We start from the raw sequence: 54,520 nt of genomic DNA, 5'->3' as shown, positions 1-54,520 counted from the left end.
GGCCATGGATCAGTCCTCCTTCGTCCGGCGCCCCGCGCGGATCACGATCTGGGTGCCGGTCGCGGCGGGGAGCGCCGTCCCCCAGCTTATTCGCGACGGCGGATCCGTGGCGTCCGCGCTCGTCGTTGCGGCGGCGGTCCGGATCGACGGAGAATCGCGGATTCCTCGGACCGATCGAGCGGGATCGGTCGTTCGCCGGAAACGCGGCGCCGTGCGCGCCCTGGGTCCCGGTCGCGAGCTGCCGAGGCGGCACTCGACGACCGGGACCCTCACCTCACGGCTGCGGGGCGCTCTGCTCGACGAAGGTGCGGACCTTGGCGAGTTCTCGCTGTCCGTCGATCCGGTATCCGTACGTGCGGTCCCACGTCAGGGGCGTCACCGAGATGCGGTTCTCGCCGATCATCGCCGTGATGTCGGCGTCGTCGCGCTCCTCGACGCAGTGGTGCGAGTCGACGCACGCGCCGAGGGAGATCTGGTACGAGCCGTCCTCCTGCGGCACATAGCCGTGGAATCCGCCGACGCTCGTGCCGACCGACGTCCACACCGCCGGCAGCGCTGGCGTGCCCGACGTGACGTCAGGGTAGTTCACGTTCAGGCCGAACGTCGTCTGCTCGAGCAGCCCGGCCTCGCGCAGGCCGATGAGGAACTCGGTGCCCCAGTCGGCGGTGCCGCGGTAGTTCTCGACGGGGATGCCGAACGAGCTGTCGAACATCGTGCTGAAGGCGACGGCGGGGATGCCCTCCTCGAGCGCCGCCATCGCGGCCCCCACCGTGCCCGAGTCGCTGACGGAGCTCGCGACGTTCGGACCGGAGTTGATGCCGGACACGATGAGATCCGGCGCGTGCCAGCCGACGGTGGCCTCGAGACCGCCGCGGGTGGCGAACTTGACGGTGTCGACGGGGGTCGCGCTCGCGCTGTCGGCCGCGCACGGCGTCTCGCTCAGGCAGACCCCGAAGACGGGTCCGCCCGACGGCGCGTCGGCGCAGTCAGCCCCATAGCCGTCAGGAGCATCCTCGGTGCCCAGGTGGAGGGTGCCGCCGTTGGACACGGCGCCGCCGCGGCCGGACTGCACCTGCCATGGCGCGATCACGACGACGTCGGCGCCTGCATCGCACAGCGCATGGCGGATCTCGTACACGCCCAGTCCGTCGGTGTTGTTCGGCTGGTCGGCCCGCATCGAGTCGTCGTTGGTGACGAGGATGCGCAGGCCCTCGAGGGAGGAGTCGGCGGAGGTCGACGGGGTCTTCGCAGAGGCCTCGTCGGCCGATGCGAGCCCCGCGCCGACGAGCAGGGAGACGGAGGCGATCGCGGCGACGGCGACGGACGCGGCGCGGGCGAGGGGACGGTTGCGAACCATGAATACTCCTTCGTAGACGCCCGGCGTCGGTGCCGGGCACGGAGACGCTAGCGATGCGGCTGCGCCCCGCTCCCCCGCGCGCTCACGATCGGTCGATCCGGCCGCACGATCGGCCGCGACGAATGCTCGAAGCAGACCCGGCCGGCCCGCTCCGCCCCGCCCCCTCCAACAGAACGCAGTCGATTCGGCGGCGAAGAGGCCGAATCGACCAGTTCGGGCCCATTCCGGCTCAGATCGACTGCATTGTGTTGAAGGCGCAGCCCCCGTCAGTCCGCGTACAGGCTCAGGCTGCCCGCCGTGACGGTGCCGTCGATCGTTCGCGACGATGAGCGGCTCTCGGTGAGGCTCGAGTCGAACCCGCCCGCCTCGCGGTCCACGCGCACGTCGTATGGCACGTCCGGCAGCTGCAGCTCGGCGGATCCCGCCGTCACGTGCACGGTGACGGCCTCGGGCGCCTCGCCTGTCAGATCGGCGTCGAGGCTGCCTGCCGTGATGGCGAGGAAGACCTGCGAGACGCTGTCGAGCTCGAGCACGCTCCGCCCGGCCGACATCCGGGCGTCGATGCTCTCGGCCGATCCCTCGACCTCGATGTGGCCCGCGTCGATGTCGTAGGACACCGCGCCGAACTCGCCGTCGGCGGTGAGGCTGCCCGCGGCCATCGTGACGTCGAGGTCGACGCCCTCGAGCGACTCCGGCAGGACGAGCGTCGCCTCCTGGCGGTGATTCCAATCGAAGAAGCTGATGCCGAAGTCGCGGTCGGGCGACGACACGACGACCGTGTCGCCGTCGCGCTCGAGCGTCCAGGCGCCGCCGTCGGAGTAGTGCTCGAGCGAGACCTCGTCGCCGCGGCCGAACTCGATGTCGAGCTCGCCGGCGTCGACGTCGGCCACGACGTTCGCCACGCCGACTGCCGAGACGGCGGCCTGGCCGGCTTCGCCGAGCGTCGAGGCGATCGTGGATCCGACCGTCGCGAAGGCGACGCCGACGCCCGAGAGGACGAGCGCGGCCCCGCCGAGCACGCCGATCGTGACGGCGAGCGCGCGCGTGCCGGAGCGTGCCGTGGGCGACTGCTGCGGTCCGCCCGTGGGCGCGGGAGGCGTGGGTGCGGTCGTGCCGGTCATCGATTCGTTCCGTTCTGCGGTGTGCCGGGCCCGATCGGGGCCTGCGGCGCGATGGCGTCGATGTGGGCGAGCACGGCGAGCACGCGGCGGTTGCCGTGGCTGTCCTGCTCGAGGTCGAGCTTCTGGAAGATCGACGTGATGTGCTTCTCGACCGCGCCCTCGCTGACGAACAGCAGGCGCGAGATGGCGCCGTTGCTCTTGCCCTCGGCGATGAGCGACAGCACGGCGCGCTCGCGCTCCGTGAGGCGCAGCATCTTCTCGTCGCGCGATCGGCGCGTGAGCAGCTGCGAGACGACCTCGGGATCGAGGACGGTCGCGCCCTCGCGGATCCGCTCGATCGATTCGAGGAACTCGGTCACGTCGGTGACGCGATCCTTGAGGAGGTACCCGACTGCCCCGCCCGGCTGGGCGATGAGGTCGGAGGCGTATCGCTCCTCGACGTACTGCGAGAACACGAGCACGGCGAGCGCCGGATCCTGCTTCCGCAGCGCGAGCGCCGCGCGGATCCCCTCGTCCGTGAACGACGGCGGCAGCCGCACGTCGACGATCGCGAGGTCGGGGCGCAGGTCGCGCACCTCCTCGAGCACGCGCGACGCGTCGGGCAGCGCCGCGACGACGTCGTGGCCGGCGTCGGCGAGCAGTCGGACGAGGCCCTCGCGCAGGAGGACGGAGTCTTCGACGATCAGGATGCGCATGGCACGCTCACCTCCAGGGACGTGGGACCGCCGACGGGGCTGTCGAGGCGGGCGGTGCCGCCGAGTGCGGTGATTCGATTCTGGATCCCGTCGATCCCGCCGCCCGCCACGACGCGGGCTCCGCCGACGCCGTCGTCCTCGACCCGCGCCCACAGCAGGGCGTTGTCGGGTCGGGCACGCAAGGTGACGCGGCACGCCGTCGCGCGGGAGTGCTTCGCGGCGTTCGTGAGGCTCTCGGCGATCGCGAAGTACACGGCCGCCTCGGCATCGCGGTCGACCCGCTCGGGCATCCGCACATCGAGGTGGACGGGGATGTGGGAGCGGCTCGCGACGGCGCTGAGGGCGGCGTCGAGGCCGCGGTCGTCGAGGACCGAGGCGTGGATCCCGCGCGCCAGCTGGCGCAGCTCCGTGATCGCGGCCTTCGTCGACGTGTGGGCCTCGGCGACGAGGCGCTTGGCGGATTCCGGATCCGCGTCGATCTTCTGCTGCGCGAGGCCGAGGGTCATGCCGACCGAGACGAGCCGCGGCTGGACGCCGTCGTGGAGGTCGCGCTCGATGCGCGAGCGCTCGACGTCGCTGGCCCGGATCGCGTCGTGCCGCTGCGTGACGGCGTCGCGGGCCTGTGCGGCGAGCTGCGCCTCGCGGATGGGGGCGATGAGCACGCGGGCGAGCACCCCGTGCAGCAGGCCGACGCCGACGAGCGCGGCGAGGGCGATGACAGCCGCGACGATCCCGGCGATCGGCGCCCAGGTCACCTCGAACCTCAGGTCCCAGATCTCGACCGTCCCGCCCGGCGCATACAGGGGCGCGAACGCCGCCGCGACGCCGGACACCATGAGGCCGACGAGGCCGATGACGATCCAGCCGAGGACGGTGGCGATCGCGAGGTGGGCGACGGCGCGCCACGTGGCGCCGTCGACGAACTGCAGCCAGATGGTGTGGAGGAATCCGCCGAAGCCGCGCTTCGGCGAGCGCCGCGCCCGCAGCATCGGCATCCCGAACCCGTACAGGCCCTCGACACGCGCCGTCTCGAGGAAGGCGGCCACATAGAGCACATAGACCATGGCGAGGAGCAGGAGGGCCCCGGCCCCGAGGAAGACGAGGCCGATGACGCCGAAGGTGAGGAGCGAGCCGAGCAGCACGAAGACGGCGACGCCGTAGAAGCCGAGGAAGGCGAGGTGTGCGATCGCCCCGAGCAGCGCGAGCGGTGTGCTCGTGCGGGGTGGCGACCCGGCGAGGGGTGCGGCCTGTGAAGTCATACCCCCAAGCTACGGAACGCCGAGCGGCCGCACAGCGGGGACGACCTCCGAGCCCGGAGGGGGTTATCCCCCTGATCCGCGCGGCTCCGCGACCTCCCGCGCGATCGCCTCGAAGACGAGGGCATCGGGATGGGAGCGATCCGCGCGGCGGACGAGCAGCAGGTCGACCGGATCGATGTCGACGATGTCGACATAGGCGAGCCCGTCGCGGGCATAGTGCGTCGACGCCGCGCGCGCCGCGATGTTGACCCCGATGCCGGCGACGCAGAGGTCCATGAGGCCGGGGACGTCATCGGCGACGCCGGTCACCTCCGGGTGGCTGCCGTCGGGCCGCGGGTCGACGAGCCACAGCTCGCGCGCGGCGGGGGTCGCGTCGCTCGCGAACACGAACCCGAGGTCGTTGGTCTCGTCGATGCGCACGCCGTTGCGGCCCGCGAGAGGGTGGTCGTCGCGCAGGACGAGCACGCGCGGCTCGGATCCGATGCGGCGCGCCACGTGCTCGTCGTCCGCGGGGAAGGGCTCGATCGTGAACGCCACATCGACGCTGCCCGCGGCGAGCGCCGGCCGCGCGTCGAAGAAGCCGAGCCGCACGATCTCGAGGCGCAGCCCCGGCCGGCGGCGGGTGACCTCGGCGAAGATCCGGCCGGTGTGCTCGCCCGCGCCCGAGGCGAAGATCCCGACGCGCAGCGGCTGCGCCGTCGCCGCACGCCCCGAGGCCCAGTCGACCACGGCGGCGTGCGCGGCCACGGCCTCGCGCGCGAGGGGCAGCAGCTGCTCCCCCGCGCTCGTGAGTGCGACGCCGCGCGATGAGCGATCGAACAGGCGCCGCCCCGTCTGGCGCTCGAGACGACTGATCTGCTGACTCAGGGACGGCGGGCTGATGTGCAGGGCCTCGGCGGCGCGGCCGAAGTGCAGCTCATCGGCGACCGCGACGAAGTAGCGCAGCGCGGCCTCCGAGATGTGCATGTCTCCATGTTAGGCACCGCCTACCGACCAGTGGGGAGAACGTACTGGCCCTCGCGGGCGGATCCGCCGAGGCTGGAGAGCACACCACGACTTCGACGAGGAGGCCCTCCGTGACCGATTCCCTTCCCAGCGCCCTGCCCACCGCGCCCGCCCCGTATCTGCTCGACGAGGCGGAGGGCGACAAGCTGGTGCTCTTCGATCAGCTCTTCACGCTGCTGACGACGTCGCCGCAGACCGAGGACCAGTTCGACGCATTCGTGACAGAGGGCCGCCCCGGCCAGGCCGTCCCCGCGCACTTCCACGCCCTCACCCACGAGACGTTCTTCGTCATGGAGGGCGCGCTGCGTCTCTGGATCGACGACCAGAACGGCCATCGCGAGACGCGGATCCTCGAGGCCGGCGGGTTCGGCTATGTGCCGAAGAACACGATCCACTCGTACCGCATCGAGCGCACGGGCAAGATCTTCGGCGTCACGAGCGGCGGATTCACCGACTTCTTCCGCGCGATCGCGAAGCCGACGACGAAGGCCGGGATCCCGGATCCCGCCGACATGCACATCCCCGACTTCGCGCTGATGGCGGCCGAGGGCGCGAAGCACGACGTCAACTTCGTCGACGGCTACGAGCTGTTCGACTGATGATCCTCCGGGACATCCCGTACGCGCAGGTCGAGGGCTTCCGCCCCCTGAGCCTCGACCTGCACCTGCCGGACGTCGCGGATCCGGCCATCGTCGTGTTCCTGCACGGCGGCGGCTGGCGCCGCGGCAGCCGCGCCATGTTCTATCCCGGCGTGTCCGAGGAGGACAGCTTCGGGCGGATCGTCGCGGCGGGCTTCGCCGTCGCATCGGTCGACTACCGTCTGAGCGGCGAGGCGATCTTCCCCGCACAGGCCGACGACGTCGCGGCCGCGCTCGCATGGATCCGCTCGATCGGCGCGGAGGAGCACGGACTCGACGCGAGCCGCATCGTCGTGTGGGGAGAGTCGGCGGGCGGCCACCTCGCCGCGATGGCCGCGGTCACGGATCCGGAGATCGCCGGCGCCGTCTGCTGGTACGCCCCGACCGACCTCCTCGCGTTCCCTCAGGGCGACGAGCCGGAGACCACACGCGAGGCGCTCCTGATCGGCGGATCCGTCGCCTCCCGGCCCGACGTGGCCCGCAGGGCGAGCCCGCGCCACCACCTGCACGCGGGGATCCCGCCCTTCCACCTCGCACACGGCGAGGACGACTCCTTCGTTCCGGCGGCGCAGAGCACGACATTCGCGGAGGCGGTGCGCGCGGCCGGCGGCGAGGCCGAGCTGACGCTCGTTCCGGGCGCCGACCACATGTGGAAGGGGCTCGCCGACCCGGCGACCGTGTTCGACCCCGCCATCGACTTCGTCCGGCGCGTGACCGCGGAGGGTGATCCGATCACATAGTGAACATGCTTCACTATGTACTATGATCACAGGATGACTCCCCTCACGCTGGATCGCCTGCTCCAGATCGGCGACCTGTTCCGCCGAGACATGGAGCGTGCGTTCGCGGGCACGGCGCTCACCCCCGCGCGCGTCCACCTCCTGTGGGTGGTGCACCACGCCGGACCCTCGACCCAGCGCGAGCTCGCCGAGGCCTGTGGGGTGAGCCCCCGCAACATCACGGGCCTCCTCGATGCGCTGGAGCGGTCCGGGCACGTCCGCCGCGTCCCGCATCCCTCCGACCGCCGAGCGGTTCTCGTCCGGCTCACGGACGACGCGGTCGCGATGATGTCCCGCATGCAGATCGAGCACGCCGACCTCGACGAGGCTCTGCTGTCGGCGGTCGCCCCCGACGAACGGGCCGCCGTGGAGCGGGGCATCGCCGCCATCGCCGAGCGCCTCGAGGTGCTCGTCGCGCGCGCCGAAGGGCGACCGTCGTGACCAGGCGCCCGGCCACGCCTGCTCGGCTCCGCCTGCGACGCGCCCGGGCGCTCGCCCGTCGAGCCCTCCGCGCCGAGGCACGCGTGTACACCAGCATCGCGCGCGCCATCGCGCGGAGACCCTCGATCGAGGTCGGCGGAGCCGGATTCACCTACCACCGCCCCGTGCGAACCGTCCTGTGGGTGTTCATCGCGCTGTCGGCTCTCGAGATCCCCATCATCGACCTCATCGCGCGCAACTGGCCGCCCGTGCGGATCGCCCTGCTCGTGCTCGGAGTCTGGGGCGTCACCTGGATGGTCGGCCTGCTGTGCGCCATGCTCATGCGGCCGCATACGGTCGGCCCGTCCGGGATCCGCGTCCGCGGCGGCCTCGAGATCGATGTCCCGATCCCCTGGGGCCCGATCGCCTTCATCGCCATCGATCCGCGCGTCGATCAGCCGAAGACGCCGCGCGTCACGCACGACGCATCGGATGGATCCGCAGAATACGCGGAGCGGGTTCAGTACGAGACGAACATCCTGATCGAGCTGGAGGCGCCTCTGGCGATCCGCCTCCCCGGTTCCGCGCCCGCGCACGGGGGCGCCCCCTCCGTCACGTCCGTTCGCCTGTGGGCCGACGATCCCCGTGCACTCCTCGCCGCCGCCCGCCCCTTCCTGCTCGCACACGCGTGAGGGGTCGCCGAACCCGACTCGGTGCGCCATACCTCTGGCGCCCGTAGGGGGATCCAACTAGCTTGGCCTCGACGCGACCAGGGCGGCGCGCGCGACCTCCAAGGAGCGGAACATGGCTGGTGACAACGAACTGACCCGGCGACTCGACGCGGGCCCGGTCATCTGTGCGGAGGGCTTCCTCTTCGAACTCGAACGACGCGGCTACCTGACGGCGGGCGAATTCGTGCCGGAGGTGGCGCTCGAGAACCCCGAGGCGCTGCGCGCGCTGCACGTCGACTTCCAGCGCGCCGGATCCGACGTCGTCGAGGCGTTCACGTACAACGGCCACCGCGAGAAGATGCGCGTGATCGGCAAGGAGGACCTCCTCGAGCCCCTCAACCGCGCCGCGCTGCGGATCGCGCGCGAGGTCGCCGACCAGGTGCCAGGCGACCTCGTCGCCGGCAACATCTCGAACACGAACATCTGGGATCCGGGCGACGCCGCGAAGCAGGCCGAGGTGCGCGGCATGTTCGAGGAGATGGTCGGCTGGGCCGTCGAGGAGGGCGCCGACATCATCGTCGCCGAGACCTTCTACTATGCCGGCGAGGCCCTCGCGGCGCTCGAGGTGGCGAAGGCCAGCGGCCTCCCCGTCGTCTCGATGCTCGCGCCCATGGCGGCGAACGAGATGATGGACGGCGTCGGCATCGTCGACACCGCGAAGCGGCTCGAGCAGGCCGGGGCCGACGTCGTCGGGCTCAACTGCTTCCGCGGCCCGCAGACGATGATGCCGTGGCTGCGCGAGATCCGCGACGCCGTCTCGTGCCACGTCGGCGCCCTGCCGATCCCGTATCGCACGACCCCCGACGAGCCCACGTTCTTCAACCTCTCGGACGTGCGCGCCTCGGTGCCCGCGCCGCATGGCCGCACGTTCCCGACCGCCCTCGACCCGCTCTTCGCGAACCGCTACGAGATCCGCGCCTTCGCGGAGGAGGCGCACGGGCTCGGCGTGAACTACCTCGGCGTGTGCTGCGGCGCCGCGCCGATCCACATCCGCGAGGTCGCCGAGGCCGTCGGCCTGACTCCCCCGGCCAGCCGCTTCAGCGAGAACATGGCGAACCACTTCATGTACGGCTCGAACGAGCGCCTGCCCGACCACATCAAGGGACTCGGCGCCGACGCGTAGAGCGACGCTGACGTGCCTGAGCCCTCTCCCGCGTCAGCGCTTTGCGGCGCGCATATCGTCATCGGCCCGGGCGAGCAGGCTCGCCATATCGTCGCCGTCCCGCAGCGTCGCGACACCCCAGCTCCACGGATCCCGTGCCTCCCCGCGGAGGCGGGCGATCGTCGTCCTCGCACCGTCTTCCGACGTGTTCGGGAGGAGGATCGCGAACTCGTCTCCACCGGAGCGCCCGATGACGTCGTCGCGGCGCAGCGCGTCGCGCCAGGCCGCGACGGCGGCGCGCAGGGCCGCATCGCCGGCCGCGTGCCCGCGCCGGTCGTTGATCTGCTTGAAGCGGTCGAAGTCGACGACGGCGACCGAGAGGGACGCGCGCCGGCGCCGCGCTCGGAGCACGGCGCGCTCGAGCGCCTCGTCGAGACCCGCGCGGTCGCGGGCGCCGGTCAGCGGATCCGTCTGCGCGACGTGGCGGAGTCGCGCGCGCGTGATGAGCAGGATCTCCATGAGATACCACGCAGTCGCCGCCGCGACGAGGCCGGAGAGCCGCCCAGCCTCGACGAGCGCGTGCGGGCCCGCTACGGCCACGCCGGCGACGATCGCGGCGGTGAACAGCGCCTGCGCGACACGCGCCGCGCGTGACCTGGCGAGGCACGCGACGAGGATCGCCGCCGGCGTCACCCCCGCAAGCGCGGAGATCTCTGCGCCCGCGGATCCCGCGTACGCGATGCACGCGGCCGTCGTCGCCGCGATGCACACAGTCCACAGCGCCCGCACCCACGTCGGCGAGCGGCCTCCGCTGGTGAGCAGGTGCGTGCCGAATGCCACGGCGAGCGCGAGCTCGACGGCCGCGGCGACGACGACCACCGGCGCCACCGCCGAGACGACGCCCGTCGCGCCCCGGAGCGCGAACAGCGCGGCGGCGCCGATCCAGATCCCTGCGTCGCCCCGGTGTCGAGGCGGGGCGACGCGCCCCTCGATGTCCGCGGCCGGGCGCGCGCGGCGCCTGCGCTTGTCGCGGTAGAGGCCGGCATCCGCCAGCGCGAAGAGATCGTCGGGATCCGCAACCCGCGAGAGCGGGACGATGCTCGCGCTGAACGAGTGGGGGGAGCCCGATCGGAGCCGCCCGATCGTCTCGTCGATGTGCGCCGCGTCCGCCCCCGTCACGAGGATCGCGAACTCGTCGCCGCCGAGCCGTCCGATCCGCGACCGCGGCCCGAGCACGCGCCGCCACGCATCGACGCTCGCCCGGAGGAGCCGGTCGCCGGCCGCGTGTCCGTCGTGGTCGTTGACCGGCTTGAGCCCGTCGAGGTCGATGACGATCGCGGTGCCGCCCTCCGCACGCGCCGTGGCCAGCGCTCCGCTGATCCCGCGGCGGTTGAGCGCGCCCGTGAGAGGATCCGTGCGCCGCGCGCAGTCGAGCTCGCGCGCCTGAGCGATCGACACCTCGAGTGCGAAGGCGCACATGGCGGCACCGACGACCAGGGCGAGCGGCGCCCGGGTGACGATCCACGCGATGGCCGGGTTCGCGAGCACGGCGAGGCCGACGAGCGCGACGATCCCCGTGGCCGTCGCGCGCGCGACCGGAGCGGGATACGCCCATCCCAGATAGACGACGACGGGCGCGATGAGGAGGAGCGTCGTGACGAGCCCGTCGAGCGACGTCGTCAGTGCCGCCGTCGCGACGAATCCCGCGCCCGCGCCGGCCGCGAGCGCATAGCCGGCCGCGCGCGGGAAGCGCGCCCCCGCACACATGATCGACGCGGCCCCGACGACGCAGAGCGCGATGAGACCGGCGACGGCGAGCACCTCGGCCCCGTCATGGACGTGCAGCGCGAGATGCAGGGCGAGCAGGGCCGCCGCGTAGGCGCATCCGGTCGCCGAGGCGATCGAGTACGCGCTCTGCCGGGGCGCGCTGAGCCATCCTCGGCGCACCCGGACTGCGGACGCGCCCTCGCGCGAGCGCTGCTGCACGGCAATCGGTTCGGACACGGTGGCCGCGATCCTCAGAGCGGTCCGTCGGGGTGGATGCTGCGCGTCTCCGCCCGGCGAGTCCGGCCGCGCCGCGGCGGCCTCGGGACCGGGAGGATCTTGAGGACGGCGAGGGCGAGATAGACGAGTGTGTTCACCGCGACGAACGCGGCGAGGAGCGCGAAGCCGTCGCTGTGGAGCACCTCGACGGGAAGCAGGATCCCTGCGGGAACGACGCCGGTCATCGCGCGGCCTCGATCTCGTGGACGGGCGATGCGCTCGGCGACGCGTGCGACCACGTCGCCTCGCGCGCGACGGTCATGTCGATGACGCCCTTGACGAAGACCACGTCGATGAACAGGTCGTACACGAGTTCAGGCAGCACGAGCGCCGCGAGGATCCGGGCGCGCCACCCGCCGCGCCACACGGTGACGATCCGTTCGGCGGCGAAGATGACGCCGATGGAGAGCCAGAAGGTGAACCACACCCACTCGTCGATCGCGAGCAGCATGATCACGAGGAGCGCGAAGTACGACAGCAGGGCGATGACCGAATAGCCGATGCCGATCTGCTGCGACCAGTACCGCGCTGTCGTGTGTGTCACGCCATACGAGGCGAGGTTCTCGATCGCCCCACGCTGCCAGCGCAGGCGCTGCCGCCACAGCATCCGCCAGCTCGGCATGAGCTCCGTCGTGACGGTCGCGTCCTGCGGCGAGGTGACGAGCCCACCGAGCGTCTTGATCGCGATCGTGATCTCGTTGTCCTCCGTCAGGGCGACGGTGTCGTAGACGTCGCCGTGGTGGCCGGGCAGGAGGGATCCGCGCGCCGCCGCGACCGTCCGGAGCGCTTCGGGGCGGAAGACGCTGGCCGTTCCGCTCAGCACGAACACGCGGCCCCGGCGACGTTCGATCTCACGCGAGTAGCGCGTGTACTCGTTGCGCTGGAACTGACCGAGCAGGCCGTGCCCCTGCTCGCCGAGGAACAGCCCGCCGACCGCCATGAGCGCGCGGTCGTCGGTCATCCTCTGCCGCGCCGTCTCGAGGAAGACCGCGCTCGCAAGCCGCGTGTCGGCGTCCATCACGAGAACGGCGTCGTTGGCGCCGAGGCCGGGCAGCACGTCCGCGAGCGCCTGGTTGAGGGCGCCGGCCTTGCGACGGTCGTTGTCGACCGTGACGATGACCTCGACGCCCGCCGCTCGTGCGACCGCGATCGTGTCGTCCGTGCAGTTGTCTGCGACGACGACGATCCGCTCCGGCGGCGTCGTCTGCCTGCGCAGCGATGCGATGGTCGCGGCGAGGCTCTCGGCCTCATCGTGTGCGGGGATCACGGCCGTGATCGTGACCTCGCCCGCGAACCGGCCGCGCGTGCGCGCCATGACGCGGCGGGGCGCGAGCGGACGCCGCGTGACGTGCGCGCGGGTGCGCCGAGCCGCGGTCGCGACGCGGTGCTCGTGCGTCGCGACTCCGGCTCCCGCAGCGAACGCGATCAGCAGGGCGCTCACGGTGATCCACGGAGCGGGCGCATGCGGGTCGTACAGCATATCGATCCCGAGCACCGAGAACGGGCGCGGCTCCCAGAACGGGCGCACGCCCGTCCCCGCCAGGAATGCGAGCAGGGCGATCGCCACGAGCAGTGTCAGCCCGATGATCCCCAAGCCCGCGAATCGCCCCAGCCGCCGACGTCCCATGTGCTTTCCCCTCCACGACAGAACAGAGTGGTCCTGGAGTGGAGACGGTCGACGGCGGGTTTCGTGACGGCAACCACGGCGATTCCCGGCATGCTCGCAGTGAGGCGACCGGTGTACCGGACAGCGACGCGGCGACGGCCCCGCGCGGAGTTCCCGCGCCGAGGCCGCCTGCCGTGTCGGCGCCGAGATCAGCCGCAGGCGATCCCGTCGTAGGGCGCGATCGCCGACGCGGTCGCGGATCCACCCGGGGCCGCGGCGGATGCGCCGATCGCGATCTCCCCCGCCGCCGCCTCGCCGGCCCGTGTGCGGAACGCGTACGACGCCGTCGATCCGGGCCCGATCGCGGCGGCGGCCTGTGTGCCGAACGGCGACTCGACGGTCACTGCCGCGACGAGGTCGGAGTCGTTCGCCACCCGAGCGGTGACGACCGCGGTCCCCGCGACGCAGCGCGCGGCGGCCGTGACCGACACCTCGAGCGACGCACCCTCGGCCGCGAACTCGATCGTGTCGACGTCGAACAGCTCGCCGCTCGGCCCGACGTACCGGAAGAACACGTCGTGCGTGCCGACGGCGTCCTCGAGCGATGCGGTCGCCTCCGTCCATTCGCCGGCCGGCCCATCGATCTCGATCGTGCCGGCGAGGGGCCCGTCGGGCGCGTCCAGACGCACCTCGATGGCGCCGCCTGCCTGCTGCGGCATCGCCCGCGCCGTCACCGCGGCCGCCCCGTCCTCACCGAACGCGACGGAGGACAGGCCGGTCCAGTCGCCGTCCTGGACGTCCGTCACCACGAGGTTCGGCGCGGATCCGCCGAACTCGGCCGAGCCGTCCGCGATCCGCTCCGTGGCGATCCCCTTCGTCCAGCCGAGGGTCTCCGCCTCGAACTGCCGATAGGGATCGAAGTCGCGCACCTGGTCGACGCCGGCGTAGTCGCCGACGACCTGCTCGACCGCGCCGTCATCGGCGAAGCGCAGCTCCTGCAGGTGGGCGCTGCGGTACCCCTGCGCGCTGTCGCCGTTGATCCGCTTGTTCAGCGTCGGCGCGTGATACGAGAAGTAGTACCTGCCCTCGTACTCGAAGACCGACTGGTGGTTGTTTCCGCCGGTCCCCGTGCCGAAGAACTCCGACTGATTCGGGAACATCACACCGGCGTAGGACTCCTTCGGCCACGACATCGGATCGTCCGACATCATGTAGCCGATCTGGCCGCCGCCGGGGTATCCCGGCGCCGGGATCTGCGATCCGCCGAAGTCGGGGCCGCCGAAGTGCGACGAGTACGACAGGTAGTACATGTCGCCGCGGCGGAACACCTGCGCCGCCTCGAACGCGACGGGGGCGTCGACGACCGCCGCAGTGCCCGTCGTGGAGACCATGTCGTCGCCGAGCTCGATCACGCGGATGTTCTTCGGATTGTTGAAGCGCTCCTCGTCGGGCATGTCGGTCGCGGCGGGACCGCCGCCGAAGTAGAGATACGCCTCGCCGTCCTCGTCGACGAGCGGCGCGGGGTCGAACTTCCAGGCGACCTCGTCGGCGCCGGGGGTGCGGCCGTCGATGAGCGTGCTCGTCCGCTCGCTCGTCCACGGCCCCAGGGGCGATTCGCCCGTGATGACGTTCGAGGATCCGCCGCCGTTGGCGTAGTAGAGGAAGTACTTCTCCTCGCCGTCGACGGTCTGCTTCGCCATCCCGGGCGCCCAGGAGTTGTTCGTGAACGGCGCCACACCGTCCGGACCCGCCACGGGGATCTCGCCGTGGTCGGTCCAGTTGACGAGGTCGGTCGACGAGATCAGCGTGATCTGGTCGATGTCGCCGTAGTTGATCTGCGGTGAGATCCCCGTCTCGGGGTCGGGCGCGTAGCCCTGCGTGTCGTTCGTCAGGTACATGTAGACGCGGCCGTCATCGACGAAGCCGAAGCCGTCTGCGCCGAACTTGTGCCCCATCAGCGGATTGTGGTCGCCGGGGAGCTTCCCCACGACCTCGACGGTTCGCGCCGATCGCGCGTCGCCGGTGTGCTCGTCCTCTGCCGCGTACGACGCCGTCGTCACCGTGAACGATGCGGCCACCATCCCGGCCAGCGTCACGCCGACCACGGCCCTCCTCGGCGCGCGCGCCTGTCTGTCCTGTCGTTGTGCTGCCACGATTCCTCCTCGTTCGATGTGTGCGATGGGTGGGCCCGGTCCGAGGCGGTGCCGGGATTCCAGGCCGTCAGCACCGCGGCGGCGAGCGCGACGAGCAGGCGGCTGCCCCTCGTCGGGTGCGCATGAACGGACACGGATCCTCCTCGATCGCTCCCGGTTCGCGCGGGGTGGGCGGAGCGCCCATGCTCCCGCGCCTCTCCTGCCGCGGAGCGATTGATCGATCAACTTCCGCGGACATCGGAATGTTACCGCGAACAATTTCTGCGCCGCAAGGGGTCGTGCGGGGTTCCCGCCAACCGAGATGACAGGATGAAGGTCATGCCGCGCCCTCGGAGCTCGCACGTGACGATGCAGGACGTCGCGCGACACGCGGGCGTCTCGGCGCAGACCGTGTCGAATGTCGTCAACGGACGATCGGCGCGGGTGGGCGCTCCGACCCGGGATCGCGTGATCGCGTCGATCACCGCGCTCGGGTACCGCGTGAACCAGACCGCGCGGTCCCTGCGACGCGGCCGCACGGGAACCATCGGTCTCGGCCTGCCCACCTTCGACTCCGAGTACTACGCCGGCCTGGCGGAGGAGCTCAGCCATCGATTCCTGGAGCGGGGGTTCCGCCTCGTCGTCATGCACACGGGCGGCGCCGTGCGCACCGAGGTGGACTCGCTCGCGTCATCGCGCCTGGACGCATACGACGGCTTCGTCCTCGCCCTCGCCGCCGGCGACGCCGAACACCTCGCGCAGATCGACACGACGACACCGATCGTGCTCCTCGGCGAGCGCGCCCTGTCGAGCGGGCTCGACCACGTGCTCATGGACAACATCGGCGGCGCGCGCCGCGCCACCGAGCTGCTGCTGCAGAGGGGCGCGCGCGACATCGTCGCGCTCGGCGGCACCGCTCGCGACGAGGAGACGATGCCGGGCCTGCGCATGCGCGGATTCCGCGACGCGCACGACGCGATGGGCGTCGCCCCGGATCCGTCGCTCATCGTGCCCTGCACGTTCGACCAGCAGGGCGGCTACGACGGCGTCCGCGGACTCATCGCGGAGGGGCGCGAGATCGACGCCGTGTTCGCGATGACCGACGGGATCGCGTTCGGCGCGATGCGCGCCCTGGCGGACGCCGGGATCCGCGTGCCGGACGACGCACAGGTGATCGGCTTCGACAACGTGCGCGCGGGCCGCTTCTCGATCCCCCGGCTGTCGACCATCGAGCCCGATAACGCGGCCCGCGCGGAATCGATCGCGGAGCTCCTGACGAGCCGCATCGACGGCTCGGAAGCGGATCCCGCGCGCCGCATCGTCACGCACCCCGCGACGATCGTCGAGCGCGAGACGACGCTCAGCGCGCCCCGGGAACAGAAGAGCCCCGGCAAGAACCGGGGCTGATCTGGCATTCGGTAGCAGGAGCGGGGCTTGAACCCGCGACCTCACGATTATGAGTCGTGCGCTCTCACCAACTGAGCTACCCTGCCGCATACAACGTGATGTTGCGAGCCCCGAGTCAGGATTGAACTGACGACCCCTTCCTTACCATGGAAGTGCTCTACCACTGAGCTATCGGGGCGTGGTGCCCTTCTCAGGGCAACCAGGAAATCGTACCAAAGCCGTCTGGGATCCTCGAATCAGGATCCCTCGGGCGTTGCGTGCCTCATTCGGAGGTGAAGCTCGTGCCGAGCAGCTGGCTCTCGAGCTCCTCGACGGCCGCGCGCTCGTCGGCGGAGTAGTGCGTGTTGGCGTACTCCTCGAGCCACGGCACCGGGTCGATCGCGGTGTCGTTGTACCGGACCTCGAAGTGCAGGTGGGCGCCATACGACCGCCCGGTGTTGCCGGTGCTGCCGATGACCTGGCCGACCTCGACGCGGTCGCCCGTCGCGACCTGCAGCGAGCCGTACTGCATGTGCGCGTAGTGCGTCGTGACGAGCTCGCCGTCGATGACGTGGTCGATGTAGACGTTCACACCGTAGGCGCCGCCTGCCTCGGTCGCCGTGCGCACGACGCCGTCTGCGACGGCCTGGATGGGAGCGCCCTCCCCTGGGGTGAAGTCGACGCCCTCGTGCATGCGACCCCAGCGCCAGCCGAACGGCGAGCTCATGCTCGTGCCCACCGCGAACGGCCACTGGATGTCTGCCGTCGGGTCATTGTCGAAGAACGCGCCGGAGGTGCTGATCCCGTCGGCCACCGCGATGTCTCGAAACGTCGATGCCTCGTAGCCCTCGACGCGCTCGAGCGGCTGCGTCTCGACGTCAGCGCCGGCGACGTACGCCTGCAGCTGCGACTCGACGCCCTCGGCTTCGACCTCGGCGGACGCCTCGGTGGTCACGGCCGCGTCCGCCGTCGCGTCCGCCTCGAACGCGGTCCCGGTGAGCGGAAGGGCGGTGCCGATGGCCATGAGCGTGACGGCGCCGACCGCGGCGACGGAGGCCGTGGCGGCCGCGAACCGGCGGAACGGGGTGGTGAGGACGCGGTGCGACGCGGCGGCCCGGCGGCGCGCCTGCTGCCGCGACTCGCGGACGCTCTCCGGCTCGTCGCTCGCGATCCGAATCGGCTCGTGCTCGCCCGTGAAGCTCAGCGCCTCGGCGGCCGCGGAGAACTCGTCGCGCGCGGCCTTCTCCCGCTCGCCGGCGTGCGGCACGTCGCGGGCGACCGACAGGGCCTCCTCGAACTCGTGCTCGACGGCGGGCTGAGATTCGACCGACACCGTGACGCTCTCGCGCTCGCGCATCTCGCGCCGCGTCAGCGGGCGCACAGCGTCGCCGGACACCCCTGCCGTGGAGGCGGCGCGGCGCGAGCGGCGTGAAGACGCGGCGTCGGGCGCGGGGCGGTCAGCAGTCAATCGGGCGCACTTTCGTCCTGTGCTCCTCGTGGGAGCGATGAATGAGGGGGTGCGTTCCTTGCGTGTGGGGGAGCAAAGTAACGAACAGGTAACTACGGTACTCGATTCTCGCTGAGAGCGCCATTCGAGGCGCCCCGCGCCGTCAGGACGCGGCTCCGTCGAGGATCCGATCGGCGATCCGATCGACGAGCGGCGCGTGCCCGGCGATGGTCATCCGCCGACCGAATCCGTCTTCGGGAAGCTCGCGAACGGATCCGCCCGCCTCCTCGACGAGCAGGGCGCCGGCCGCGAGGTCCCAGGGATTCAGCCCGCGCTCGAAGTATCCGTCGAGGCGCCCCGCCGCGACGTAGCTGAGGTCGATCGCGGCCGCGCCGATGCGCCGCACATCGCGGGCGATCGGCATGACGCGACGCACCGTGTCGATGTCGCCCTGATGCGTGCGCGGGTCGTAGCCGAAGCCCGTCGCGAGCAGCGTGCCCGCGGGGAAGTCCGTCGCGACGCGCAGCGCGTCGGATCCGGATTCCGTCTCCACGCGCGCGCCGTCACCGCGGGCCGCGAGGTAGGTCTCGCCGAGGGCGGGAGCGCGCACCACGCCCGCGAGCGCCTCCCACGTCGCGAGGGTCTCCCCTCCCCGCACGGCGGCGATGCTCACAGCGTAGCTCGGCATGCCGGACGCGTAGTTCACGGTGCCGTCGATGGGATCGACGACCCAGGTGACGCCGGACGTGCCGGACGCCGTCCCCGACTCCTCGCCGAGGAACCCGTCGTCCGGGCGCTCCTCCGCGAGGCGCGCACGGATGAGCGCCTCGACCTCACGGTCGGCCTCGGTGACGATGTCGGCCATGGTCGACTTGCTCGCCGCGACCCGCACGCCCTCCGCGCGGCGGCGCTGCGCGAGATCCCCCGCGTCGATCGCGACGTCACGGGCGAGGTCGCGCAGATCGCGTTCGAGGCTCATGCCTCCCACGCTACCGGCGCGCAGCACGGGGCACCCACTCCCCGAGCGCACAAGGTGTGTGCGAGCGCACATGACATGTCATGTGCGCTCGCAGAACACGTGTGCGCTCGCGGGCTGGCCGGCCGATCAGGCCGCCGGATCCTCACGGGGCGGCGCCGGGCGCGGCGGGATCGGGGGCGACGGCGCGGCGGCGGGCGCCTGGGGCGGCGCCGGAGCCGCGGACGCGGGTGCGGGCGGCACCGGTGCGACGCCCGGCGGCAGGGGCGCCACGGGGGCGCCTGCCGCGGGAGCACCTGCCGCGGGAGTGCCGAAGGACCGGGATCCCGGCGAGGGCGCGCCGGCGCGCTGCGCGTCGAAATCCGGCTGACCGTTCGCGAGCATCGGCAGCGGCGTCACGCCGTCGGCGTATGTCGGCCAGGGCAGCAGCCCCGCGTCCGGGGACGCGGGCGCCGCGGCCCGCGTGCGGGGCGCGAACAGCGCGCTCACGAGCGGCACGAGCGCGGTGCCGACGGCTCCGAGGATCGCCAGCGACACCATGATCCGCCCGTAGATGTCGGGGAGCTCGATGACGTCCACCAGCGTGAGGGGCACGAGGGTCATCACGAGCAGTGCGAGCACGAACAGGGTCGTCGCCAGCACGAGCGCGCGCGTGAACGCCGTCACGTATCGGGCGTGCACGTTCCACAGGAGACGCTGGTGCAGCAGGGCGAGCTGGATGAAGGCGACGATGAGGATGAAGTTCCACACCTTGAAGGCGCCGATCCACGTCTCCGTGGGCGTCCAGATGAGGGTGAGACCGCACAGCAGCGTGAGCACCCAGGCGGTCATGCTCGCGACGATGAGCCAGGGGGCCCGTCGCGACGCAAGGTGTGCATCGAGGAGCGCCGCGCCGGCGAACGCGGCGAGCAGGAGGATCGTGAGGAACGCCTTCGGGATCACGTCGCCCTCCGGCGACAGCAGCACCCAGATGACGCAGAGGATCGCGCCGGCGATGAGAGCGCCGATCGCGACCCACATGGCGCCCCTCAGCAGCGGCGGCAGCCCGGTGTCGGCCTCGTCGGTGATCGGAACGTTCGACTGCGGAGTCGGTGTCGTCATGTCTCCCCCTCGGTTGTCGGATCCATCCTCGCATCGACGACGTTCCGCGGCCGGAATGCGCGGCCTCCGGGGCGGCCTGGCGCGCCCGGGCATCACGATTTCCCGCATCGCCGCTTCCCGCGTATGATGATTGATCGCGCCTCCGGTCGGCTGAACAAGTCGGGCGGGTGCGCATTCGGCGAGTTGCCCGAGCGGCCAAAGGGAGCTGACTGTAAATCAGCCGCGGAATGCTTCGGGGGTTCGAATCCCTCACTCGCCACGCGAGAATCGAAGGCCCGGATCCATGGATCCGGGCCTTCGTCGCATCGCCCGCCCGTCAGTCGTTCACCTGCGCGTGCGGCAGGATCGGGCGTGATGCGGCGAGGGATCCGTCGAGGATCAGGCGGTCGCCGAGAGGCTCGTCGAGGTCGACCGTGAACGGTGTCGGCGGATTCGATGGGCAGCCCGCGGCCCCCTCCTCCGGCTCGACAGCAACCCACACGGTCACGGCCTCCGCCGTCTGCTCGAGATCGACGAGTCGGACGCGGCCCTCGGCATCCCGCCCGCTGCTGCACGCGCGCTCGGTCACGAGGAGCGAGAGTGCGGAATCCGATGCCGCCGGAGCGCTGTCCGGGTCAAGCGCGACGTCCGCCGGCGCCAGCGGGCTCGGATCCCGCGACAGAGCGCAGGATCCCGCCCGCACGAGCATCCACGGCTCGCCACCGAGCGGCGCGAGCACCCTCAGCTCATGATCGTCGAGGACGCCATTGCCGCGCACGTCCGAGGGCTCCGGGAGCGGCCGCAGCAGCGTCACCTTCTCAGCCGAGGCCCCGACGACGAGCCACGCGCCGGGTTCCTCGAGGACGACGGAGTCGCCGGCGTCGTCCACTGCCGAGGCGATCGCCTCCGCGGCCACGCCGATGGCCGCGCCCGCCGACTCGGCTTCGGCGTACGCCTCTGCTCGGATCGACGTCCCGCTGCATTCGAGGTCGCCGGCGGTCGTCGCGCCGTCCGGGCTGGTGCCTCCGGGAGAGCCCGCGCAGCCGCTCAGCAGCAGGGAGACGCCCATCCCCGCGATCATCGTCGTGATTCGCCTCATACCTGAGAGTGTCGCGCACACCGCGATCGTCTCGCCTCGTCGATACATCCTCGCGATCCGCTGGAGCCGTGATCGAGACCGCCCAGAGGACGACCTCGACGCCTACGGGCACGGAAGATCCACGCCGAGCTGAATCGCGAAGGCATCGCGGTCGCGCGCTGCACCCTCGAGCGTCTGACGCGCTCCCGGCGCATCATGGTCAGCGCGACGCGATGAAGCGGGTGAACCCGACCTCGCGCGCCTGGGCCTTCTCGTACATTGCGGTGAAGCTCGGCACGAAGGCCTCGTTCAATCGTTCGAGTGCCCGCTGCCACACCTGCAGCTGCGGTCGGCGTGCGGCGAGCTCGGCGATGAGTGCGGGCTCGTCCACGGTCGTCAGAGTGCCGTGGTCGACCACGATCTCACCATCGACGATGACGTATTCGAGCGAGCTGCCGTTCTCGGAGTACACAAGCTGCTTGTCGAGGTCGTTCCTCGGAGTGAAAGCCAGGCTCTCGAGGTCGTAGATGTTGAGATCCGCGCGCTTTCCCACTTCGAGCGAGCCCGTCGCATCCTGCAGCATGCCGCTGCGAGCGCCGCCGATCGTGCCGGCACGCAGCACCTCCTCGACGGTCGGCCACGCGGTGAAGTCAGGACCGGAGACCTTGTGGACGAGCGCAGCGGCCTTGATCACTTCGAGCATGCGTGGCATGTCGGAACTCGAGAGCCCATCGGTGCCGAGTCCGATGTTGACGCCGGCGTCGTGATAGGCACGCCACGGCAGAATGCCCGACCCGAGCTTCATATTGGAGATCGGATTGTGCGAGACGGAGACGCCCGCATCGGCGATGAGACGGATGTCGTCGTCCGTGACCCAGATGCCGTGGGCGAACGTCGTGTTCGGGGAGAGGCCCCCGATCGCGGCGAGGTGCTCGACCAGGGTCGAACCGTAGATCTCTGATCCCGTGACAGCCTGCGTCTTCGTCTCGAGGACATGGATGTGGCATTCCGCACCTTCCGCGACCGCGAGCTCTGTCGCGCCCGCGATGAGGTCATCCGTGCACCGCTGCGGCCCCGAGGGCGCGACCATGTACCGGATCCGCCCACCGGCCCGTCCGCGGTGGCGATCGAACGCACGTCGCGAGAACTCCAGGTACTCGTCGGCGGTCGCCACAGGAATCCGGCGGACCCTGTCGAGCAGGGCGCCGTCGAGCATTTCGCCGACGAAGGGCAGCGTGTCGACGAACGGCTTGTTGATGACGTGGCCGGACACATTCGCCCTGATGCCGACCAGTTCGTATGCATCGATCACGGCGTCGAGCTGCGACTCATCTTGGCTCGGCGTCTCGAGCACGTCGTCGATGACGGTCGTCACGCCTGACTTCAAGGACTCGGCGGCGAAGAGCTGAGTGCGAAGTCGGATGAGGTCGGGATCGACGCGGGCATGCCCGATGATCGGATACGAGAAGAGCATCCACAGCTCAAGCGGCAGATTGTCGTAGCGGCCCTTGAACAGGGTCTCCCATGAGTGGCTGTGGGCGTTGACGAAGCCGGGTGCGACAAGCTTGTCCCGTCCATCGATGATGGTGTCGCCGTCCGCGGGCGCGAGATCGGATCCGATCGCCTGGATGGCGCCTTCGACGATTCTGATGCTCGCGGTGATGGGGGTCGATCCGTTCTCCTCGCTCATGGTGATGACCTGGGCGCTCGAGATGAAGATGCTGTTCAAAAGTGGTGCTCCGTCTATCGCCGTGGCGTCAGCGCGAGGGGGTCAGGATGCGGGTGTGCCGCGCCGCGCCGCGCGCAGCTCGATGGCGTAGGCGACGGGCGCCACGAGCGCCGCGGCGATGATGCCTTGGATGGCGGGCGAACCGAGGTCCATGTACGTCGTGCCCCACGCCACCGCGACACCGACGAGATAGGCAGCGATCCCACTGCCGCGGAACATCGGCTCGCTGCCCGTGAGCTGCGGCCCGCGCCCGCGCCATGAGAGGAAGAACATGCCGATCACTGCGCCCCCGAGCGGCGGGATGAGAACACCGAGCGCAGACAGGAACGGCACGATCAGCCCGTCGAATCCGAACACGGCGAGCGCGATGCCGACGATCGTGCCGGCGACGACGAACGGGCGTCTGTCCGGCTTGTCGAACAGCTCGCTGCCGGCGACGCCGTATGCGTACGCGGTGTTGTCGTTCGTGGTCCAGAGGTTCGCGATGAGCAGGATCATGGCGGGGCCGATGAGGCCGAGCGAGACGAGCAGTTCCGCGAAGTCGCCCTCTCCGAACGCGGCGGCGCCCACACCGCCGAAGAACAGCATCGTGAACTGCACGATGATGACGCTCGCGAAGGTCGCGATGAGTGCGATGCGGCCGGCGCGGGCGAACCGCGTCCAATTGCCGATCTGGGTGCCGCCGGAGATGAATGTGCTGATCATGATCGTCACGGCGGCGCCCGCGCTCAGCGTGCCGAGACCTTCTGTCTGCATGAGGCCGCCCCATCCACCCGTCTCGTCGAGCGCCAGCGCGAGAACCCAGACGCACAGGATGAGCATGAGAGGAACAGCGATCCAGCTCAGGATCTCGATGCCCTTCACCCCCGCGTACGCGCTGATGGCCATCAGGACGCCGCCTATCATCGCGATGGGCCAGGTGATCTCCCAGCCGAACGCCCGGCTCATCAGGTTGACGAGGGTGCCGACCGTGACGCCGTACCAGCCGATCTGGGTGCCGCCGAGAAGGAGCGACGCCCACTTGCCGCCGCCCTTGCCGAGCACCGTCCGGGCGACCATGACGGTCGTCAGCCCGGTCCTCGCCGAAACGGCTCCCATGAGGGCGATGTAGACGGCGAGCACGACCGCGGCGACAGCGGCCAGGCCGATGAACTGTGCGAAGGGGAATTCGACGGCGACCTGCGCGGCCGTGAGCATCGTCGGCGTGAAGAACAGGAATCCGGCGATCAGAACGACAATGCTCGCCGTGCCGCGCCGCGCGCCTGGGGGAACGGGCGTCAGCGGGTAATCGTGATCTATGCGATCAGCGGGTCGGGCGGACGTTGCGCCGGGACGGGCGGTCGTCGACATGATGGGCCTCCACAGAGCGGTTCGGATGCGTAGACACACTCAATCGAGGCGGGAGTCGTGATGTCGCGTGTTCTGGACGAGTCTCCAGGCGAGGTCGCGGCTGGGTGGAGGAGCCTCCACACCAGAGAAACATCGGCGCAATGTCGCGGTCCTACTGTGTCGAGATCATGAACGAGCACGTCGGGGGCTTCACGGACGAGACGCCGCACGGACCCCGACCGGTGGGACGGCAGAGCATCCGCCATCCCACGGTGCGCGACGTGTTCACGTGGCCTGGCTTCGCCGTCACGCTCGTCGCAGGTGCTGAGCACCTCGACCGCCCCATTCGGGTGGCACAGGCGACGGAGCTGGTCGATCCGACGAACTACCTGCGGCGCGATGCGCTGATCATGACGGTCGGCCACGAGCTCGTCGACGATGCGACCTGCGCGCGATTCGTCGAGAATCTCATCGCAAGCGGAGCCTCGGCGATCGCCCTCGCCGTCGGCGTCGAGGGGCACACTCCGCCGCCCGGGCTCGCGCCGGCCGCCGAGCGCGCAGGCATCGCGCTGTTCGAGGTACCGCCGACGCTTCCGTTCGTGTCGTTCAGCGAGAAGCTGTTCCAGCTCGCGGAGCACCGCAGCGAACGGGAACGCCGCCGGCGTGAGGACGGTCGGATGCTCGACTATGTGAGGCGCGGCTACGCGAGTGCGCAGATCTTTCAGAATCGGTTCCCCGAGGTCCCCGGGGCGCAGTACGCCGTGCTCTGTGTGCCCGTCGAGACATCCGCGCTCGTAGAGGGCGTGATCATCGAGGGCTGGATCGACGACGTGACCGTCGTCGTCGCCGACGAGATCTTCGTACGAGGATTCGAGCAGGCCGCTTCCGATGCGGTCTATGGCCTCGGAAGCCCCGTACCCCAGCGTGAGCTGGCGCGGAGCATCAAGGAGGCGATGGCGACGTTCACGCTGAGCACCCGTCGAGGAGCTGGCGTCGGGCCGCGGGATCTCTCCACGTTCGGCGGTCTCGTCGAGAGGCTGACGTCCGAGCAGCTTGCGCCGTTCCGTGCCCAGCTGGCGGATCCGCTGCAGCGGTATGACGCTCGCCGCGGGCGCTCGCTGTGGCCCACGCTGCGCGCGTTCATCCAGACGGGTGCGTCGGTCTCCGCAACGGCCGATCTGCTCGACGTGCATGAGAACTCCGTCCGCAACCGTCTCTCGCGCGTGCACGAACTCACAGGGCTCGACCCGATGACCCTCGACGGACAGTTCGCGCTTGCCGTCGCCGTCCACGCCACATGACGTCCTCCGCTCCGATGAGAATCGTCAGCGGTCCGGCGCATCGTCAGCGTCTCGCGACGGATCTCCGCCGGAGAATACGAGAAGGCCCCCGGACGGATCCGGGGGCCTTCTGCGTGGCGCGGGTGTCAGCGGGCGAAGCCAGCGGCCTCCGCGGCCTCGACGGTGCGGAAGTACACGTCGGCCTTGACCTGGGCGTAGCCGCCGTCACCGGGCGCGTAGAACTTCTTCGTCTGCTTCTTGCCCTTGACGTCGAAGCCCTCGGGCGCCGATCCGTCCTCGAGCGGCTCGGCGACGTCGTCGCCGGCCTCGGCAGCGGCGTCCTCGACGGGCGCCTCGTCCGCGGCGGAGGCCTCCTCGACGGGAGCCTCCTCGGCGGCGACCTCGGTCTCCTCAGCGGCGGGCTCCTCGACGGGGGCCTCGTCAGCCTTCGGCGCCGTCGTGCCCTTCGGCGTCACGGGCTCGAGGACGAGCTCGATGGCGGCCATGGGGGCGTTGTCGCCCTTGCGGTTGCCGATCTTCACGATGCGCGTGTAGCCACCCTCGCGGTCGGCGACCTGCGGCGCGATCTCGGTGAAGAGAACGTGCACGGCCTCCTTGTTGCGGAGGATCGACAGCGCGCGACGGCGCGAGGCGAGGTCGCCGCGCTTGCCGAACGTGACGAGTCGCTCGGCCACGGGACGCAGGCGCTTGGCCTTGGTCTCCGTGGTCTTGATCGACTTGTTGATGAACAGCGCCGACGCGAGGTTCGCGAGGATCAGACGCTCGTGAGCGGCGCCGCCACCGAGGCGGGCACCCTTCGTGGGCTTAGGCATGTCTCAATACTCCAGTATCGAAAGAGTCGGATGGATCAGAGCGTCTCGTCGTTCTCGTAACCGCCGTAGAAGTTCGAGCCCTCGAAACCGGGGACCGAGTCCTTCAGCGACAGTCCGAGAGAGGTGAGCTTGTCGCGCACCTCATCCACCGACTTCTGTCCGAAATTGCGGATGTTCATGAGCTGCGTCTCCGAGAGGGCGACGAGCTCGCTGACCGTGTTGATTCCCTCGCGCTTGAGGCAGTTGTACGAGCGGACCGACAGATCGAGGTCCTCGATCGGCATCGACAGCTCGTTCGAGAGAACCTGCTCGACCGGCGCCGGGCCGATCTCGATGCCCTCGGCCTCCTCGTTCAGCTCGCGCGCGAGACCGAACAGCTCGACGAGCGTGCGTCCGGCCGACGCGACGGCGTCGCGGGGGAGGATGGAGGGCTTCGTCTCGACGTCGAGCACCAGCTTGTCGAAGTCGGTGCGCTCGCCGGCACGCGTCGCGTCGACGCGGTAGGCGACCTTCACGACAGGCGAGTAGATCGAGTCGATCGGGACCTGACCGGCCTCGGCGTACTCGTTGCGGTTCTGGCCCGCCGAGACGTAGCCGCGACCGCGCTCGATCGTGAACTCGAGCTCGAACTTCGCGTTGTCGTTGAGCGTGGCGATGACGAGCTCGGGGTTGTGCACCTCGACGCCGGCGGGAGCCGAGATGTCGGCAGCCGTGACCTCGCCCGCGCCCGTCTTGCGCAGGTACGCGGTGATGGGCTCGTCGCGCTCGCTCGAGACGACGAGCTGCTTGACGTTCAGGATGATCTGCGTGACGTCCTCGACCACACCCGGGATCGTGCTGAACTCGTGCAGCACACCGTCGATGCGGATGCTCGTGACGGCAGCGCCGGGGATCGACGACAGCAGGCTGCGGCGCAGCGAGTTGCCGATCGTGTAGCCGAAACCGGGCTCGAGCGGCTCGATGACGAACCGGCTGCGGAACTCGGAGATCTTCTCCTCGGTCAGAGTAGGACGCTGTGCGATGAGCACTATGTGTTCCTTTCGATCAAGTGCCCGCTATATGACACTTGGTGAATGAGGTCTTGAATTGTGACTCCTGCGCGGTGCGAGCGCGCAGTGGGAACGACGTGACGCCGGGGTGCGGCGGGTGACCGCCGCGCCCCGGCGCGAAGTTGCTCAGACGCGACGGCGCTTCGGCGGACGGCAGCCGTTGTGAGCCTGCGGCGTGACGTCCTGGATCGAGCCGACCTCGAGGCCAGCGGCCTGGAGCGAGCGGATCGCGGTCTCGCGACCCGAGCCCGGGCCCTTCACGAAGACGTCGACCTTCTTGACGCCGTGGTCCTGCGCCTGACGGGCAGCGGACTCGGCGGCCATGCCGGCGGCGTAGGGGGTCGACTTGCGCGAGCCCTTGAAGCCCACGCCACCCGACGAGGCCCAGCTGAGCACGGCACCCGACGGGTCGGTGATCGAGACGATCGTGTTGTTGAACGTCGACTTGATGTGGGCCTGGCCCAGCGCGACGTTCTTCTTCTCCTTGCGGCGCGGCTTGCGCGCGGCGGACTTCGGTGCAGCCATGGTGTTCTCCTAAACCTTTACGCGCCTCAGCGTGCCTTCTTCTTACCTGCGACCGTGCGCTTCGGACCCTTGCGGGTGCGAGCGTTGGTCTTGGTGCGCTGGCCGCGCACGGGGAGGCCACGACGGTGGCGGATGCCCTCGTACGAACCGATCTCGACCTTGCGACGGATGTCGGCGGCGACCTCACGGCGGAGGTCACCCTCCACCTTGTAGGTGCCCTCGATGTGGTCGCGCAGCGCGACCAGCTGGTCGTCGGTGAGGTCCTTGACGCGGATGTTCTCGTCCACGCCAGTGGCTGCGAGGATCTCGTTGGAGCGGGTGCGTCCCACGCCGTAGATGTACGTGAGTGCGATCACCACGCGCTTCTCGCGCGGGATGTCGACGCCGGCAAGACGTGCCATGCGGTCTCTCCTATTGATTGTGGAGGTGTGGAGCAGGATCGGTGCCCGGGCCTCCGCCCCGAGGTGTCCCCCGCCTGAGCGGGTTCTGATCCTGCCGAGAATGTTGAGTTGTGGCGCTTCTGAATCTTTTCCGCGGAGCGGGAGAGTTCCCAGTTCGCGGCGAAGCCGAGGACCAGACGCTGTAGCTGAATCTTTTCCGCGGAGCGGGAAAGATTCAGCCCTGGCGCTGCTTGTGGCGCGGGTTCGACTTGCAGATGACCATCACGACGCCGTTGCGGCGGATCGTCTTGCAGTGCTCGCAGATGCGCTTGACGCTGGGCTGGACCTTCATGGTGTTCCTATCGCTGTCTTCGTGCCCGTCAGTGCCGGGCCGTTACTTCTCGGTCGGATCGATCAGCGGTAGCGGTAGACGATGCGACCGCGCGTGAGGTCGTAGGGGCTGAGCTCCACGACGACGCGATCCTCGGGGATGATGCGGATGTAGTTCTGTCGCATCTTCCCGGAGATCGTGGCGAGCACCTTGTGTCCGTTGGTCAGCTCAACGCGGAACATCGCGTTGGGCAGCGATTCGGACACTGTGCCCTCGATCTCGATGACACCGTCTTTAGCCATAGACTCGCTTACCTTCTGAGCAGACCGACCGGTCTGCGGTGAATGAGTGGATCGGCGTCTCAGCGCGCGCGAGCGCAGGCGCAAGACACCAAAGATCCATAGTAGCCGACGCGCCCGAGCCTTTCAACTCGGGCGCGTGTCGGCGTGGTATCAGTCGAGGTTCGCGACGAGGTCCGCATCGGCGTTCATCGTGACCGAGATCATCTCACCGTTGACGAGGACTGTCGGCGTGCCGAAGCCGTTCGGCCCCTGCAGGTCGGGGTCGTCGACCGCGACGCTCGAGCGCTCGGTGACGTAGTCCTTGTACGTGCCGTCGGCGATGCATGAGGCGGCGCCATCGGCACCCGCATCTGATGCGTATCCCGCGATCTCGTCGTCCGTCAGACCCGTGGACCCCTCGGCAGGCTGGTTCCTGAACATCAGGTCGATGAACGGATACACGGCGTCGCCGTTGTCGTCGGCGACGCAGTACGCCGCGGCCGCGGCGCGCGTCGAGAACTCGGTGCCCTGCGAGGCGCGGTCGAGGATCGAGATCGGGTGCACGTTGAACGTGATCTCACCCGACTCGATCTGCTCGGTGATCGTGTCGCCGTACGCCTCGTGCGCCTGGTTGCAGATCGGGCACATGAAGTCGATGTACTCGTCGATCGTCTGGTCGCCGTCGCCGATCGCGATCGCGCCGGTCTCCTCGTTCACGACGCCCGCGGCGGGCGCCTCGGCCGGCGCGCTCGCCGTGCGGTTCATGAAGTAGACGAGGACGCCGACGGCGACGACCGCCACCACGACGGCGATCGAGACGACGATCGCGAAAACGCTCCGGTTCTTGGCTGCTGCTGCCATCATCATGTGAATGAGACCTTCGGGGTGAGTGTCAGGGAATGGGGACCGGCGTCACGCCGTAGGAGGCGAGCGCCTCCGCTCCCCCGTCCGGGGCTGTGAGGACCCAGATGCCACCAGCATGCACGGCGACGCTATGTTCCCAGTGTGCGCCGGAGGAGCCGTCGACCGTCGTGATGGTCCAGTCGTCGTCTTCGACGAAGACCTCATCGCTGCCGGCCGTCATCATCGGCTCGACGCAGATGCACAGGCCGGGTTTGATCTCGGCACCGCGGCCGGGGGTCGCATAGTGGAAGAGCGTCGGTTCCTCATGCATCTTCCTGCCGATGCCGTGGCCGACGTAATCGCGCAGGATGCCTGCCGGCTGCCCGGTCGACGGCAGAGGGTTCGCCTCGATGTGATCCTGGATCACGGCGCCCACCTGGCCCAGGTGCGACGACGACGCGAGCGCCGCGATGCCCGCCCACATGGATCCACGCGTCACGTCCGACAGCTCCTGGCGCTGCGCGACGAGCGACGGATCCGCCGCCTCGCCCGGCACGATGAACGTGCGTGCCGAATCGCCGTTCCAGCCCTCGGGGGTCTCGGCGCCGCAGTCGACGGAGACGATGTCGCCCGCCTCGAGCACGCGCTCCGTCGGGATCCCGTGCACGACCTGCTCGTTCACCGATACGCACACCGTGTGACTGTAGCCGGGCACGAGCTGGAAGTTCGAGTGCGCGCCGCGGGCCGTGATCGCCTCCTCGGCGATCCTGTCGAGTTCGAGCGTCGTGACGCCGGGGCGGATCGCCTCCGCCACCGCGTCGAGCGCCGCCGCGGTGATCTCGCCGGGCGCGACCATGCCGCGCAGCTGCGCCGGCTTCTTGTAGACGGAGCGACGGAACATGCGGGAGACGATCAGGACGTCGCGCGCACGAGACGGCGCGCGTCGAGCGCCGCGAGGATCCGCTCGGTGATCTCGTCGAGCGAGCCGACGCCGTCGATGCGGTCGACGATGCCACGAGCCTCGTATGTGTCGATGATCGGAGCCGTCTCCGACTCGTAGATGTCGAGGCGCTTCGCGACGGCCTCCTCCGTGTCGTCGCTGCGCCCCTCGATATTCGCGCGCTCCGTGATGCGGGCGATCGACTCGTCGCGCGGGACGTCGAGGAGGATCACGGCGTCGAGCGCGGCGTCGCGACCCGCGAGGAACGCGTCGAGGTACTCGACCTGCGCCGCGTTGCGGGGGTAGCCGTCGAGCAGGAAGCCCTGCGCGGCGTCGTCCTGCGAGAGGCGGTCGGCGACGATCTCGCCCGTCACGTCGTCGGGGACGAGATCGCCCGCGTCGGTGATGGCCTTGACCTTCTGGCCGAGCTCCGTGCCGTTCTTGATGTTCGCGCGGAAGATGTCGCCCGTCGAGACGACCGGGACGCCGTAGGCCTCCGCGACGCGCACGCCCTGCGTGCCCTTGCCCGACCCCTGCGGGCCGACGATCAGAAGCCTGGAGGTCATCGGAGGAGCCCTTCGTAGTGGCGCTGCTGCAGCTGCGCATCGATCTGCTTGACGGTCTCGAGACCCACACCGACGATGATGAGGATCGACGCGCCGCCGAACGGGAAGTTCTGGTTCGCCTGTACGGTCGCCAGCGCGATCAGCGGGATCAGGGCGACGAGACCCAGGTAGATCGAGCCGGGGAACGTGATGCGGGTGAGCACGAAGTCGAGGTACTCGGCCGTCGGGCGGCCCGCCCTGACACCGGGGATGAAGCCGCCGTACTTCTTCATGTTGTCGGCGACGTCGACCGGGTTGAAGGTGATCGCGACGTAGAAGTACGTGAACCCGACGATGAGGAGGAAGTAGACCGCCATGTAGAGCGCGTGGTCGCCCGTCGTGAGGTACTGGTTGATCCACACGACCCAGCCCGCGGGGGCGGTGCCGTCGGTGGGCGTGTTGAACTGCGCGATGAGCGCGGGGATGTACAGCAGCGACGAGGCGAAGATGACGGGCACGACGCCGGCCATGTTGACCTTGATCGGGATGTACGTGTTCGTGCCGCCGTAGGTGCGGCGCCCCACCATGCGCTTCGCGTACTGCACGGGGACACGGCGCTGCGACTGCTCGACGAAGACGACGAGGCCGATGATGACGACGCCGAGAGCGAGGACGAGGAGGAAGATCTCGAAGCCCTGCGCCGACCAGATCGCACCGAGGGCGCCGGGGAAGGTCGCGGCGATCGACGTGAAGATCAGCAGCGACATGCCGTTGCCGACGCCGCGCTCGGTGACGAGCTCTGCCATCCACATCACGAGGCCGGTGCCCGCCGTGAGGGTGAGGATGATCATGCCCTGCGTGACCCAGCTGGTGTTCGTCAGCAGGTTGTTGCACTCGGCGATGTCGGTGTTGCCGAACAGCTGACCGGAGCGCGCGACCGTCACGAGAGTCGTCGACTGCAGCAGCGCAAGCGCGATCGTGAGGTAGCGCGTGTACTGCGTGAGCTTCGACTGACCCGCCTGGCCCTCCTTGTGGAGGGTCTCGAAGTGCGGGATCACGACGCGCAGCAGCTGCGTGATGATCGTGCCCGTGATGTACGGCATGACGCCGAGGGCGAAGATCGACAGCTGCAGCAGCGCGCCGCCGGAGAAGAGGTTGACGAGAGACAGCAGCCCGTCCGCCCCCGACGTCTGCGCGAGACAGCTCTGCACATTCGGATAGCTGACGAACGGCGCGGGAACATGTGCGCCGAAACGATAGATGGCGATGATGCCGAGCGTGAAGCCGATCTTCCGACGCAGGTCGGGGGTGCGGAAGATCCGCGCGATAGCGCTGAACAAGAAACTGCCTCCCAGAAACGGATGGTGACCGCGCGAGAGCGCACACCAGCCACCACACTAGCCGAAAAGGGCCGGGAGCTCTTCGCTCCCGGCCCTCCGGTGTCGACGCGCGACAGCGCGTTACTTGATCGAACCGCCCGCGGCCTCGATCTTGGCCTTCGCCGACGCCGACACCTTGTCGACGGAGACGTTCAGGGCCACGGAGATGTCGCCATCTCCGAGCACCTTGACGAGCGAGTTCTTGCGCACGAGCCCCTTCGCCACGAGGACGTCGGAGGTGATGTCGCCGCCCTCGGGGAACGCCTCGGCGATCTTCCCGAGGTTGACGACCTGGTACTCGGTGCGGAACGGGTTCTTGAAGCCGCGAAGCTTCGGAGCCCGCATGTGCAGCGGCATCTGGCCACCCTCGAAGCCCACGCGCACCGTGTTGCGGGCGCGCGTGCCCTTCGTGCCGCGACCAGCGGTCTTGCCCTTCGAACCCTCACCACGGCCCTTGCGGGTCTTCGCGGTGTTGGCACCAGGGACCGGACGGAGGTGGTGAGCCTTCAGCACCCCGGGGCGCTCGGTGTTCTCAGCCATCAGTCGATCTCCTCAACCTTGACGAGGTGAGCGACCGCACGGACGTAGCCGCGGGTCTGCGCGTCGTCGGGGCGGACAACCGCGTCGCCGATGCGCTTGAGACCGAGGCTGCGCAGCGTGTGACGCTGGTTCTGCTTCTCGCTCACCTTGGACTTGATCTGCGTGACCTTCAGACGCGCGGCCATCAGGCACCTGCCTTCGCAGTAGCGGCGGCGGCCTCGGCCTCCGCACGGACCAGACGCGCCGGGGCGACCTGATCGAACTCGAGGCCACGACGCGCGGCGACCGCGCGCGGCTCCTCGAGCTGCTTCAGCGCCGTGACCGTCGCGTGCACGATGTTCAGCGTGTTCGACGAGCCGAGCGACTTCGACAGCACGTCGTGGATGCCCGCGCACTCGAGGACCGCACGAACCGGACCACCGGCGATCACACCGGTACCGGCCGATGCGGGACGGAGCATGACGACACCGGCCGCCGCCTCGCCCTGCACGGGGTGCGGGATCGACTGGCCCGAGCGCGGAACGCGGAAGAAGTTGCGCTTCGCCTCCTCGACGCCCTTCGAGATCGCGAGGGGGACCTCGCGGGCCTTGCCGTAGCCGACGCCCACGAGTCCGTCACCGTCGCCGACGACGACGAGAGCGGTGAAGCTGAAGCGACGACCACCCTTGACGACCTTCGACACGCGGTTGATCGTGACGACGCGCTCCAGGAACTGGCTGTCGTTGCCACGACCGCGGTCGTTGCCCCGACGGTCGCCGCGCCCGCCGCGTCCGCCGCCGCGGCGGTCCTGACGCTGCTCCTGGCGCTGCTCGGTCTGCGCCGCCTCGGCGGGCGCGGTCTGACCGGCTTCGGTGGTCACTTCGGTCTCCTTGTTGTCACTCACAGGCTCAGCCCTCCTTCGCGGGCGCCGTCGGCGATGGCCGCGACGCGACCGGCGTAGCGGTTGCCTCCACGGTCGAACACGACGGTGTCGACACCCGCAGCCTTGGCACGCTCAGCGACGAGCTCGCCGACCTTGCGCGCCTTGGCGGTCTTGTCGGACTCGGCCGAGCGGAGCTCGGTCTCGAGGGTCGACGCGGAGGCCAGCGTGTGGCCCTGCGCGTCGTCGATGACCTGCACGAAGACGTGGCGCGCCGAGCGCGTCACGACGAGACGGGGGCGCTCCGCGGATCCCACGACCTTCTTGCGAAGGCGAGCGTGGCGACGCGAGCGCGCGGCAGACTTCGACTTCACAGCCATGATTACTTACCAGCCTTTCCGGCCTTGCGGCGGACCTGCTCGCCGGCGTAGCGCACGCCCTTGCCCTTGTACGGCTCGGGCTTGCGGATCTTGCGGATGTTGGCGGCGCACTCGCCGACGGCCTGCTTGGAGATGCCGTTGACGGTGATCTTCGTGTTGCCCTCGACCGCGAACGTGATTCCGGCCGGCGGCTCGACGACGACGGGGTGCGAGAAGCCGAGAGCGAGCTCGAGGTTCGAGCCCTTCTGCTGCACGCGGTAACCCGTGCCGACGATCTCGAGGCCCTTGGAGTAGCCCTGCGTGACGCCGATGATGTTGTTGTTGATGAGAGTGCGGGTCAGGCCGTGCAGTGCACGCGACTCGCGCTCGTCGTCCGGGCGGGTGACGAGAATCTGGTTCTCCTCGACCTTGACCTCGATCGGGCGGGCGACGGTGAGCGAGAGCTCGCCCTTCGCGCCCTTGACCGAGACGTCCTGGCCGTCGATCTTCACCTCGACGCCGGCGGGGATGTCAATGGGAAGCTTGCCGATACGCGACATCGTCGATCACCACACGTAGGCGAGAACTTCCCCGCCCACGCCCTTCTGCTCGGCCTGACGGTCCGTGAGGAGACCGCTGGAGGTGGACAGGATGGCGACACCGAGGCCGCCGAGCACCTTGGGGAGCTCGTTCGACTTCGCGTACACGCGAAGACCGGGCTTCGACACGCGCTTGAGGCCCGAGATGGAGCGCTCGCGCTTGGTGCCGTACTTGAGCGTCAGGGTGAGGGTCTTGCCGACGCGTGCGTCGGTCTCTTCCCACCCGGCGATGTAGCCCTCGCGCTCGAGCATCTCGGCGATGTTCTTCTTGAGCTTGCTCGACGGCAGCGACACCTGGTCGTGGTGCGCCGAGTTCGCGTTGCGCAGACGGGTCAGCAGATCTGCGACCGGGTCTGTCATGGTCATATGAGTTGTCCTTTGTTCATGAGGTTTCGGCTGCCGTTACACGACAGACGACCTTCCACGACGTGGATAGCCAATATTCGATTGTCCGCCAAGGAGCCGGGCTCGGCCAAACCGAGCCCGGCATCCTCAGCGTTTTCCCTGAGTGGACGGATCCGCTCAGGCGTCCTTGACGAACGGGAAGCCGAGGTGCGTCAGCAGAGCGCGCCCCTCGTCATCCGTCTTCGCGGTCGTGACGACCGTGATGTCGAAGCCGCGCACGCGGTCGATCTTGTCCTGATCGATCTCGTGGAAGATCGACTGCTCCGTCACGCCGAACGTGTAGTTCCCCGTGCCGTCGAACTGCTTCGGCGACAGGCCGCGGAAGTCGCGGATGCGGGGAAGCGCGAGCGACACGAGGCGGTCGAGGAACTCCCACGCGCGGTCACCGCGGAGGGTGACGTGCGTGCCGATGGGCTGCCCCTCGCGCAGCTTGAACTGCGCGATCGACTTCTTCGCCTTCGTGACGACGGGCTTCTGGCCGGTGATCGCGGTGAGGTCAGCGACCGCACCCTCGATCACCTTGCTGTCGCGAGCGGCCTCGCCGACACCCGAGTTGACGACGACCTTCACGACGCCGGGAACCTGCATGACGTTGGCATAGCCGAACTCGTCCTGCAGCTTCTGGCGGATCTCGTTCCGGTAGACCTGCTTCAGGCGCGGCTGGATTCGGCCAGCCTGCGCGGCGGTGTCCGTGCTCATCTGATAACCCTTACTTTCCCTTGGGATCGGGGATGTCCTTGCCCGAACCCTTGGCGACGCGCACACGCACGGTCTTCTTGACGCCGTCCTTGACCTGCTCCTCCACGCGGTAGCCCACGCGGGTCGGCTTCTTGGTCTCGGGGTCGACGACCGCGACGTTCGACACGTGGATCGGGGCCTCGTAGGTCTCGATGCCACCGGTCTTGGTGCCGCGCTGCGTCTGACCGACGCGGTTGTGCTTGGTGATGTAGTTGACGCCCTCGACGACCACGCGGCTGCCGATGACCTCGAGCACCTTGCCCTGCTTGCCGCGGTCTCCGCCGCGCTCCTGGGTGGCGCCCGAGATCACCTGGACGAGGTCGCCCTTCTTGATCTTGGCCATGGGTTACAGCACCTCCGGGGCGAGCGAGACGATCTTCATGAACTTGCGGTCACGAAGCTCGCGGCCGACCGGGCCGAAGATGCGGGTGCCGCGGGGCTCCCCGTCGCTCTTCAGGATCACGGCGGCGTTCTCGTCGAACTTGATGTACGAGCCGTCGTCGCGGCGCGTCTGCTTCACGGTGCGGACGACGACCGCCTTGACGACGTCGCCCTTCTTGACGTTGCCGCCGGGGATCGCGTCCTTGACCGTCGCGACGATGGTGTCGCCCACGCCCGCGTAACGGCGGTTGGAACCACCGAGAACGCGGATCGTGAGCAGCTCCTTCGCGCCGGAGTTGTCGGCGACCTTGAGGCGGGATTCGTTCTGAATCACTGGTTACTCCTTCAAGCGAGCCCGAGGGCTTACTTGGCCCTCTCGACGATCTCGACCAGGCGCCAGCGCTTCGTGGCGCTGGTCGGACGGGTCTCGTTGATCACGACGAGGTCGCCGATGCCGGCGGTGTTCTGCTCGTCGTGGGCCTTCAGCTTCTTCGTGCGGCGGAGGACCTTGCCGTAGAGCGGGTGCTTCACGTGGTCCTCGACCTCGACGACGATGGTCTTGTCCATCTTGTCGCTCACGACGTAGCCGCGAACGGACTTGCGGTAACCGCGCTCGACGGTCGCCTCCGTCTTGTTATCGCTGGCCATCACTCAGCCTCTCCCTCGGCGACAGCGGCCTCATCGGCCTTCTTCGCCTTGCTCTTCTTGGCCTTCTTCTCGACAGGGGCCGGCGTCGCACGGATCCCGAGCTCGCGCTCGCGGATGACCGTGTAGAGGCGCGCGATGTCGCGCTTCACGGCGCGGATGCGACCGTGGCTCTCCAGCTGGCCGGTGGCGGACTGGAAGCGCAGGTTGAACAGCTCTTCCTTGGCCTTGCGCAGCTCCTCGACGAGGCGCTGGTCTTCGAACGTGTCGAGCTCGGTGGTGGCGAGCTCCTTGGTGCCGATCGCCATTACGCGTCGCCCTCCTCGCGCTTGATGATGCGTGCCTTGAGCGGCAGCTTGTGCATTGCCCGGGTGAGCGCGCCCTTGGCGAGCTCCTCGCTCACGCCCGCGACCTCGAAGAGGACGCGACCCGGCTTGACGTTGGAGACCCACCACTCCGGCGAACCCTTACCGGAGCCCATGCGGACCTCGGCGGGCTTCTTCGTGAGGGGACGGTCGGGGTAGACGTTGATCCACACCTTGCCGCCGCGCTTGATGTGACGCGTCATGGCGATACGAGCTGCCTCGATCTGACGGTTCGTCACGTACGCGGGGGTGAGCGCCTGGATCCCGTACTCGCCGAACGACACCTTGGTGCCGCCCGTCGCCTGGCCCGAACGCTTCGGGTGGTGCTGCTTGCGGAACTTGACCTTGCGGGGGATCAGCATTACGCCGTTGCTCCTTCCGGGGCCTTCTTCGCGGCGTCGTCTCCACGACGGGGTCCGCGACGGCCACCACGATCGCGGGCGGGCTTCTTCGAAGCCTCCTCGCGAGCGAGTTCCTTGTTCGTGAGGTCGCCCTTGTAGACCCAGACCTTCACGCCGATGCGGCCGAAGGTGGTCTTCGCCTCGTAGAAGCCGTAGTCGATGTTCGCGCGCAGCGTGTGCAGCGGCACACGACCCTCGCGGTAGAACTCCGTGCGGCTCATCTCGGCGCCGCCGAGGCGGCCGGAGACCTGGATGCGGACGCCCTTGGCGCCGGCGCGCATGGCGCCCTGCAGACCCTTGCGCATCGCGCGACGGAACGCCACGCGGGCAGCGAGCTGCTCCGCGACGCCCTGCGCGACGAGCTGCGCGTCGGCCTCGGGGTTCTTGACCTCGAGGATGTTCAGCTGGATCTGCTTCGCCGTGAGCTTCTCGAGCTCGCTGCGGATCCGCTCGGCCTCCGCACCACGACGCCCGATGACGATGCCCGGGCGGGCGGTGTGGATGTCGACGCGGACGCGGTCGCGGGTGCGCTCGAGGTCGATGCGGCTGACACCGGCGCGGTCGAGGTTCTTCTGGAGAAGCTCGCGGATCCGGATGTCTTCGGCAACGTAGTCGGCGTAACGCTGGCCCGGCTTCGTCGAGTCGGCGAACCAACGCGACGTGTGGTCCGTCGTGATGCCGAGGCGGAAGCCGTAAGGGTTGATCTTCTGTCCCATTACTTGCTCGCCTTCTTCTTGCTGCCCGCGGCCGCATCGGCGGTCTCGGGCGTCGAGAGCACGACCGTGATGTGGCTCGTGCGCTTCTTGATCTGGTCGGCGCGACCCTGGGCGCGGGGGCGGAAGCGCTTGAGCGTCGTCCCCTCGTCCACGAAGGCGTTCTTGACGAACAGGTCCTGCTCGTTCAGGAACTCGCCCGAGGCGTCGGCCTTCACCTGCGCGTTGGCCTTCGCCGACTCGACGAGCTTGTAGATCGGCTCCGAAGCACCCTGTGCGGCGAACTTCAGGATCGCGAGGGCCTCATCGGCCTGCTTTCCCTTGATGAGAGCGACGACACGACGAGCCTTCTGAGGGGTCACGCGGATGTGTCGCACGCGTGCGATGGACTCCACCATTTCTCTCTCCTCTTGCGCCGCCGCGTCAGCGGCGACGGCCCTTCTTGTCGTCCTTCTCATGGCCGCGGAAGGTGCGGGTGGGCGCGAACTCGCCCAGCTTGTGGCCGACCATGGCCTCCGTCACGAACACGGGGATGTGCTTGCGACCGTCGTGGACGGCGATCGTGTGGCCGAGCATGGCCGGCACGATCATCGAACGACGCGACCAGGTCTTGATGACGTTCTTCGTTCCCGCTTCGTTCTGCGAGGCGACCTTGCGAAGCAGGTGCTCGTCGACGAAGGGGCCCTTCTTCAGACTGCGTGGCATCTTCTTGAACTCCTACTTGCGCTTCTTGCCCGAGGTGCGACGACGCACGATGTACTTGTCGCTTTCCTTGTTGGCGTGGCGGGTGCGGCCCTCTGCCTGGCCCCAGGGGCTGACGGGGTGACGACCACCGGACGTGCGACCCTCACCACCACCGTGGGGGTGGTCGACCGGGTTCATGACGACACCGCGGACGGTCGGGCGGATGCCCTTCCAGCGGCTGCGGCCCGCCTTGCCCCAGTTGATGTTCGACTGCTCGGCGTTGCCGACCTCGCCGATCGTGGCGCGGCAGCGCGCGTCGACGTTGCGGACCTCGCCCGACGGCAGGCGGAGCTGCGCGTAGGGGCCGTCCTTGGCGACGAGACGCACCGAGGCGCCGGCCGAGCGAGCCATCTTGGCGCCGCCGCCGGGGCGGAGCTCCACGTTGTGGATGACCGTACCCGTGGGGATGTTGCGCATCGGGAGGTTGTTGCCGGGCTTGATGTCGGCGCCGGGACCCGACTCGACGACGTCGCCCTGCTTCAGCTTCGCCGGAGCGAGGATGTAGCGCTTGGTGCCGTCGGCGAAGTGCAGCAGCGCGATGCGCGCCGTGCGGTTCGGGTCGTACTCGATGTGCGCGACCTTCGCGTCGATGCCGTCCTTGTCGGAGCGACGGAAGTCGATCACGCGGTACTGGCGCTTGTGGCCACCGCCGATGTGACGCGTCGTGATGCGGCCCTGGTTGTTGCGGCCACCCGTCTTGGTGAGCGGGCGGAGCAGCGACTTCTCAGGCGTCGAACGCGTGATCTCGGCGAAGTCGGCCACCGACGAGCCGCGGCGACCGGGGGTCGTGGGCTTGTAGTTGCGAATAGCCATATTCGTTCCTTGTGTCCTTCCCAGCTATCAGGCGACAGCCGTGAAGATGTCGATGGTGCCCGACTTGAGGGTCACGATGGCGCGCTTGGTGTCCTTGCGCTTGCCAGTGCCGAAGCGGGTGCGGCGGGACTTGCCCTGACGGTTCAGGGTGTTCACCGAGGCGACCTTCACACCGAAGATCTTCTCGATGGCGAGCTTGATCTCGGTCTTGTTGGCGCGGGGGTCCACGACGAACGTGTACTTGCCCTCGTCGATCAGGCCGTAGCTCTTCTCCGAGACGACCGGCGCGAAGATGATGTCGCGCGGGTCCTTGTTGATCGCGGTCATGCCGAGACCTCCTTGGCGCCGGCCTTCATCGCGATGAACGCGTCGATGGCGGCCTTGGTGAAGACGAGGTCATCGCTGCGGACGACGTCGTATGCGTTGACCTGGTCGGCGACGATGACGTGCACGTTGCCGAGGTTGCGGACGCTCAGGTAGCCGATCTCGTCGTCGCGGTCGATGACGACGAGCGTCTTCTTGCTGGCCGTGAACGAGGCCAGGAACGACGCGGCGGCCTTGGTCGACGGCGCCTCGGCGCCGAACGACTCGACCACGTGGATGCGCTCTCCGCGAAGGCGGTCGCTGAGCACACCGGCGACGGCGGCTGCGATCATCTTCTTGGGGGTGCGCTGCGAGTAGTCGCGCGGCTTCGGGCCGTGGACGATGCCACCGCCGCGGTGCTCGGGCTGGCGGATCGAGCCCTGGCGTGCGCGGCCGGTGCCCTTCTGCTTGAACGGCTTGGCGCCCGTACCCGAGACCTCACCGCGACGCTTCGTCGAGTGGGTGCCCTGGCGAGCCGCCGCGAGCTGCGCGGTGACCACCTGGTGGATCAGCGGAACGTTCGTCTTGACGTCGAACACGTGGGCCGGGAGGTCGACCGTGCCGACCTTCTTGCCATCCGTGCTCAGGACGTCGAGAACGAGAGTCGAGTCAGCCATCTGCCTCAGGCCCCCTTCACTGCGTTGCGGACGTACACGACGCGGCCGCGCGCACCGGGGACGGCGCCCTTGACGAGCAGCAGACCCTTCTCGGCGTCGACGGCGTGCACCGTGAGGTTGAGGACGGTCACGCGCTCGCCGCCCATGCGGCCGGCCATGCGCGTGCCCTTGAAGACGCGGCTCGGGGTCGCCGAGGCGCCGATCGAACCGGGCTTGCGGTGGTTGCGGTGCGCACCGTGCGATGCGCCCACGCCCGCGAAGTTGTGACGCTTCATCACACCCGCGAAGCCCTTGCCCTTGCTGGTGCCGACGACGTCGACCAGCTGGCCGGCCTCGAAGGTGCCGTCGACCGTGATCTCCTGGCCGGCCTCGTAGTCCGCGGCGTCAGCCGTGCGGACCTCGGTGACGTGACGACGGGGCGTCACGCCCGCGGCCTGGAAGTGGCCGGTGAGGGGCTGGGTGACCTTGCGGGGGTCGATCTCGCCGCCCGCGATCTGAACGGCGTTGTAGCCGTCCTTCTCGGGGGTGCGGACCTGCGTGACGACGTTCGGCGCGAGCTCGATCACCGTGACGGGGACCAGCTTGCCGGCCTCGCTCCAGACCTGGGTCATGCCGAGCTTCTTGCCGAGCATGCCCTTCGAAATCTTGTTGTTGATGTCAGCCACGTCGCACCTCAGAGCTTGATCTCGATGTTGACGTCAGCCGGAAGGTCGAGTCGCATGAGCGAGTCGACGGCCTTCGGCGTCGGGTCGACGATGTCGATGAGGCGCTTGTGCGTGCGCTTCTCGAAGTGCTCGCGGCTGTCCTTGTACTTGTGGGGCGAACGGATGACCGCCACGACGTTCTTCTCCGTCGGGAGGGGCACCGGGCCCACGACCTGCGCACCTGCGCGGGTCACGGTGTCGACGATCTTGCGCGCCGACGTGTCGATGACCTCGTGGTCATACGACTTCAGGCGAATGCGGATCTTCTGTCCCGCCATTTGTCTGCTCACTCTCTTCTCGCGTCGTACCTCGATGGGCATTGGACGCACGTACCCTCCGGACACCCTTCGGGTCGGCACCGTTCGCCGCCGCGGAGCAGACCCGTGAGGATCCGCGTCGCAGGACGCTGCGCCTTGTTCACATGTCAGCCCCACGGCACGACGGACGAGCCGTCATGCGGTGGGATGTGATTCGCTCCTCTGCCCGCGGCCCAGATCTGGACGCTCGAGGCGCCGCCTGTGCACTGCCGGTGCAGTGATCCGATGCGCGCACAGCGCAGGCATCGGAATGTGGAACTGGTCTATTCTGCCAGGCGCGCGGCCCTCAATGCAACCCGGGCGTGTCGCGCCGTCGGGCGCGTGTTTCCGGGGATCCCGGCGTTCGCGCACCGACCTCCCAGCAACCTCTCGACGAGACGCAGAGAGCCCCTTCCCGCGAGGCGCAGGAAGGGGCTCTCCGAGACCGTCGTGCTACTCGTTGCCGATCTTGTCGTCGAGGTTCTCGCGGATGTCGCCCGCCTGATCACCCAGCCCGACCTTCTCGGCGAGCTGCTCGCCCTTGTCGAGGACGGAGTCGCTGATGGATTCCGCCTGCTCGCTGTGCAGGGCGTCGTCGATCTTGTCCTTGTTCTGTTCGAAGGCTTCCTTGCCCTTGTTCACCAGGTCATCGAATCCCATAGAGCCCCCTCTGTTCGGCGGTGTTCCGCACGGCCCGTCGCCGTGCGCCAACTAGTCTGGCATCGACGCCGCCGCAGGGGAATGGCGATCGCGGGAAAGTTTCGGATGAGGACGCGAGTGGCAGAGGATCAGCAGCCCGAGGGCGAGGTCGCCGGCGCCGTCGGCGGCATGGCGGGGCCCGACGGCCCCCTTCTTCGGCTCTTCCGGGATCGCCGGATCGCGTTCCTCGCCGTCGGCGGCATCAACACGGGCGTCGGGTTCGTGTGGTTCATCCTCTTCTCGCTCGCCATCGACACAGCGGCGCCCGGCGCGGCGTGGGCCGACTTCGCCGTCATCGCGAGCGCGCAGGTCGCGTCGTCGATCAGCGCGTTCTTCCTCTATCGCCACCTCGTGTTCCGTGTCACCGGGCACTTCTGGCTCGACCTGGCGCGCTTCCAGCTCGTCTACGTGGTGATCTTCCCGCTCAACCTCATCGTCGTCCCGGCCCTGACGCTCGGGCTCGGGTGGAATCGCATCGTCGCGCAGCTGCTGTTCACCGTCGTGTATGTGGCCCTGAGCTGGTTCGGGCACAGCCGGTTCTCGTTCCACCGGAGGAAGGAGGAGTGATGCCGCACTCTCCCGAGCTGTCGGTCGTGATCCCCGCATACGAGCAGGCGTCCTTCCTCGCCGAGACCATGGCGTCCGTTCTCGATCAGACGGGCGTCGACCTCGAGCTGATCGTCGCCGACCACGCATCGTCCGACGGGACGTACGAGGTCGCCGAGGCGTTCACGACGGATCCGCGCGTCACGCTCCTGCGCACGCCGGCGGGCGGCGGGGCGGCCTCGAACTGGGCGGCCGTGACGGACGTCGCGCGCGGCGAGTTCCTCAAGCTCCTCCCCGGCGACGACACCGTGCTGCCCGGATCCCTCGCCCGCCAGGCCGCGCTGCTGCGGGACCACCCCGGCGCCGCCCTCGTCGCCGGCCGGCGACGGATCGTCGACTCCTCGGGGCGCACGATCGCGAAGCGGCGCGGACTGCAGGGGCTCGATGTGACCCTTCCCGGCGACGAAGCCGTTCGGCGCGCCGTGGTCAGCGGCACGAACCCATTCGGCGAGCCCGGCGCGGTCATGATGAGGCGCGCCGTGCTCGAGGCCGCGGGCGGCTGGCAGGGCCGGTGGTCGTACGCGATCGACCTCGCGAGCTACTTCGGCGCGCTGCGCCACGGATCCTTCGTGCGCGACGACGAGGTGGCGTCGACGTTCCGTGTCGGAGGCGGCCAGTGGTCGGTCGCGCTCGTCGACCAGCAGGCCGACGAGATCACGCGCCTGTTCGAGGAGACGGGGCGCGAGCTCGACGCCGTCACGCCCGACGACGTGCGCCGCGGGGCGCGCCGCGCACGGGCGCTCGCCCGCCAGCGCCGTATCGTGTATCGCGTGCTCGGGGCGGTGAGGCGATGAAGACGCTCGCCTTCGTCCTGCCGATCTACGACGAGCAGGACAACATCCCCGTCCTCTACGAGCGCCTCGCCGGCGTCGCGGCGGGCCTCGCGGATCGCTACGCGTGCGAGTTCGTGTTCGTCGACGACGGATCCCGCGACCGCTCGCTGGCCCTGCTGCGCGAGCTGCGCGAGCGCGATGATCGCGTGTCGGTGTACGCGCTCGCCCGCAACAGGGGCCATCAGATCGCCGTCACGGCGGGGCTCGACGTGGCCGACGCCGACGCGGTGATCGTCATGGACAGCGACCTGCAGGATCCGCCCGAGGTCGCCGCCGAGCTCATCTCGGCGTGGGAGGACGGCGCCGACGTCGCCTACGCGAAGCGCCGCACGCGCGACGACGGCTTCTTCAAGCGCCTCACCGCGGGCGGGTTCTACTGGACGCTGTCGAAGCTCGCGCGCATCGAGATCCCCCGCGACACGGGCGACTTCCGTCTCATGGACCGCCGCGTCGTCGAGGAGCTGCGTCGGTACCCCGAGCGCAACCGCTTCCTGCGCGGCATGGTCGCCGAGATCGGCTTCGAGCAGCGCGCCGTCGAGTTCGACCGCGACGCGCGGCACGCAGGCCAGACGGGCTACCCGCTCAGCAAGATGCTGAAGCTCGCCGCCGACGGGATCATGGGCTTCAGCTCGTTCCCCCTGCGCCTCATCAGCGCGATCGGCATGATCCTCGCCGTCGGCGCCGGCTGCTGGACCGTGTACCTCGCGATCGCGCGCTGGGTGAACCCCGACTCGGTGGTCGAGGGCTGGACCTTCCTCGCCGCCGGCATGTTCCTCCTCGGCGGGATCCAGATGCTCATGCTCGGCGTCGTCGGCCAGTACATCGGCCGCATCTACGAGGAGTCGCAGCGCCGCCCCCTCTACGCGTTCAAGGTGTCCGAGAGCGGGCGCCGGCCGTAGCGCCCCTCCCCCAACCCTTCATTTCTGGCACATCTCCGTTCCGGTTGCCCAGGAGAAATGTGCCAGAAATGAAGGGTTAGGGGGTTCGGGCGCGGCGGCGGGCGATCGCGCGACCGATGAGCCAGCCGAGAGCAACGAGCCACGCGAGGATGAACGACGCCGCGAGCACCGGGAACGGGGGCGGGAGGAAGCGCACCGTGACCGTGTCGCCGGGGGCGACGTCGGCGACGTTCACCGTCAGCAGGTAGTCGCGCACGGGGTCCGCGAGCGCGGCGCCGTCGACCGAATATCCGGGGAACGGCAGGCGGCTCAGCACGACCCGCGGATCGGATCCCACCTCCTCGACCGTGAGGGTCACGGTCGTCTGCGTCTCCTCGGCGACGGCGACTGAGGTGCCGGACCCCTGCCACGTGACCCCGCCCGCGCTCGGCAGCTCCTCGTCGCGCTCGAAGAACCAGTTCCAGTAGCCCTCGCGCTCGAGGTGCCAGCCCTCGGGGACGGCGGGGCGGTCGGGGTAGGTGTCCTTCGCCGCGACGATCGTGGAGATGCTCATGAGGTCGCTGACCATCACGCCGGTCTCGTCGTCGACGCTCCAGAGCGTGCTGAGCGCGTCGGCGCACGTGAGCCCTCGCAGGTCGCTGCAGAGGTCCTCGGCGTAGGCGGCGAACGGCAGCACCGTGTAGACGCTCGCGACGGGGGTGTCGCTGAGGTACCAAAGGTTGCCCATGAGGCGCTCGCCCCAGCTGTCGGGCGTCGACTGGCCCGTGTAGTAGTTGCCCACGACGATGGCGTCGCCCGCGGCGCCGTCGAGCACGCCCTCGAGTTCGTCCGTCGCGGTCGGTGCGTTCACGCTCGGCAGGGGCGACTCGCGCCACTGCGTCATCTGCGCCGCCCCGACGACGACGGTGACGAGGATCGACGCGAGCACGACGGCGATCGTCTTCCGCTCCCACGGAGACGTCCGGCCGGCGACGAATCCGTCTTCGCGGCGGCGGGCGACCAGCCAGAAGCCCAAGAGCGCCGCGAGCTGGAGCGCGGCGGCGAGCGCGAGCGACTTCCACGACCACATCTCGCCGACCCAGCTGACGTAGGTCATCGCCGCGACGAGACCGGCCGCCGCCCACACCCGGCCGCGCGTGAGCCGCTCGGGGAACGCGCGCGTCGCCGCGACCGCGAGGATGAGGATCACGGCGATCGCCACATACGGCATCATCCGGATCGGCCACCGGATCGGCCCCATCTCGCTGGGCGCGAGCACGAACACGAGCATCGCGATGCCGAGCACCCAGACGGGCACGAGGCGCCGCACGGCGTCGCGCGGGATCGGGAGGAACAGCGGGATCAGCGGCACGAGCCACGCGATGTATACGAGCGGACCCTGCGTCGCCGGCCCCCAGAACGACTCGATCGACCCGGTCGTGAGCGGGGATCCCGCTGAGAACAGGTCGGCGACGTCGGCGTTGAGGAAGTGCTCGTTCGCAAAGGGATCCGTGCTGCGCTCGGTCACAGGCGAGGTCATGATCGCGGGCAGGTAGACGACGATCGTCCAGAGCGCGCCCCATGCGCTCGCGAGCAGCGTGCGCAGGATCCGGGCGCCGTCGCGGGCGACGATCTGCCGCACGAGCGTCTCGACGAGCAGCACGACGAGCACGATCACGCCGAACACGTAGCCGAACGTGATGAGGGTGAAGCTCGTCACGAGGAATGGGATCGGCGAGCGCCCGCGCTCGACCGCTCGCCGCAGGGTCCACCACACGAGCGGCAGCAGGCACGAGTCGAACAGTCCCGTCGACCACGACGCGGCGTCCATGTAGACGGTGAATCCTGCCGCGGGCGCGAGCACGGCGGCGAGCGCCGCCCACGGGCGCGACGCGCCGAAGTCCCGCGCGAGGAGGAACATGCCGATCGCGAAGATCGCGAGGAACAGCGCCTTCCATGCCGTCGCGTGCAGCGCCGCGTCCGGTGCGACATAGGCGCTCAGCCCGATGAGCCACGTGACGGGGCTGAGGATCCCCCACTGGCCCTCGGCGAAGTAGTTGCCCCCCTGCCACGCCGACGGGTCGAGGATCGGCAGCCTGCTCTGCGTGAGGTACTCACCGAGCGCCCACCACTGGCCGAAGGATCCGCGCTCGGTGTCGTCCGTGAAGTAGAACCGCGGGTTGACGAGCACGCGACCGAGCGCGAGCCCGACCGTGACGACGACGGAGAGCAGTGGCCATCGCACCCGTGTCCAGAGGGACTCGGATCCCTGCACCCGTTCGTCGGTGTCGGGCGCTGCGATCATGCGGATCCCCTCGTCTCATCGGCCTCAGCGATGCTATCTTGCGGGCGCGGCGGCCCTCCCCATGACACGATGGGTTCTCGTGAAGGGCATCATCCTCGCCGGCGGCAGCGGCACACGACTGCACCCCATCACCCTCGGGGTGTCGAAGCAGCTCGTCCCTGTGTACGACAAGCCGATGGTCTACTACCCGCTGTCGACGCTGCTGCTCGCGGGGATCAGCGACATCCTCGTCATCACGACGCCGCACGACGCCCCGGCGTTCGAGCGCCTGCTGGGCGACGGCTCGCAGTTCGGCGCGCGCATCTCGTTCGCACAGCAGCCCTCCCCCGACGGCCTCGCGCAGGCTTTCACGATCGGCGCCGACTTCATCGGCGACGACTCGGTCGCGCTCGTGCTCGGCGACAACCTGCTGTACGGGCCGGGCCTCGGCACGCGCCTCGGTCGCTTCGCCGACATCACGGGCGGCGCGATCTTCGCCTACTGGGTCGCAGATCCGTCGGCCTACGGCGTCGTCGACTTCGACGCCGAAGGTCGCGCCCTCTCGCTCGAGGAGAAGCCCGCGCACCCGAAGAGCAACTACGCCGTGCCGGGACTGTACTTCTACGACAACGACGTGATCGAGATCGCGCGCGGGCTGACGCCCTCGCCGCGCGGCGAGTACGAGATCACCGACATCAACCGGGCCTACCTCGAGCGCGGTTCGCTGCAGGTCGAGGTGCTCCCCCGCGGCACGGCCTGGCTCGACACGGGCACCTTCGACGACATGATCGGGGCCGGCGACTTCGTGCGCACGATGGAGCACCGCACGGGGCAGAAGATCGGCGCGCCCGAGGAGATCGCGTGGCGCCGCGGGCTGCTCGACGACGATGAGCTGCGTGTGCGCGCGGAGAAGCTCGTGAAATCGGGCTACGGCCGGTACCTGCTCGACCTCCTGGAGAGGGGACGCTGATGGCTCGGCTGCTCGTGACCGGCGGCGCCGGTTTCATCGGATCCAACTTCGTGCACCACATCGTGGCGCATACGGACCACACCGTGACGGTGCTCGACAAGCTCACCTATGCGGGCAATCGGGCGTCGCTCGCGGGGCTCCCCGCGGATCGCGTCGAGCTCGTCGTGGGCAACATCGCCGACGCGCCGCTCGTCGACGAGCTGTTCGCGCGCCACGACGCCGTCGTGCACTACGCCGCCGAGTCGCACAACGACAACTCGCTCGACGACCCGCGGCCGTTCCTCGACACGAACGTCGTCGGCACCTACACGCTGCTCGAGGCCGCGCGCCGCCACGATGTGCGCCTGCACCACATCTCGACCGACGAGGTGTATGGCGACCTCGAGCTCGACGACCCGCAGCGGTTCACCGAGACCACCCCGTACAACCCATCGTCGCCGTACTCGTCGACGAAGGCCGCGTCGGACCTGCTCGTGCGTGCGTGGGTGCGATCGTTCGGCGTGCGGGCGACGATCTCGAACTGCTCGAACAACTACGGGCCGTTCCAGCACGTCGAGAAGTTCATCCCGCGGCAGATCACGAACGTGATCCGCGGGATCCGTCCGAAGCTGTACGGCACGGGCGAGAACGTGCGCGACTGGATCCATGCCGACGACCATTCGTCGGCGGTTCTGGCGATCCTCGACCGCGGCGCGATCGGCGAGACGTACCTCATCGGCGCGGACGGCGAGGAGAGCAACAAGGACGTCGTCGAGACGATCCTGGACCTCATGGGGAAGGATCCCGGCGACTACGATCTCGTCGCCGACCGCCCCGGGCACGACCTGCGGTACGCGATCGACTCGTCGCGCCTGCGCGCCGAGCTCGGGTGGCGCCCGCAGTATCCGGGCTTCCGCGAGGGCCTCGAGGCGACGATCCGGTGGTATCGCGACAACGAATCGTGGTGGGCGGGCGCCAAGGACGGCGTCGAGGCGTTCTACGCGTCGAAGGGGCAGTAGTGCGGATCCACGAGACCCCGATCGAGGGGATGCTGCTCGCCGAGCTCGATGTTCACGGCGACGCGCGCGGGTGGTTCAAGGAGAACTGGCAGCGCGAGAAGATGACGGCGCTCGGGCTGCCCGACTTCGGCCCCGTGCAGAACAACATCTCGTTCAACGGCGCGGTCGGGACGACCCGCGGGATCCACGCGGAGCCGTGGGACAAGTGGGTGTCGGTCGCGACGGGGCGGATCTTCGGCGCGTGGGTGGACCTGCGCGCGGGCGCGGGCTTCGGGCGTGTGTTCACGGCGGAGATCTCGCCGGGGTCGGCGATCTTCGTGCCGCGCGGGGTGGGCAACGCGTTCCAGACGCTCGAGCCGGGCACGGCGTATACGTACCTCGTGAACGACCACTGGTCGCCCGACGCGTCGTACTCGTTCCTGAACCTCGCCGACGAGACGACTGCCATCGATTGGCCGATCCCGCTCGCGGAGGCGGAGCTGAGCGAGAAGGATCGCGCGCACCCGCGGCTCGCGGACGTCATGCCGATCGCGCCGAAGAGGATCCTCGTCGTGGGGGCGAACGGGCAGCTCGGGCGCGCGCTGCGCGAGGAGTTCGCGGGATCCGACGCGCCGATCGAGTTCGCGACGCGCGAGGATCTCGACCTGACGGGGGACATCGCGGGCGCCCGCCGCTGGCGCGACTACGGGGCGATCGTCAACGCGGGCGCCTACACGGCGGTCGACCGGGCCGAGATCGACCGTGCGGCGGCGTGGGCAGCGAATGCGACAGGCGTCGCGGCGCTCGCGCGGGTGGCCGCGGAGAACGGCATCACCCTGGTGCACGTCTCGAGCGACTATGTGTTCGACGGCTCCTCGCCCCGCCCCTACGCGGAGTCCGACGCCGTGTGCCCTGTCGGGGTGTACGGCCAGTCGAAGGCGGCGGGCGACATCGCGGCCGCCACGGCGCCGCGGCACTACGTCGTGCGCACGTCGTGGATCATCGGCGAGGGGAAGAACTTCGTGCGGACGATGGCGTCGCTCGCCGAGCGGGGCGTGGATCCGTCGGTCGTCGACGACCAGGTGGGCCGGCTGACGTTCACGAGCGAGATCGCGCGCGGGATCCGGCACCTGCTCGACTCGCACGCGCCGTTCGGTGTCTACAACCTCACGGGATCCGGCGAGCCGCGTTCGTGGTGCGAGATCGCGCGCCGCGTGTTCGAGCTGACGGGACACGCCCCCGACAGGGTCTCGCCCGTGTCGACGGCGGGCTACTTCGCGGGCGCGACGGATCCCGTGGCCCCGCGCCCCGCGAACAGCGTGCTGGATCTGTCGAAGATCGAGGCCGCGGGCTTCTCCCCCGCCGACCACGAGGAGTCGCTCGCGGCATACCTCGCGGGGTGCGCTCAGTCGTAGATGCTCGGGCGAATGCCGAGGTCGAGAGGGAGAATCACCCGGTGGTGGCCGGCCTCTTGGCTGAGTGAGCTGAAGCGCCCCGCCTCACTCGGTCGTATCACCGGGCACGAGCGCCGCCTTGAACGTATAGAAGCGGATGGCGATGTCGGTCATGACGCTCCCGTTCTCGACCTACGAGAGATCGAGGCCTGCACTCACGGTGCCGGATCAGCCAGAGTGGCCTCGACCAGGACGACGCCCTTGAGCTCTTCGGTCGATACTCGTACGTGTTCCCGCGCGCGTTCGCGCAGAGGATCGGCGAGCCCGCCTGTGCTGCTCCCGACGATGAGCATCTGCACGTTCGCCTGGCGTTGCAGAAGCGTCACGTACAGCGTGCTGTTCTCGACGCTGGCGGCGATGCAGTCGAGCATGAGACGGCCGAACTCCTCGGCCTGATCCACGTCGTCGACGTGAGCGTCTTCGGCATGCAGCTCGAGTCGGATCCGCCTTCTTCGAGCCTCGGCCAGACCCAGTGCGAACCAGCGCGTGATGAGCGTATCCGCCTGCGCGAGGGCGCTGATCTGCCGGAGAAACGCCTCCTCGTCCCCACACCGTCGGCGGGTCTCCGGATCACTCGACGACACCACACCATCAGCGATCTCCTGCAGCAGCTGGAACGAATCCCGCAAGCCGAATGCGCTCCACTGCACCTGAACTTCGGCAGCCGCCTCGTGAGCGGCCGCCTCTCGCAATGCCCGTGCCGTGCTGTGATGCGAATCCGCGATCTCCAGGTCTATGGATCGGAACTTGAGGAGGAGGACGTACCAGATCACCAACAGTGCGGCCGTAGGAGCTTCGAGCAGAATCACATCGGAATACTGCTGAGGACCAGGCGCGATGAAGAACACCCCGATGATCACCATGCTGGCGATCTGCAGGCTGATGGCGATGTAGAACGGAGCGAACGATCGGCTGGACGCATGAAGCAGGACCGGCACGACCGTCAACGACACCGCCTGGAGCAGGTCGGGGCCATCGACTCCCTGTCCGAAGGATGCGAGCGCACACAGGTTCAGCGCCGGGATCGCGGCCAGCATCAGCGATATCAGCCACAACGGATGGCGACCATCACGTCGACTCACGACCCAGACCATGCCGGCGAACACGACAAGGACTGCGAGGAGCCCGTACGAGAGCAGACTGCCACCCCCCGATCTGACGATCTCGAGTGAGACACCGATCGCAACGGCGTGCACCGCCCAGGCGACGGTCATCACCCGGGTGAAATGGCGAAGCGGTCCGCTGTGCCCCTCTCGATCATCGGCAGCGGCGAGGCCGAGAGGGTAGACGAGAGAGACCTTGGTGCCCTCCCCGATCGCCGAGTCCAGTGCGACGGCGATGCCGTACGACTCGCCTCGTGCGAAGAGCGAATCTGCGATCCCACGCTCCCGGACGCCCTTTCGTTCGAATCCGCGCCCGTCGTCGGAGATCGTCACGCGCAGAACGTCATCGGCGTACTCGACATCGACGTCGACGACCTCAGCTCCCGAGTGCTTCGTCGCGTTGAGAACCACCTCGGCTGCGCAGCCGCAGAGTGCATCGAGCACCGGCAGGGGAAGCAGCGCCTGAAAACGGCGAAGATCGTCGCCCGCGATCCCCGTCCAATTCACGGGAAGGCCGACGTGCTCGAGGTCTGTCAGACTGGGCCGGTGACGTCGTCCCGCGGATGAGCCGCGCTGGAAGCTCCGAATCCGTTCGAGATCGCCTCGGCATCTCGACCGCGCGTCCAGGGCGTTCGCCTCGAGGGTCCCCTCACGTGCCAGCGCGCCGAAGGTGTTCACGATGGTGTCGTGCAGCACTCGGACGTACTCGGCGGCGGCGTCTTTCGACGCCCGCCGACGCACCGCGCGCGCCTCTTCTTCGAACGCTGCGCGTTTCTGTCGATCGAATCTGGTGGCGACTCGACGCAGGAACCAGATGAAGACGGCGGCATTGACCACGAGGATGATATTGGTCGCCAGCGATTGGCTCATCACGGATCGATCCCAATCCGGGTGCGCATACACGATCACTGTCGCGCACGTCAGGGCAAGCCCGCCGGACACGATGATCGGCCAGGCGCCCGCGCGGAGCATGATCGGGAGGATCACGCTCCACGCTGTCAGAGGAATCAGCGCGCTGAAGAGCGGTTCGCTCGGATCCACCGCCACGACATAGTAGAACCCCAAAGCAGGGTAGAACGTCACGATCAGCACCAGTGCGTGCGCGCGCAGAACCAGCACGGCAGCGCCCGCGGCCACCACACCGCCCGCGACGAGGACTGCTGCGATGTTGGGCACGTCCAGTGTCGACACGAGTGCCGTGATGAGAAGAACGAGCTGCACCAGGACCAAGCCGACGAGCTGTGCCCAGCGCATGGCGTGGGCGAGGCTCGATGCGATCCACCGTTCATCGGCGGGCAGGGAGTTGGACCGCGGTTCACGCGTGCGCACGGTCGAATCGTCCCCCGATGCTGCGGTCACTGCTGCCATGGGGTTCCTCTTCACGATGGCTGACGGTCCGCCCGGCCTCAGGGAAGCCGGGCGGGCCGCTGTGACGGCCTGTCCGGCCGTCGTCGAATGCCTCTGCGGGCTCCACTCCACGGGTGCATTCGCCCTATTCAGTTGTCGCACTCCTCAACGAGAGGTGGTACGCGGCGGTGCCGGAGCGGACGCAGAGAGGGGGTCGTCCGCACCGGCACCGACGATTCAGCTCACCGTTGCGCGACGTCGACGGGAGATCAGCAGGATGCCGCCTCCAGTCAGCAGGAGCAGCGCGAGGACGGTGATGCCCCAGCCCAGCTCCCCGCCGGTGGCCGCGAGCGACCCGATCGCGATCTGTTCGTCATCGTCAGCCTGGACGGGGTCGCCGCTGGGCGGGTTGCCCGTCACCATGGCGTGGTTGTCCACATGCCCACGATCACGATCTGCACCGGTCACGGTGTAGTTCGCGGTCGCCGTCACCTGCTCCCCCGGAGCAAGAACTCCGGGTTCGCCGGGCCACGAACCGTAGACGATCGCCGACAGGCCCTCGAGTTCGTCGGTGATCTCGACGCCCGACAGTGTGACTGAGCCGGTGTTGGTGACGACGAACATGTAGTTGATCGTGTCGCCGCTCAGCTTGCCGGTCTTGACGATGTCGATGGCGCCCTGCTGCGGCAGCGGCGTCGTCACCTCGTCATCGTCCTCCACTCCTGGGCCACTCGGCGGGTTGCCGACCACGAGCGCGTGGTTGTCCACGGTGCCCGCGTCGATGTCGGCCTGCGTCAGCGTGTAGGTAGCCGTCGCGGTGACCTGCTCACCCGGAGCAAGAACTCCCGGCTCGCCCGGCCACGTGTACGTGATCTCCGACAGGCCCTCCAGCTCATCGCTGATCGACACATCGGTGAGCGTCACATTGCCCGTGTTCGTGGCGGTGAAGGTGTAGGTCACCTGATCGCCTGCGGTCGAGCCGGCACCCTGGTCGAGGTCGCTGGTCTTGCGCAGGTCGATCCCCGGTCCAGGAGCGACGGGAACCGTCACGTCATCCTCGTCCGCGACGGGATCGCCCGAGGGCGGGTTCCCTGTCGCCGTCGCGGTGTTGTCCACGCCACCGGCGTCGACATCAGCCTGCGTCAGGACGTACGTCGCGGACGCCATGACCTGCTCTCCAGGCGCAAGGACGCCTGTTTCGCCGGGCCAATCGCCGAACACGATGTCTGAGAGACCGTCGAGCTCATCCGCGATCGACACGTCAGTCAGTGTGACGTTGCCGGTGTTGGTGACCGTGAACTGGTAGTTCACGACGTCGCCGACCACACCCTCGCCGTCGATCGTCCCGGTCTTGACCAGGTCGATGACCGGCAGCTGCGAAAGCGGCACATCGTGCTCGTCGCTATCATCGACCGGGTCCCCTGTGGGCGGGGTGCCGCCGACCGTTGCGGCGTTGTGCACCATGCCGGCGTCGATGTCGGCCTGCGTCAGCGTGTAGGTCGCCGTCGCCGTGACCTGCTCACCCGGA

Annotated in this window: 64 protein-coding genes and 3 tRNA genes (1 of these 67 cut by a window edge); 14 read left to right on the top strand and 53 right to left on the bottom strand. The window is 69.1% G+C overall.

The window, feature by feature from the left end; genetic code table 11:
• The 6 genes from GB932_RS08265 to GB932_RS08240 form a co-directional block, all read right to left on the bottom strand.
• Positions 1-6, bottom strand: the 5' portion of a protein-coding gene (locus tag GB932_RS08265) for an FAS1-like dehydratase domain-containing protein (RefSeq protein WP_156760221.1). 447 nt of this gene lie to the left of the window's left edge; the window shows 6 of its 453 coding nt (coding positions 1-6); its start codon is at positions 4-6; its stop codon lies beyond the left edge, outside the window.
• Between the two features lie 268 nt (positions 7-274).
• On the bottom strand, positions 275-1,357 hold the full coding sequence (surE, locus tag GB932_RS08260; protein ID WP_156760220.1) for a 5'/3'-nucleotidase SurE: 1,083 nt from the start codon (positions 1,355-1,357) through the stop codon (positions 275-277).
• Between the two features lie 266 nt (positions 1,358-1,623).
• Positions 1,624-2,478: a hypothetical protein gene (locus GB932_RS08255; protein ID WP_156760219.1), complete on the bottom strand. Its 855-nt coding sequence runs from the start codon at positions 2,476-2,478 to the stop codon at positions 1,624-1,626.
• Complete coding sequence (locus GB932_RS08250) at positions 2,475-3,173, bottom strand: response regulator (RefSeq protein ID WP_156760218.1); 699 nt, start codon at positions 3,171-3,173, stop codon at positions 2,475-2,477. Before GB932_RS08250 ends, GB932_RS08255 begins: the two co-directional genes overlap by 4 nt.
• The gene (locus GB932_RS08245; RefSeq protein WP_156760217.1) at positions 3,161-4,432 is read right to left on the bottom strand and encodes a sensor histidine kinase; all 1,272 of its coding nucleotides are present in this window, start codon (positions 4,430-4,432) and stop codon (positions 3,161-3,163) included. Before GB932_RS08245 ends, GB932_RS08250 begins: the two co-directional genes overlap by 13 nt.
• A 63-nt stretch (positions 4,433-4,495) precedes the next feature.
• Positions 4,496-5,398, bottom strand: a complete 903-nt coding sequence (locus GB932_RS08240; RefSeq protein ID WP_156760216.1) for a LysR family transcriptional regulator — start codon at positions 5,396-5,398, stop codon at positions 4,496-4,498.
• A gap of 110 nt (positions 5,399-5,508) precedes the next feature.
• Here GB932_RS08240 and GB932_RS08235 point away from each other — a divergent pair, with 110 nt between their 5' ends.
• The 5 genes from GB932_RS08235 to GB932_RS08215 all read left to right on the top strand — a co-directional run bounded on the left by GB932_RS08235 (position 5,509) and on the right by GB932_RS08215 (position 9,128).
• On the top strand, positions 5,509-6,036 hold the full coding sequence (locus tag GB932_RS08235; RefSeq protein WP_197517392.1) for a quercetin 2,3-dioxygenase: 528 nt from the start codon (positions 5,509-5,511) through the stop codon (positions 6,034-6,036).
• On the top strand, positions 6,036-6,815 hold the full coding sequence (locus GB932_RS08230; RefSeq protein ID WP_156760214.1) for an alpha/beta hydrolase: 780 nt from the start codon (positions 6,036-6,038) through the stop codon (positions 6,813-6,815). The genes GB932_RS08235 and GB932_RS08230 overlap by 1 nt, the downstream gene beginning before the upstream one ends.
• Before the next feature lie 33 nt (positions 6,816-6,848).
• Positions 6,849-7,295, top strand: coding sequence for a MarR family winged helix-turn-helix transcriptional regulator (locus GB932_RS08225; RefSeq protein WP_156760213.1), 447 nt, complete (start codon positions 6,849-6,851; stop codon positions 7,293-7,295).
• Positions 7,292-7,966: a hypothetical protein gene (locus tag GB932_RS08220; RefSeq protein ID WP_156760212.1), complete on the top strand. Its 675-nt coding sequence runs from the start codon at positions 7,292-7,294 to the stop codon at positions 7,964-7,966. The genes GB932_RS08225 and GB932_RS08220 overlap by 4 nt, the downstream gene beginning before the upstream one ends.
• A 112-nt stretch (positions 7,967-8,078) precedes the next feature.
• On the top strand, positions 8,079-9,128 hold the full coding sequence (locus GB932_RS08215) for a homocysteine S-methyltransferase family protein (protein WP_156760211.1): 1,050 nt from the start codon (positions 8,079-8,081) through the stop codon (positions 9,126-9,128).
• Between the two features lie 33 nt (positions 9,129-9,161).
• Here the strand turns inward: GB932_RS08215 and GB932_RS08210 are convergent, their stop codons facing one another.
• From GB932_RS08210 to GB932_RS08190, 5 genes are all read right to left on the bottom strand, one after another.
• Positions 9,162-11,111 carry a diguanylate cyclase domain-containing protein gene (locus GB932_RS08210; RefSeq protein WP_156760210.1) on the bottom strand — a complete coding sequence of 650 codons (1,950 nt, stop codon included), beginning with the start codon at positions 11,109-11,111 and terminating at the stop codon, positions 9,162-9,164.
• A 14-nt stretch (positions 11,112-11,125) separates the two neighbouring features.
• Entirely contained in the window at positions 11,126-11,335 is a 210-nt protein-coding gene (locus GB932_RS08205; protein ID WP_231916078.1) for a hypothetical protein, read from the bottom strand.
• A complete protein-coding gene (locus tag GB932_RS08200; protein ID WP_156760209.1) occupies positions 11,332-12,777 on the bottom strand; it encodes a glycosyltransferase family 2 protein in 1,446 nt (481 codons plus the stop codon). The genes GB932_RS08205 and GB932_RS08200 overlap by 4 nt, the downstream gene beginning before the upstream one ends.
• Positions 12,778-12,965: 188 nt before the next feature.
• Entirely contained in the window at positions 12,966-14,861 is a 1,896-nt protein-coding gene (locus GB932_RS08195) for a glycoside hydrolase family 43 protein (RefSeq protein ID WP_197517391.1), read from the bottom strand.
• The gene (locus GB932_RS08190) at positions 14,849-15,043 is read right to left on the bottom strand and encodes a hypothetical protein (protein ID WP_156760208.1); all 195 of its coding nucleotides are present in this window, start codon (positions 15,041-15,043) and stop codon (positions 14,849-14,851) included. Before GB932_RS08190 ends, GB932_RS08195 begins: the two co-directional genes overlap by 13 nt.
• A 184-nt stretch (positions 15,044-15,227) precedes the next feature.
• On the opposite strand from GB932_RS08190, the gene GB932_RS08185 reads away from it, so the two are divergent.
• On the top strand, positions 15,228-16,295 hold the full coding sequence (locus GB932_RS08185; RefSeq protein WP_197517390.1) for a LacI family DNA-binding transcriptional regulator: 1,068 nt from the start codon (positions 15,228-15,230) through the stop codon (positions 16,293-16,295).
• A gap of 12 nt (positions 16,296-16,307) precedes the next feature.
• Here GB932_RS08185 and GB932_RS08180 read toward each other — a convergent pair.
• The 5 genes from GB932_RS08180 to GB932_RS08160 all read right to left on the bottom strand — a co-directional run bounded on the left by GB932_RS08180 (position 16,308) and on the right by GB932_RS08160 (position 19,798).
• Positions 16,308-16,381, bottom strand: a tRNA-Met gene (locus GB932_RS08180).
• 20 nt (positions 16,382-16,401) lie between these two features.
• A tRNA-Thr gene (locus GB932_RS08175) sits at positions 16,402-16,473 on the bottom strand.
• An 84-nt stretch (positions 16,474-16,557) separates the two neighbouring features.
• Positions 16,558-17,742, bottom strand: coding sequence for a M23 family metallopeptidase (locus tag GB932_RS08170; protein WP_156760206.1), 1,185 nt, complete (start codon positions 17,740-17,742; stop codon positions 16,558-16,560).
• Positions 17,743-17,884: 142 nt separating this feature from the next.
• On the bottom strand, positions 17,885-18,700 hold the full coding sequence (locus GB932_RS08165; protein WP_156760205.1) for an inositol monophosphatase family protein: 816 nt from the start codon (positions 18,698-18,700) through the stop codon (positions 17,885-17,887).
• A 126-nt stretch (positions 18,701-18,826) separates the two neighbouring features.
• The gene (locus GB932_RS08160) at positions 18,827-19,798 is read right to left on the bottom strand and encodes a hypothetical protein (protein ID WP_197517389.1); all 972 of its coding nucleotides are present in this window, start codon (positions 19,796-19,798) and stop codon (positions 18,827-18,829) included.
• Between the two features lie 177 nt (positions 19,799-19,975).
• Here GB932_RS08160 and GB932_RS08155 point away from each other — a divergent pair.
• Positions 19,976-20,057 (top strand) — tRNA-Tyr (locus GB932_RS08155).
• Between the two features lie 57 nt (positions 20,058-20,114).
• Here GB932_RS08155 and GB932_RS08150 read toward each other — a convergent pair.
• The 3 genes from GB932_RS08150 to GB932_RS08140 all read right to left on the bottom strand — a co-directional run bounded on the left by GB932_RS08150 (position 20,115) and on the right by GB932_RS08140 (position 23,934).
• A complete protein-coding gene (locus GB932_RS08150) occupies positions 20,115-20,876 on the bottom strand; it encodes a hypothetical protein (protein WP_156760204.1) in 762 nt (253 codons plus the stop codon).
• 199 nt (positions 20,877-21,075) lie between these two features.
• Complete coding sequence (locus GB932_RS08145; RefSeq protein ID WP_231916077.1) at positions 21,076-22,584, bottom strand: amidohydrolase family protein; 1,509 nt, start codon at positions 22,582-22,584, stop codon at positions 21,076-21,078.
• A gap of 42 nt (positions 22,585-22,626) precedes the next feature.
• Positions 22,627-23,934: a cytosine permease gene (locus tag GB932_RS08140; RefSeq protein WP_156760203.1), complete on the bottom strand. Its 1,308-nt coding sequence runs from the start codon at positions 23,932-23,934 to the stop codon at positions 22,627-22,629.
• 167 nt (positions 23,935-24,101) lie between these two features.
• Here GB932_RS08140 and GB932_RS08135 point away from each other — a divergent pair, with 167 nt between their 5' ends.
• Complete coding sequence (locus GB932_RS08135; protein WP_197517388.1) at positions 24,102-25,214, top strand: PucR family transcriptional regulator; 1,113 nt, start codon at positions 24,102-24,104, stop codon at positions 25,212-25,214.
• A 125-nt stretch (positions 25,215-25,339) separates the two neighbouring features.
• Here GB932_RS08135 and rplQ read toward each other — a convergent pair whose 3' ends face one another.
• The 31 genes from rplQ to GB932_RS07980 all read right to left on the bottom strand — a co-directional run bounded on the left by rplQ (position 25,340) and on the right by GB932_RS07980 (position 42,501).
• Positions 25,340-26,026 (bottom strand): 50S ribosomal protein L17, sunset domain variant, encoded by a 687-nt coding sequence (gene rplQ, locus GB932_RS08130; protein ID WP_156760201.1) that lies wholly within the window; start codon positions 26,024-26,026, stop codon positions 25,340-25,342.
• Positions 26,027-26,061: 35 nt separating this feature from the next.
• Entirely contained in the window at positions 26,062-27,054 is a 993-nt protein-coding gene (locus GB932_RS08125) for a DNA-directed RNA polymerase subunit alpha (RefSeq protein WP_156760200.1), read from the bottom strand.
• A 147-nt stretch (positions 27,055-27,201) separates the two neighbouring features.
• Complete coding sequence (gene rpsK, locus GB932_RS08120) at positions 27,202-27,600, bottom strand: 30S ribosomal protein S11 (protein WP_110589697.1); 399 nt, start codon at positions 27,598-27,600, stop codon at positions 27,202-27,204.
• Between the two features lie 26 nt (positions 27,601-27,626).
• Positions 27,627-28,001, bottom strand: a complete 375-nt coding sequence (gene rpsM, locus GB932_RS08115; RefSeq protein ID WP_156760199.1) for a 30S ribosomal protein S13 — start codon at positions 27,999-28,001, stop codon at positions 27,627-27,629.
• A gap of 214 nt (positions 28,002-28,215) precedes the next feature.
• Positions 28,216-28,332, bottom strand: coding sequence for a 50S ribosomal protein L36 (gene rpmJ / locus GB932_RS08110; protein WP_156760198.1), 117 nt, complete (start codon positions 28,330-28,332; stop codon positions 28,216-28,218).
• 62 nt (positions 28,333-28,394) lie between these two features.
• A complete protein-coding gene (gene infA / locus GB932_RS08105; RefSeq protein ID WP_110589694.1) occupies positions 28,395-28,613 on the bottom strand; it encodes a translation initiation factor IF-1 in 219 nt (72 codons plus the stop codon).
• 150 nt (positions 28,614-28,763) lie between these two features.
• Positions 28,764-29,456 carry a DsbA family protein gene (locus GB932_RS08100; protein ID WP_156760197.1) on the bottom strand — a complete coding sequence of 231 codons (693 nt, stop codon included), beginning with the start codon at positions 29,454-29,456 and terminating at the stop codon, positions 28,764-28,766.
• Between the two features lie 28 nt (positions 29,457-29,484).
• On the bottom strand, positions 29,485-30,336 hold the full coding sequence (map, locus tag GB932_RS08095; protein WP_156760196.1) for a type I methionyl aminopeptidase: 852 nt from the start codon (positions 30,334-30,336) through the stop codon (positions 29,485-29,487).
• 11 nt (positions 30,337-30,347) lie between these two features.
• The gene (locus GB932_RS08090; RefSeq protein ID WP_156760195.1) at positions 30,348-30,941 is read right to left on the bottom strand and encodes an adenylate kinase; all 594 of its coding nucleotides are present in this window, start codon (positions 30,939-30,941) and stop codon (positions 30,348-30,350) included.
• Positions 30,938-32,260 carry a preprotein translocase subunit SecY gene (secY, locus tag GB932_RS08085; RefSeq protein ID WP_156760194.1) on the bottom strand — a complete coding sequence of 441 codons (1,323 nt, stop codon included), beginning with the start codon at positions 32,258-32,260 and terminating at the stop codon, positions 30,938-30,940. The genes GB932_RS08090 and secY overlap by 4 nt, the downstream gene beginning before the upstream one ends.
• A 120-nt stretch (positions 32,261-32,380) precedes the next feature.
• Positions 32,381-32,839 (bottom strand): 50S ribosomal protein L15, encoded by a 459-nt coding sequence (gene rplO / locus GB932_RS08080; RefSeq protein WP_156760193.1) that lies wholly within the window; start codon positions 32,837-32,839, stop codon positions 32,381-32,383.
• Entirely contained in the window at positions 32,839-33,024 is a 186-nt protein-coding gene (gene rpmD / locus GB932_RS08075) for a 50S ribosomal protein L30 (RefSeq protein ID WP_029151044.1), read from the bottom strand. Before rpmD ends, rplO begins: the two co-directional genes overlap by 1 nt.
• Positions 33,024-33,722: a 30S ribosomal protein S5 gene (gene rpsE / locus GB932_RS08070; protein WP_156760192.1), complete on the bottom strand. Its 699-nt coding sequence runs from the start codon at positions 33,720-33,722 to the stop codon at positions 33,024-33,026. Before rpsE ends, rpmD begins: the two co-directional genes overlap by 1 nt.
• On the bottom strand, positions 33,719-34,078 hold the full coding sequence (rplR, locus tag GB932_RS08065) for a 50S ribosomal protein L18 (protein WP_110589686.1): 360 nt from the start codon (positions 34,076-34,078) through the stop codon (positions 33,719-33,721). Before rplR ends, rpsE begins: the two co-directional genes overlap by 4 nt.
• A gap of 2 nt (positions 34,079-34,080) precedes the next feature.
• Positions 34,081-34,617: a 50S ribosomal protein L6 gene (gene rplF / locus GB932_RS08060; protein ID WP_156760191.1), complete on the bottom strand. Its 537-nt coding sequence runs from the start codon at positions 34,615-34,617 to the stop codon at positions 34,081-34,083.
• Between the two features lie 6 nt (positions 34,618-34,623).
• On the bottom strand, positions 34,624-35,022 hold the full coding sequence (gene rpsH / locus GB932_RS08055; RefSeq protein ID WP_156760190.1) for a 30S ribosomal protein S8: 399 nt from the start codon (positions 35,020-35,022) through the stop codon (positions 34,624-34,626).
• A gap of 156 nt (positions 35,023-35,178) precedes the next feature.
• Complete coding sequence (rplE, locus tag GB932_RS08050) at positions 35,179-35,760, bottom strand: 50S ribosomal protein L5 (protein WP_156760189.1); 582 nt, start codon at positions 35,758-35,760, stop codon at positions 35,179-35,181.
• A gap of 10 nt (positions 35,761-35,770) precedes the next feature.
• Positions 35,771-36,142, bottom strand: coding sequence for a 50S ribosomal protein L24 (rplX, locus tag GB932_RS08045; RefSeq protein ID WP_156760188.1), 372 nt, complete (start codon positions 36,140-36,142; stop codon positions 35,771-35,773).
• 3 nt (positions 36,143-36,145) lie between these two features.
• A complete protein-coding gene (gene rplN, locus GB932_RS08040; RefSeq protein ID WP_156760187.1) occupies positions 36,146-36,514 on the bottom strand; it encodes a 50S ribosomal protein L14 in 369 nt (122 codons plus the stop codon).
• A gap of 29 nt (positions 36,515-36,543) precedes the next feature.
• On the bottom strand, positions 36,544-36,828 hold the full coding sequence (rpsQ, locus tag GB932_RS08035) for a 30S ribosomal protein S17 (protein WP_156760186.1): 285 nt from the start codon (positions 36,826-36,828) through the stop codon (positions 36,544-36,546).
• Complete coding sequence (gene rpmC / locus GB932_RS19600) at positions 36,828-37,133, bottom strand: 50S ribosomal protein L29 (RefSeq protein WP_156760185.1); 306 nt, start codon at positions 37,131-37,133, stop codon at positions 36,828-36,830. Before rpmC ends, rpsQ begins: the two co-directional genes overlap by 1 nt.
• Positions 37,133-37,552: a 50S ribosomal protein L16 gene (gene rplP, locus GB932_RS08025; protein ID WP_156760184.1), complete on the bottom strand. Its 420-nt coding sequence runs from the start codon at positions 37,550-37,552 to the stop codon at positions 37,133-37,135. Before rplP ends, rpmC begins: the two co-directional genes overlap by 1 nt.
• Positions 37,552-38,307 carry a 30S ribosomal protein S3 gene (gene rpsC, locus GB932_RS08020; RefSeq protein ID WP_156760183.1) on the bottom strand — a complete coding sequence of 252 codons (756 nt, stop codon included), beginning with the start codon at positions 38,305-38,307 and terminating at the stop codon, positions 37,552-37,554. The genes rplP and rpsC overlap by 1 nt, the downstream gene beginning before the upstream one ends.
• Entirely contained in the window at positions 38,307-38,702 is a 396-nt protein-coding gene (rplV, locus tag GB932_RS08015) for a 50S ribosomal protein L22 (RefSeq protein WP_156760182.1), read from the bottom strand. Before rplV ends, rpsC begins: the two co-directional genes overlap by 1 nt.
• Before the next feature lie 25 nt (positions 38,703-38,727).
• Positions 38,728-39,009, bottom strand: coding sequence for a 30S ribosomal protein S19 (gene rpsS / locus GB932_RS08010; protein ID WP_156760181.1), 282 nt, complete (start codon positions 39,007-39,009; stop codon positions 38,728-38,730).
• A gap of 12 nt (positions 39,010-39,021) precedes the next feature.
• Positions 39,022-39,861 (bottom strand): 50S ribosomal protein L2, encoded by an 840-nt coding sequence (rplB, locus tag GB932_RS08005; protein WP_156760180.1) that lies wholly within the window; start codon positions 39,859-39,861, stop codon positions 39,022-39,024.
• Between the two features lie 27 nt (positions 39,862-39,888).
• Positions 39,889-40,188 carry a 50S ribosomal protein L23 gene (rplW, locus tag GB932_RS08000; RefSeq protein ID WP_156760179.1) on the bottom strand — a complete coding sequence of 100 codons (300 nt, stop codon included), beginning with the start codon at positions 40,186-40,188 and terminating at the stop codon, positions 39,889-39,891.
• On the bottom strand, positions 40,185-40,841 hold the full coding sequence (gene rplD, locus GB932_RS07995) for a 50S ribosomal protein L4 (RefSeq protein ID WP_156760178.1): 657 nt from the start codon (positions 40,839-40,841) through the stop codon (positions 40,185-40,187). The genes rplW and rplD overlap by 4 nt, the downstream gene beginning before the upstream one ends.
• 5 nt (positions 40,842-40,846) lie before the next feature.
• A complete protein-coding gene (rplC, locus tag GB932_RS07990) occupies positions 40,847-41,506 on the bottom strand; it encodes a 50S ribosomal protein L3 (RefSeq protein ID WP_156760177.1) in 660 nt (219 codons plus the stop codon).
• An 8-nt stretch (positions 41,507-41,514) separates the two neighbouring features.
• Positions 41,515-41,823, bottom strand: a complete 309-nt coding sequence (gene rpsJ / locus GB932_RS07985) for a 30S ribosomal protein S10 (RefSeq protein ID WP_110589670.1) — start codon at positions 41,821-41,823, stop codon at positions 41,515-41,517.
• A gap of 471 nt (positions 41,824-42,294) precedes the next feature.
• Complete coding sequence (locus GB932_RS07980) at positions 42,295-42,501, bottom strand: hypothetical protein (protein ID WP_156760176.1); 207 nt, start codon at positions 42,499-42,501, stop codon at positions 42,295-42,297.
• 117 nt (positions 42,502-42,618) lie between these two features.
• Here GB932_RS07980 and GB932_RS07975 point away from each other — a divergent pair, with 117 nt between their 5' ends.
• The 3 genes from GB932_RS07975 to GB932_RS07965 are packed head-to-tail and all read left to right on the top strand — an operon-like array spanning position 42,619 to position 44,878.
• On the top strand, positions 42,619-43,107 hold the full coding sequence (locus GB932_RS07975; RefSeq protein WP_197517387.1) for a GtrA family protein: 489 nt from the start codon (positions 42,619-42,621) through the stop codon (positions 43,105-43,107).
• On the top strand, positions 43,107-43,940 hold the full coding sequence (locus tag GB932_RS07970; RefSeq protein ID WP_156760174.1) for a glycosyltransferase family 2 protein: 834 nt from the start codon (positions 43,107-43,109) through the stop codon (positions 43,938-43,940). Before GB932_RS07975 ends, GB932_RS07970 begins: the two co-directional genes overlap by 1 nt.
• Positions 43,937-44,878 (top strand): glycosyltransferase family 2 protein, encoded by a 942-nt coding sequence (locus GB932_RS07965; RefSeq protein ID WP_156760173.1) that lies wholly within the window; start codon positions 43,937-43,939, stop codon positions 44,876-44,878. Before GB932_RS07970 ends, GB932_RS07965 begins: the two co-directional genes overlap by 4 nt.
• Positions 44,879-44,954: 76 nt before the next feature.
• Here the strand turns inward: GB932_RS07965 and GB932_RS07960 are convergent, their stop codons facing one another.
• A complete protein-coding gene (locus tag GB932_RS07960) occupies positions 44,955-47,162 on the bottom strand; it encodes a YfhO family protein (RefSeq protein WP_156760172.1) in 2,208 nt (735 codons plus the stop codon).
• 79 nt (positions 47,163-47,241) lie between these two features.
• Here GB932_RS07960 and rfbA point away from each other — a divergent pair, with 79 nt between their 5' ends.
• The 3 genes from rfbA to rfbD are packed head-to-tail and all read left to right on the top strand — an operon-like array spanning position 47,242 to position 50,503.
• Positions 47,242-48,111, top strand: coding sequence for a glucose-1-phosphate thymidylyltransferase RfbA (gene rfbA / locus GB932_RS07955; RefSeq protein ID WP_156760275.1), 870 nt, complete (start codon positions 47,242-47,244; stop codon positions 48,109-48,111).
• A complete protein-coding gene (gene rfbB, locus GB932_RS07950; protein ID WP_156760171.1) occupies positions 48,111-49,109 on the top strand; it encodes a dTDP-glucose 4,6-dehydratase in 999 nt (332 codons plus the stop codon). The genes rfbA and rfbB overlap by 1 nt, the downstream gene beginning before the upstream one ends.
• Positions 49,109-50,503 (top strand): dTDP-4-dehydrorhamnose reductase, encoded by a 1,395-nt coding sequence (gene rfbD / locus GB932_RS07945; protein WP_306769942.1) that lies wholly within the window; start codon positions 49,109-49,111, stop codon positions 50,501-50,503. The genes rfbB and rfbD overlap by 1 nt, the downstream gene beginning before the upstream one ends.
• A 194-nt stretch (positions 50,504-50,697) precedes the next feature.
• Here the strand turns inward: rfbD and GB932_RS07940 are convergent, their stop codons facing one another.
• Together GB932_RS07940 and GB932_RS07935 are read right to left on the bottom strand one after the other, a co-directional pair.
• Positions 50,698-53,013 carry an ATP-binding protein gene (locus GB932_RS07940; protein ID WP_156760170.1) on the bottom strand — a complete coding sequence of 772 codons (2,316 nt, stop codon included), beginning with the start codon at positions 53,011-53,013 and terminating at the stop codon, positions 50,698-50,700.
• A 216-nt stretch (positions 53,014-53,229) separates the two neighbouring features.
• Positions 53,230-54,520, bottom strand: a 1,291-nt coding sequence (locus GB932_RS07935; protein WP_156760169.1) for a CLIPPER-2 domain-containing protein, incomplete at its 5' end; no start/stop codon positions are given.

It is taken from the genome of Microbacterium karelineae, from assembly GCF_009745985.1.
GTDB classification, from domain to species: Bacteria; Actinomycetota; Actinomycetes; order Actinomycetales; family Microbacteriaceae; genus Microbacterium; species Microbacterium karelineae.
The sequence above is the reverse complement of the archived record's forward strand: the minus strand, read 5'-3'. Positions and strand labels throughout refer to the sequence as shown.

Excerpts from the sequence above, each read along its gene's own strand:
- surE (WP_156760220.1), bottom strand. The coding sequence starts at position 1,357 with ATGGTTCGCAACCGTCCCCTCGCCCGCGCCGCGTCCGTCGCCGTCGCC.
- GB932_RS08255 (WP_156760219.1), bottom strand. The coding sequence starts at position 2,478 with ATGACCGGCACGACCGCACCCACGCCTCCCGCGCCCACGGGCGGACCG.
- GB932_RS08250 (WP_156760218.1), bottom strand. The coding sequence starts at position 3,173 with ATGCGCATCCTGATCGTCGAAGACTCCGTCCTCCTGCGCGAGGGCCTC.
- GB932_RS08245 (WP_156760217.1), bottom strand. The coding sequence starts at position 4,432 with ATGACTTCACAGGCCGCACCCCTCGCCGGGTCGCCACCCCGCACGAGC.
- GB932_RS08240 (WP_156760216.1), bottom strand. The coding sequence starts at position 5,398 with ATGCACATCTCGGAGGCCGCGCTGCGCTACTTCGTCGCGGTCGCCGAT.
- GB932_RS08230 (WP_156760214.1), top strand. The coding sequence starts at position 6,036 with ATGATCCTCCGGGACATCCCGTACGCGCAGGTCGAGGGCTTCCGCCCC.
- GB932_RS08225 (WP_156760213.1), top strand. The coding sequence starts at position 6,849 with ATGACTCCCCTCACGCTGGATCGCCTGCTCCAGATCGGCGACCTGTTC.
- GB932_RS08215 (WP_156760211.1), top strand. The coding sequence starts at position 8,079 with ATGGCTGGTGACAACGAACTGACCCGGCGACTCGACGCGGGCCCGGTC.
- GB932_RS08205 (WP_231916078.1), bottom strand. The coding sequence starts at position 11,335 with ATGACCGGCGTCGTTCCCGCAGGGATCCTGCTTCCCGTCGAGGTGCTC.
- GB932_RS08200 (WP_156760209.1), bottom strand. The coding sequence starts at position 12,777 with ATGGGACGTCGGCGGCTGGGGCGATTCGCGGGCTTGGGGATCATCGGG.
- GB932_RS08185 (WP_197517390.1), top strand. The coding sequence starts at position 15,228 with ATGCCGCGCCCTCGGAGCTCGCACGTGACGATGCAGGACGTCGCGCGA.
- GB932_RS08165 (WP_156760205.1), bottom strand. The coding sequence starts at position 18,700 with ATGAGCCTCGAACGCGATCTGCGCGACCTCGCCCGTGACGTCGCGATC.
- GB932_RS08160 (WP_197517389.1), bottom strand. The coding sequence starts at position 19,798 with ATGACGACACCGACTCCGCAGTCGAACGTTCCGATCACCGACGAGGCC.
- GB932_RS08150 (WP_156760204.1), bottom strand. The coding sequence starts at position 20,876 with ATGAGGCGAATCACGACGATGATCGCGGGGATGGGCGTCTCCCTGCTG.
- GB932_RS08140 (WP_156760203.1), bottom strand. The coding sequence starts at position 23,934 with ATGTCGACGACCGCCCGTCCCGGCGCAACGTCCGCCCGACCCGCTGAT.
- GB932_RS08135 (WP_197517388.1), top strand. The coding sequence starts at position 24,102 with ATGAACGAGCACGTCGGGGGCTTCACGGACGAGACGCCGCACGGACCC.
- rplQ (WP_156760201.1), bottom strand. The coding sequence starts at position 26,026 with ATGCCTAAGCCCACGAAGGGTGCCCGCCTCGGTGGCGGCGCCGCTCAC.
- rpsK (WP_110589697.1), bottom strand. The coding sequence starts at position 27,600 with ATGGCTGCACCGAAGTCCGCCGCGCGCAAGCCGCGCCGCAAGGAGAAG.
- rpsM (WP_156760199.1), bottom strand. The coding sequence starts at position 28,001 with ATGGCACGTCTTGCCGGCGTCGACATCCCGCGCGAGAAGCGCGTGGTG.
- rpmJ (WP_156760198.1), bottom strand. The coding sequence starts at position 28,332 with ATGAAGGTCCAGCCCAGCGTCAAGCGCATCTGCGAGCACTGCAAGACG.
- infA (WP_110589694.1), bottom strand. The coding sequence starts at position 28,613 with ATGGCTAAAGACGGTGTCATCGAGATCGAGGGCACAGTGTCCGAATCG.
- GB932_RS08100 (WP_156760197.1), bottom strand. The coding sequence starts at position 29,456 with ATGATGGCAGCAGCAGCCAAGAACCGGAGCGTTTTCGCGATCGTCGTC.
- map (WP_156760196.1), bottom strand. The coding sequence starts at position 30,336 with ATGTTCCGTCGCTCCGTCTACAAGAAGCCGGCGCAGCTGCGCGGCATG.
- GB932_RS08090 (WP_156760195.1), bottom strand. The coding sequence starts at position 30,941 with ATGACCTCCAGGCTTCTGATCGTCGGCCCGCAGGGGTCGGGCAAGGGC.
- rplO (WP_156760193.1), bottom strand. The coding sequence starts at position 32,839 with ATGGCTGAGAACACCGAGCGCCCCGGGGTGCTGAAGGCTCACCACCTC.
- rpmD (WP_029151044.1), bottom strand. The coding sequence starts at position 33,024 with ATGGCCGCGCGTCTGAAGGTCACGCAGATCAAGTCCAAGGTGAGCGAG.
- rplR (WP_110589686.1), bottom strand. The coding sequence starts at position 34,078 with ATGGCTGTGAAGTCGAAGTCTGCCGCGCGCTCGCGTCGCCACGCTCGC.
- rplF (WP_156760191.1), bottom strand. The coding sequence starts at position 34,617 with ATGTCGCGTATCGGCAAGCTTCCCATTGACATCCCCGCCGGCGTCGAG.
- rpsH (WP_156760190.1), bottom strand. The coding sequence starts at position 35,022 with ATGACCATGACAGACCCGGTCGCAGATCTGCTGACCCGTCTGCGCAAC.
- rplE (WP_156760189.1), bottom strand. The coding sequence starts at position 35,760 with ATGAGCACGGACACCGCCGCGCAGGCTGGCCGAATCCAGCCGCGCCTG.
- rplX (WP_156760188.1), bottom strand. The coding sequence starts at position 36,142 with ATGGCCAAGATCAAGAAGGGCGACCTCGTCCAGGTGATCTCGGGCGCC.
- rpsQ (WP_156760186.1), bottom strand. The coding sequence starts at position 36,828 with ATGGCCAGCGATAACAAGACGGAGGCGACCGTCGAGCGCGGTTACCGC.
- rpmC (WP_156760185.1), bottom strand. The coding sequence starts at position 37,133 with ATGGCGATCGGCACCAAGGAGCTCGCCACCACCGAGCTCGACACGTTC.
- rplP (WP_156760184.1), bottom strand. The coding sequence starts at position 37,552 with ATGCTGATCCCCCGCAAGGTCAAGTTCCGCAAGCAGCACCACCCGAAG.
- rpsC (WP_156760183.1), bottom strand. The coding sequence starts at position 38,307 with ATGGGACAGAAGATCAACCCTTACGGCTTCCGCCTCGGCATCACGACG.
- rplV (WP_156760182.1), bottom strand. The coding sequence starts at position 38,702 with ATGGTGGAGTCCATCGCACGCGTGCGACACATCCGCGTGACCCCTCAG.
- rpsS (WP_156760181.1), bottom strand. The coding sequence starts at position 39,009 with ATGCCACGCAGTCTGAAGAAGGGCCCCTTCGTCGACGAGCACCTGCTT.
- rplB (WP_156760180.1), bottom strand. The coding sequence starts at position 39,861 with ATGGCTATTCGCAACTACAAGCCCACGACCCCCGGTCGCCGCGGCTCG.
- rplW (WP_156760179.1), bottom strand. The coding sequence starts at position 40,188 with ATGACCGCGATCAACAAGGACCCGCGCGACATCATCTTCGCGCCGGTC.
- rplD (WP_156760178.1), bottom strand. The coding sequence starts at position 40,841 with ATGGCTGACTCGACTCTCGTTCTCGACGTCCTGAGCACGGATGGCAAG.
- rpsJ (WP_110589670.1), bottom strand. The coding sequence starts at position 41,823 with ATGGCGGGACAGAAGATCCGCATTCGCCTGAAGTCGTATGACCACGAG.
- GB932_RS07980 (WP_156760176.1), bottom strand. The coding sequence starts at position 42,501 with ATGGGATTCGATGACCTGGTGAACAAGGGCAAGGAAGCCTTCGAACAG.
- GB932_RS07970 (WP_156760174.1), top strand. The coding sequence starts at position 43,107 with ATGCCGCACTCTCCCGAGCTGTCGGTCGTGATCCCCGCATACGAGCAG.
- GB932_RS07965 (WP_156760173.1), top strand. The coding sequence starts at position 43,937 with ATGAAGACGCTCGCCTTCGTCCTGCCGATCTACGACGAGCAGGACAAC.
- GB932_RS07960 (WP_156760172.1), bottom strand. The coding sequence starts at position 47,162 with ATGATCGCAGCGCCCGACACCGACGAACGGGTGCAGGGATCCGAGTCC.
- rfbB (WP_156760171.1), top strand. The coding sequence starts at position 48,111 with ATGGCTCGGCTGCTCGTGACCGGCGGCGCCGGTTTCATCGGATCCAAC.
- GB932_RS07940 (WP_156760170.1), bottom strand. The coding sequence starts at position 53,013 with ATGGCAGCAGTGACCGCAGCATCGGGGGACGATTCGACCGTGCGCACG.